Genomic DNA, 47,618 nt, shown 5'->3' on the forward strand with positions numbered 1-47,618 from the left:
GAGTTGGCCGCGGCGCTGATGAAGCACTGGAAGAACGGCAAGCCGATGCCGACGTTCGCCCCCGAGATCTAGCGATTTCGGTGCGCTAGCAGTCGCTGAGCGATTGTCAGCGCACCCAAATCACGTCGCGCCGAGCGCCACCAGCTCGTTCCCCCGCTGCTCCAACAGCGTCGAGCCGGCCACCGCCGGCACCACCGGCGCCGCGCTCTGCGGCCGGGCCACCGGGATGTGGCGTTCGCCGCGCCCGGTCGCGGGATCGAACACGTCGTAGCCGTCGGTGACGGGGACGAGCAGGCGCCCCGCCATGATCGTCGCCGGGCCCACGGGCTTGTTCGGCCCGGCGGGTGTGACGGTGTAGCGGTATTCAAAGTTGTTGTCGGAGAACACCATGACGCTGTCACCGGTCCACCACGTGATCAGGTCGCCCGCCCGCGACATGGTGGCCTGCGGTGACGGCGGGCGCTCCACCGGCGTGCTGGCGAAAGTCTCGCCCGTCTCGTCGACGATGTTGACCACGGGTTTGGGTGTGGGCACGTAGACCGCGGTCATCGTGTCGGCCACGGCCACCACGCGCGCCCCCGAATCGGGCGCGACACCTTCCTGTGGCACGTACTTCAGGTCCGGGGTGTCTTCCTCGTCGGAGGGGCGCAACAGCGTCAGTCGCAGATCTGACTGCCGCGGGCAGTCCTCGAGGACCGACACCGCGCTCGAACTGGCCTGCGCCGACACCAGCCGGCACAGCGGCAACGTGGGAACGTCCGGCTTGATGCGGGCGTCCAGCGCGCCGTAACTGATCATCCGGACCATGTCGGAGCGCCACAGCTCCAGCCGGTTCTCACCCGCCGACAGCACCGTGGTGCCGTCGGACGACAGCGTCACCGAGGCGTCGGCGTAGGACGTGCGAGCCGAACCCCGCTCACCGGTCTTGGCGTCGATGGTGCTGACCTGACCGCATCCGCGCGTATCGGGGTAGACGGCGACCGCGTACTGGTAGACGTAGCTGACCCCGCACAGGTCGAGGTCGCGGGCGTAGGTCCACAGCGTGTCGCCGGTCGCGGGGTCGCGTCCCTCGACGGTCCGGCCGTCGCCGGTCACCACGGCGCCGCCGACCACCAGCGGCATCGTGGTGTGTCCGCTGGGTGCGGTCCACAGCTGCCGCAGCGACTCCGGGACCGCCTTGGCGGGCGCCAATGCCGGCACAGGGGCGGCGGCGGGCCTGCTGAGGGTCGCTCGCGCGTCGCTGGTCCACCACACCAACGCCGCCGTCACCACGACCACGACGCCGATCGCCAGCGCCACCATCACATCGGTGCGCGTGCGGCGTTCGGGTTTGACCATCGCGGGGGAGGCGCCGGGCTAGCCGGCGCTGGCCGCGGCCTTGCGGGGCCGACGACGGCGCCTGCGCTTCGCCGGAGCCGTATCGCCGGAACCCTCGCCACTGCCGCCGGAGTCCTGGTCGGACGCCGTTGCGGACGCCTCGGGATGTCCGGTGACCGGCTTGCCGCCGCGGGTGCGACGACGGTTGCGGTTGCGCTTGCGGGCCGGGGCCTCGGCTGACTTCTCCGCCGGTGCGCGCCTGCTGCTCTGCACCTTCACCGGCTCGCCGACCGTGCCGGTGGCGCCGGCCGGGATGTTCAGCTCGCTGTAGAGGTGCGGTGAGCTGGAGTACGTCTCGGCGGGATCGGGGCAGCCCAGGTTCAGCGCCTTGTCGATCATCGCCCAGCGCGCCATCTCGTCCCAGTCGACGAGGGTCACCGCGACGCCGGTCTTACCGGCGCGCCCGGTGCGCCCGATGCGGTGCACGTAGGCCTGCTCGTCCTCGGGGATCTGGTAGTTGATGACGTGGGTGACGTCGTCGATGTCGATGCCGCGGGCGGCGACGTCGGTGGCGACCAACACGTCGATCTCGCCGGTGCGGAACGCCTTGAGTGCCTTCTCACGCGCGCCCTGTCCGAGGTCACCGTGCACGGCGCCGACCTTGAACCCGCGCTCGGCGAGCTCGTCGGAGACCTTCTGGGCGGTGCGCTTGGTGCGGGTGAAGATCATCGTCGCGCCGCGACCCTCGGCCTGCAGGATGCGGCTGACCATCTCGACCTTGTCCAGCGCGTGGGCGCGGTAGGCGAACTGCTCGGTGGTGTCGTGGGTGGCCGCCGAATGCGGGGCCTCGGCCCGGATGTGCGTCGGCTGGTTCATGAAGGTCCTGGCCAACGTGATGATCGGGTCCGGCATCGTCGCCGAGAACAGCATCGACTGCCTGCTGTCGGGGATCTGGCGCAGAATCCGCTCGATATCCGGCAGGAAGCCGAGGTCGAGCATCTCGTCGGCCTCGTCGAGAACCAGCATCGACAGGCCGCCGAGCTTCAGATGACCCTGCTGGGCTAGGTCGAGCAGTCTCCCGGGCGTGCCGACGACCACGTCCACGCCCTTCTCGAGCGCCTCGATCTGGCCCTCGTAGGGCCGGCCGCCGTAGATCGACGTGACTGAGAGCTTGCGTTCGCCGGCGGTAAGGTACTTCGCGGCGGCCGCCAGGTCGCCGTACACCTGCAGACAGAGTTCGCGGGTTGGAACGACCACCAGCGCCCGCGGAACGCCCGTCAGGGGCCGGTCCGGGTCGGTCGTGATCCGCTGGAGCAGCGGCACACCGAACGCGAGGGTCTTGCCCATACCGGTGCGGGCCTGACCGATCAGGTCATCTCCGGCCAGTGCCATCGGCATGGTCAGCTCTTGAATTGCGAAGGGATGTTCTTTGCCATCCTCGGCGAGAGCGCGGACGATTTCGTCGCGAACTCCCAGTTCAGCAAATGTGGGATTGAGATGCGTCATACGCGAAAACGAGGCCTTTCAATTGTCATCCTCATGGCTTCCACGCGCGCACGAGTTCGACAAGAGATGGCCTGTTGGAGACCAAGGGCCCTGCACTGAGGTAGGCGGACCGACTGCGTGCACGCACATTTCTTGGGTCGAGGCGGCCTACAAAACGTCTTGCCAACTACCACGCCCGCACCCATCATACCTGGCGGCCTCGGCCCGACGAGCGACCCGCCGACGGCGTTTATTGTTGGGCCCATGAACACGACGCCTTCGGCTCCCGGGCAAACCGACTCGGCGACGTCGGGTGTGTCGGCCGACCATCCGGGCGTCAACGAGCTGTTCGCACTGCTTGCCTACGGCGAGGTGGCGGCGTTCTACCGGCTCACCGACGAAGCCCGTATGGCGCCCAACCTCCGCGGACGCATCAACATGGCGACCATGGCGGCCGCCGAGATGAACCACTACGAGGTGCTGCGCGACGCGCTCGAGCGCCGCGGGGTCGACGTCGTGCCGGCAATGACGAAATACGCGTCCGCGCTTGAGAATTACCATCGGCTGACCACGCCGAGCACGTGGCTAGAAGCGCTCGTCAAGACCTACGTCGGCGACGCTCTCGCGGCCGATTTCTACCTCGAGATAGCGCACGCCCTGCCCGACGTGGTCGCGGAGGTGGTGCGCGCGGTGCTCTCCGAGACCGGCCACTCCCAGTTCGTCGTCGCGGAGGTGCGGTCGGCGGTGACGGCCAGCGACAGACAGCGCCACCGGCTCGCGCTATGGTCGCGCCGGCTGCTCGGCGAGGCCATCACCCAGGCGCAGTTCGTGCTGGCCGACCACGACGAGCTCGTCGACCTGGTGATGGCCGGCGGCGAAGGGCTCACGCAGATGACCGAGTTCTTCGACCGGTTGCAGCGGACACATGCCTCCCGGATGGAGGAACTGGGCCTGGCCTGAAATACCTCGCCTGAACTACTGGGTGCAGGTCGCGATCATCGAGTTGTTGTTCTGCGAGGCGACCAGCGTGCCCGAGGCATCGAGGATGCTGCAGTTCAGCTGGCCGGCGACGCTGGTCGCGGTGACCGACTTGAGCTCGACGCCCGGGTCGAGGACCACCTGTTTGACCCACGGCAGTGCGACGTTGACGTCGGTCCGTAGCGCGCCCTGTCCGTCGGTGTAGATCACCGTGACCAGGTCGAGCAGCTGGCGGTTGCCCGTCACCCGGTAAGTGAAGGTCCGAGGTGATGCCGGTGCCGGCGGGGGAACGGCCGCCTGCGCGGTGGGAGTGGGTGCGGGGGCGACCGGCGGCGGCGTCGTCTCGGCGGTCGGGGTGATCGTCGTGACAGTCTCCGGCGGCAGCGAGGGGACGACGGGGGCAGCCCCCGAGGCGCGCGGTGCGGTGGTGGCGGGTGCGCTCGACGGCGCGGGCGCCTCGGATGTCGCTGTGGCGGAGACCGATCCGCTGTCCCCGCCGCCGAGGATGATTCCGGTCGTGCCGATCGCGATGAACAGGATCACCCCTGCGATGCCGGCGACCCACATCCAGCGCCGGTCGATGCTCTCCTCGTCGTAGTGCTGCTCGTACTCGTCGTAGTCCTCGGGGTCGGACTGGCCGGGGTACTCGTAGTCGAAATCGTCGAGGGGCGGCTCGGGATAATCCGAGTAATAGCTGGGAATCCGCTCGGTCGGGGCCAGAGAATACGGTGAGTGCGCGGTATAAGACCTTTTCATTGGGCTTTTCCAGTCGTCTTTAGCATTACCGCGCCTGATGCTATCGAGATGGAAGTGACAGCTGAGGTTCACTGAGCCGTGTGTTGGTTACGGTCCGGACTCGGTTCGGTCGCCGTTGGTCTCGACGCTTCGCTGACCGCGAACTCACCGGCGCGGTGTGCGCTCCGGCCGTCCACTAGCCTTAGCTCAAGTTATTCGAAAGACGGAAAGGGGCCCCGGCGTGGAGGTCAAGATCGGTGTCACGGACAGCCCGCGCGAGCTGAGCTTCAACAGCGCGCAGACACCAAGCGAGGTGGAGCAGTTGTTCACCGAGGCGCTGGCCAAGGATTCGGGTGTGCTGGCACTGACCGACGAGAAGGGGCGGCGCTTTCTGGTGCAGACGTCGAAGATCGCGTACGTGGAGATCGGCGCGGCCGACGTCCGTCGTGTCGGCTTCGGGGTCGGACTGGGGGCTAAGACCGGGTAAGCGGCACGTGTGACAGTCCGCCCCAAGCGAACTGGACGGTGCCCTCGACCGCGGCCTCCTTGGAGATCGGCCGGTCGTTGTTGAGCCAGTAGCGGGCGGAGTCCACGCTGGTCGCGACCAGCCCGACCGCGATCATCCTGGCGCGGTGCGCCTCCAGTCCGGAATCCCGGCTGATCAGATCGAAGACGGCGTCGGTGCAGGCCTCGGTGGCCACCTTCACCTGCGCGGCGACCTGCGGTTCGTTGACGTAGTCGTTCTCGAAGATCAGCCGGTAACCCTGGCCGTCGTGCTCGATGAAGTCGAAGAACGCCTGGACGGCCGCGCGCAACCGCTGTCGGTTGTCGGTGGTCGTGCGCAGCGCCTGGCGCACACCGGAGACCAGGTTCTCCACGTGCCTGGCCAACACCGCCAGGTACAACTCCAGCTTCGACGAGAAGTGTTGGTAGAGAACGGGTTTGCTCACTCCGGCGCGCTCGGCGATCTCGTCCATGCCCGCCGCGTGGTAGCCGCGTTCAACGAAAACCTCGCTGGCAGCAATCAGTAGCTGTCCCCGGCGCTCATCGCGCGGCAGCCTGCCGCCGCGCCGGTTCAACACTTCGCCGCCCGGCTGCGCGCCTCTTTTCGCGGCGGTGTTGGCGAGATCGCTCATCGCATCCTTCATCCGGCGTCAGGTCTGGTTCCGCAATGACCTTACTACCGTTGCTAAAGCGTGCAGGTGAGGCGCGGCTTACAACGCAGTGGAGGGTCGATGGCGCGCCAAAACTCTGAGGCCGCTGGCCTGTGTCATCCTGTTGCGGTGACCTACGACTCCCGTACTCGAGGAGGACAGATGGGTCCCGAACACGGCGGGGGTGTTCGCGTGCCCGCGCTGCGCAGTGAATGGCGCGAGCCGCTGCGCGCCCAGCGCGATCCGCTCGCGGAGAGCTCGGGCCGGATGAGGTCCAATCGCGACGAGCACCGCGGCTTCCGCAAACAGACGTGGCTCGGTCGCTTCGTCTCCACCTACGGCTGGCGGGCCTACGCGCTGCCCGTGCTGATCGTGTTGACCGCCGTCGTCATCTACCAGACGATCACCGGCACCAGCGCCCCCGCACCCAAGCAGGCCGAGGGGCCGGTGCAGGGACCGCCGACTATCGGGGTGGCGAGCACGGCGATCATCGGCGCCCCGCCCAAGGGGCTGACGCAGTTCGACGCCAACCTGCCGACCGGCATCCTGCCGCAGGGTGGTCCGTTCACCGAGGCCGGCGCCAAGACGTGGCATATCGTGCCGGGCACCACACCGCAGATCGGCCAGGGCACCGCGAAGACGTTCACCTACACCGTCGAGGTCGAAGACGGCATCGACACCGCGCCGTTCGGCGGCGACGAGGCCTTCGCCCGCATGGTCACCGAGACGCTGGCCAATCCCAAGAGCTGGACGCACAACCCGCAGTTCGCGTTCAGCCGCATCGACGCCTCGTCCGGAATCGAACCCGACTTCCGGGTCTCGCTGAGCACGCCGATGACCGTGCGCGAGGGCTGCGGCTACGACATCCAACTCGAGGCGTCCTGCTACAACCCCGCCTACCGCGACGGGCAGCCGCGCGTGTTCATCAACGAGGCGCGCTGGGTGCGCGGCGCGGTGCCGTTCCAGGGTGACATCGGCTCCTATCGGCAGTACGTGATCAACCATGAGGTCGGCCACGCGATCGGCTATCAGCGGCATGAACCGTGCGGGGGTGACGACCAACTGGCGCCGGTCATGATGCAGCAGACGTTCTCGACCAATAACAACGACGCCGCTCGCTTCGACCCGCAGTCGGTCCAGCCCGACAACCACAGCTGCAAGCCCAACCCCTGGCCGTACCCAATCGCCTGACGTCCCGTTGGCGCGAGCGTGCGTGTTTGAACACGACACGCCGCGGATTCTCGACATCTTGCGCACGTTCACCGGCCACGAGCGTGCGGGTATGCCTGAGGGAAGCGATCACCGCTCGTTGCTGTTGAATGTCGTAACTGCTGTGATGGTCATAGACGTTGAATCAGGTGGATCAAGGAGAAACACGGTGTCGACACCGTTGCCGCCGCTGGTAGAACCGGCGGCCGAACTCACCCGCGAGGAAGTGGCGCGCTACAGCCGTCACCTCATCATCCCCGACCTCGGCCTGGACGGGCAGAAGCGGCTGAAGAACGCCAGGGTGTTGGTCATCGGCGCCGGCGGGCTGGGCTCGCCGACCTTGCTCTACCTCGCCGCGGCCGGCGTCGGCACCATCGGGATCGTCGAGTTCGACGTGGTCGACGAGTCGAACCTGCAGCGCCAGATCATTCACGGCCAGTCCGACATCGGCCGCTCGAAGGCCGAGAGCGCCCGCGACTCGATCCTGGACATCAACCCGCTGGTGACGGTCAACCTGCACGAGTTCCGGCTGGAACCCGACAATGCCGTCGACCTCTTCGAGCAGTACGACCTGATCCTCGACGGCACCGACAACTTCGCGACGCGCTACCTCGTCAACGACGCCGCCGTGCTGGCGCACAAGCCCTACGTCTGGGGGTCCATCTTCCGGTTCGAAGGCCAGATCTCGGTCTTCTGGGAGGACGCCCCGAACGGGCTCGGCTTGAACTACCGCGACCTGTACCCGGAGCCGCCGCCGCCGGGGATGGTGCCGTCCTGTGCCGAGGGCGGGGTGCTGGGCATCCTGTGCGCTTCGGTCGCGTCGGTGATGGGCACCGAGGCGATCAAGTTGATCACCGGCATCGGCGAGACACTGCTGGGCCGCCTGATGGTCTACGACGCGCTCGACATGACGTACCGCACGATCAAGATCCGCAAGGACCCGTCGACGCCGAAGATCACCGAGCTGATCGACTACGAGGAGTTCTGCGGCGTGGTGTCCGACGCCGCCGCGGAGGCCGCGGCCGGCTCGACGATCACCCCGCGCGAGCTCAAGGAGTTGCTCGACTCCGGCAAGCCGCTGGCGCTGATCGACGTGCGCGAACAGGTCGAGTGGGACATCAACCGCATCGAGGGTGCCGAGCTGATCCCCAAGGGCGCCTTCGAATCGGGCGAGGCGCTGGCCAAGTTGCCCACCGACCGGACGCCGGTGTTCTACTGCAAGACCGGTGTGCGTTCGGCCGAGGTATTGGCCATCGCCAAGAACGCCGGGTTCTCCGACGCGATGCACGTACAGGGCGGCATCGTCGCATGGGGTCATCAACTCGAACCCGACATGGTCATGTACTAACGGCTGGTTTGCCGAAACTCCGCTTACGCTGAGGTGGTGACTGTCGAACGGCCACCGGATCATGTGCTGGCCGCGTTCGGCCTGACCGGTGTCGCGCCCGTTGCGCTCGGGCCGGGTTGGGAGGGCGGGTGGCGCTGCGGCGAGGTGGTGGTGTCGATGGTCGCCGACCACGCCCGCGCCGCATGGTCGGCCAAGGTCCGCGAGACGTTGTTCGTCGACGGGGTGCGCCTGGCGCGTCCCGTGCGGTCCACCGACGGACGGTATGTCGTTGCGGGGTGGCGCGCGGACACCTTCGTCGCCGGAACTCCCGAACCCCGCCACGACGAGGTGGTCTCGGCCGCGGTGCGCTTGCACGAGGCGACGGCCAAGCTCGAACGCCCGAGGTTCTTGACGCAGCCACCGGTGGCGCCGTGGGGCGACGTCGATGTGTTCATCGCCGCCGACCGCGCCGCGTGGGAGGAACGGCCGCTGCACTCGTTGCCGCCGGGCGCCAAGGTATCGCCGGGTTCCGCCGACGGGCAGCGGTCGGTCGAACTGCTCAATCAGCTTGCCACCCTGCGTAAGCCGACGAAGAGTCCGAGCCAGCTGGTCCACGGAGACCTCTACGGCACGGTGCTTTTCGCCGGCACCGCCGCACCCGGGATCACCGACATCATCCCGTACTGGCGTCCGGCGTCCTGGGCGGCGGGCGTCGTGGTGGTCGATGCGCTGTCTTGGGGCGAGGCCGACGACGGGCTGATCGAACGCTGGAGTCCGCTTCCCGAATGGCCGCAGATGTTGTTGCGCGCGTTGATGTTCCGCATCGCCGTGCACGCGCTTCATCCGCGGTCGACGGCGGCCGCCTTCCCCGGTCTGGCGCGCACCGCGGCGCTGGTCCGCCTCGTGCTCTGAGAAGCGGCGTTCGGCTCAGAATTCGTGCCGCACCTCGGCAAGCCGGATCCGTCCGTCATGGGCGAGCACGCCTTCGGCGCGAAGACGCTCGAGTTGCCGCGTCGCCAGGTGCGGAGCCGGTTTACCCGATGCGGTGATCACCCGGTGCCACGGCAGGTCCGACGAGTCGGTGCGCATGATCCAGCCGACGATGCGAGGGCTGGAAAGCCCTGCGGCATCGGCGATGTCGCCGTAGGTCGACACGCGGCCCGGCGGGATCGCGGCAACCAGCGCACGCACGGCCTCCACCTGCTCGTCGGTGACCCGCGCCATCGTTACGACTCGAGCTGCTCGCGGATCAACGCCGCCGTCTCGGCGGGTTTGGCCTGCGCCACCATGTGATCGCAGTCCCACTCCTGCAGCGTGAAGTCCGCACCGAGATGCTGCGTGAGCGTGGCGATGAGTTCGTCGTTCGCGTACGGCGGTTTGGTGCGGCCGGCGCGCACGAGTGTCGTGGGAGCACCGCTGCGCGGCAACGTGACCGGGCGGGCGAGCTCGCTCCAGTACGACATCATCGCCGGAATGCTGGTCCGCCAGCCGACCCGTCCGGACGGCAGCGTGACCAGATGCTCGTCGAGTTCGCGGTCGAGTTCGGCGGGCTCGACCTCACCCCACGACCCGTTGGCTTTCTCGGCGCGCGCCTCGGCGCGGTCGGTGTAGTCGGGGGAGGCGAACATGTCGTCGGCGATCTGGCGCATCCAGTCGCCGTCGAGGCCCACGGCGGGGTCCAGCAGGACGATCCGCGAGACCAGGTCCGGCCGCACGGCAGCCAGATTCAGCGCCACCGCGCCGCCGAAGGAGTGCCCGACCACCACGGCGGGGTTCTCGAGCAGCGCGGCCAGCGCCGCGACGTTCGCGTCGATCGACCAGGGCGCCGCCCATGACGAGTGCCCGTGTCCGATCAGGTCCGGTGCGACGACCGCGTACTCGGGCAGGTGGCGGGTGGCCAGCGTCTGCCACCGCTGACCGTGGCCCGTGACGCCGTGGATCGCCAATACCTGTGCGGGCCCGGCCGGCCCGTAGCGGTGCACGTGCAGAAGTTCGGTCACGGCTGTTGATGCTGCCAGTCCCGCTCAGGGCAACTTGTCGGACCCCCGTGGTCTCATGCCCTCATGTCCGCACCGCACACCGACCTCACGCCGAGCGCGCTCACCGATCCCGGCACACGCGGCGTCTTCCGGGTGATCGGAGGAGCCGGCACCGGTAAGAGCTCGCTGCTGGTGTCGGTGGCGGTCGCGCACATCGCCGCGGGCATGGATCCGGAATCGGTTCTGCTGCTGACCGGTTCGTCCCGGCTCGGCGCACAGGCGCGTGCCCGCATCACCTCCACGCTGTTACAGGCGGGCACCCGCGCGGCGGTGCGCGAACCGTTGGTGCGCACCGTGCACTCGTATGCGTTCGCCGTGCTGCGCCTGGCCGCCCAGCGCAACGGCGATCCGCCACCGCGGTTGATCACCAGCGCCGAACAGGACGGCATCATCCGCGAATTGCTCGCTGGCGACCTCGAGGACGGTGACCGCGCAGCCACCGCGTGGCCGCACCACCTGCGGCCGGCGTTGAACACGGTCGGCTTCGCCAACGAGCTGCGAGACTTGTTGGCCCGCTGCGCTGAACGGGGCATCGATCCCGTAGACCTGCAGCGCATCGGGCGGCGCTCGGGCAGGCCGGAGTGGCTGGCGGCCGGTCAGTTCGCCCAAGCCTACGAACAGATCATGCTGTTGCGTTCGGCCGTGGGCATGGCGGCACCGCAGGCCACCATCCCCGCACTGGGCGCGGCCGAACTGGTGGGTGCGGCACTCGAGGCGCTCGCCACCGACAGTGAACTGCTGGCCGCCGAACGGGCCCGGGTCAAAGTCCTCCTCGTCGACGACGCGCAGCAGCTCGATCCGCAGGCCGCGCGACTGGTCCGGGTGCTGTCTGCGGGCGCCGAAATCACCGTGCTCGCGGGCGATCCCAACCAGGCGGTGTTCGGCTACCGCGGCGCCGACCCGGCGCTGTTGCGCGGCGAGGAGCCGGCGATCGTGCTCACCGAGTCGCGCCGCTGCGCACCGGCGGTCGCCGAGGCCATCACCGAGGTCGCGCGACGGCTGCCCGGCGTCGAACACGGCCGCGTGCTGACGGGAGCGCCGGGCCCGTCCGGCACAGTGGCCGTCCGCATCGCCGCCTCGCCGCACGCGGAGTCGGCGATGATCACCGACGCGCTACGACGGGCACACCTGGTCGACGGCGTCCCGTGGTCCCAGATGGCGGTCATCGTGCGATCGGTGCCTCGGCTCGGCGCGGCGCTGGCCCGCACCCTGGCCGCCGCGGGCGTTCCGGTGGACACGCCGGCGCCGGCGGCACCGCTCGGGGACCAACCCGCCGTGCGGGCTCTGCTCACGGTGCTGGCCGCGACGGCACACGGGCTCGACGCCGAACAGGCGTCCGCACTGCTCACCGGCCCGATCGGACGCGTGGACCCGGTGTCGTTGCGCCAGCTACGACGCGCGCTGCGACGCATTGACGGCTCCCAACCTCCCCGCGAGTTCGGCGAACTGCTGGTCGAGGCGTTCGAGCACGGCGTCGACGGGTTGCCGGAGAATCTCGGCCGGCCGTTGGACCGCGTGCGTAAGGTGCTGGCCGCTGCCCGCCGCAGCTCCGAGGCCGGAGCCGATCCGCGCTACACGTTATGGCAGGCGTGGCACCGCACCGGATTACAACGCCGCTGGCTTGCGGCGAGCGAACGCGGCGGAGTATCCGGTGCGCAGGCCGACCGCGACCTCGACGCCGTCACCGCGTTGTTCGACGTCGTCGAGCAGTACGTGAACCGGACCGCGGGCGCCACCCTGCGCGGGCTGATCGACCACGTCGCGAGTCTCGGGCTGCCCGCCCGAGACGAGGGTGGGCAGGCCGAGGCGGTAGCCGTGCTCAGCGCCCACGCCGCGATGGGACGCGAGTGGGAGTTCGTCGTCATCGCCGGAGTTCAGGAAGGCTTGTGGCCCAACACCGTTCCGCGGGGCGGCGTGTTGGCCACCCAGCACCTGGTCGACCTGCTGGACGGTGTCACCGAAGGCGCCGACGGTGTGTCGACCCGGGCGCCGTTGCTGGCGGAGGAACGCCGCCTACTGATCGCGGCGATGGGCCGTGCCCGCAGTCGGCTGCTGGTGACGGCCGTCGACAGCGACAGCGGTGACGAGTCGTTGCTTCCGTCGGCGTTCTGCTATGAGTTGAGCGCTCTGGTCGTAAGTGACGACTCCGACATCACCACGCCTGTCATCGCGCCGCGCGTGTTGGCGCCCGCGGCGTTGGTGGGACGGTTGCGCGCAGTGGTGTGCGCCGCTGACGGCGCCGTCGACGACACGTCGCGTTCCTGCGCTGCAACGCTTTTGGCGCGGCTGGCGGCGGCCGGGGTGCCGGGTGCCGACCCCGGGCAGTGGCAGTCGATGACGCCGCTGTCCAGCGAGGATCCGCTGTGGAGCGGCGACGACCACACCGTGACGCTGTCGCCGTCGACGCTGCAGATGCTCACCGACTGCCCGTTGCGCTGGCTGCTGGAGCGTCACGGCGGCGCCGACGGCCGCGACGTGCGATCGGCCGTCGGCTCCCTGGTGCACGCCCTCGTTTCCGACCCGGGGCGCACCGAGAGCCAGATGGTCAACGAGCTCGAAAACGTCTGGCCCAAGCTGCCGTTCGACTCCGACTGGTATGCCGACAACGAACTCACCCGGCACCGCGCGATGTTGGCGACCTTCGCGCAGTGGCGCGCGCAGACCAGGGGCCGGCTCACCGAGGTCGGAACCGAGATCGGCGTCGACGGTGTCGTGGTCGATGGCGCGGACGGTGAGCCCGCTGTGCGGGTGCGTGGGCGGGTCGACCGCCTCGAGCGCGACGGTGAGGGGCGCCTCGTCGTCATCGACCTCAAGACCGGCAAGAGCCCGGTGACCAAGGACGACGCGCAGAACCACGCCCAGCTGGCGATGTACCAACTCGCCATCGCCGAAGGCCTTTTCGAACAGGGAGATTCGCCGGGCGGCGGCCGTCTGGTGTACCTGGGCAAGAACGGCGCGTCGGGTCCGACCGATCGGGAACAGGACGCGCTGACACCGGAGAAGCACGCCGCGTGGCGCGACTCTGTGCGCCGGGCGGCGGCGGCCACCCAGGGCCCGGAGTTCGTCGCGCGGATCAACGACGGCTGCGCCCACTGCCCCGTGCGGGCGATGTGTCCCGCCCAGGCCGCCGCAGGAGGACAGCCATGACGCCGCGCTACAGTCCACACGAACTCGCCGCCGCGCTTGGCCTTTTCGCGCCGACCGACGAGCAGGCCGCCGTGATCGCCGCCCCTCCGGGTCCTGTCGTGGTGATCGCCGGCGCCGGTGCGGGCAAGACCGAGACGATGGCCGCGCGGGTGGTGTGGCTGGTCGCGAACGGGTTCGCCCGTCCCGGCGAGGTTCTCGGCCTCACCTTCACGCGCAAGGCCGCCGGACAACTTCTGCGCCGTGTCCGCACCCGGCTTGCCCGGCTCGCCGGTGCCGGGCTGCTGCAGAGCGGCGACCTCACCGACGAACCGCCCACAGTCAGCACGTATCACGCGTTCGCCGGCAACCTGCTGCGCGAGCACGGCCTGCTGCTTCCGGTGGAGCCCGAGACCCGGCTGCTGAGCGAAACCGAACGGTGGCAGTTGGCCTTTCGAGTCGTGTGCGAGCACCCAGAACTCGACACGGAGAAGACGCCCGCGGCGGTGACGTCGATGGTGTTGCGCCTGGCCGGTCAGCTCGCCGAGCATCTCGTCGACACCGATCAACTGCGCGATACGCACGTTGAGCTCGAGCGGCTGGTGCACACGCTGCCCGCCGGTCCGTACCAGCGCGACCGGGGGCCCAGCCAATGGCTGCTGCGGCTGCTGGCCACCCAGACCGAACGCACAGAGTTGGTGCCGCTGATCGACGCGCTGCATCAGCGGATGCGCGCCGAGAAGGTGATGGACTTCGGCATGCAGATGGCCTCGGCCGCACGGCTGGCCGAGAACTTTCCACAGGTCGGCGAGGAACTGCGTCGGCGGTACCGGGTGGTGTTGCTCGACGAGTATCAGGACACCGGGCATGCGCAGCGGGTCGCGTTGTCGTCGTTGTTCGGCGGCGGGGCGGACGACGACCTCGCGCTGACCGCGGTCGGCGACCCCATCCAGTCGATCTACGGGTGGCGCGGCGCATCGGCGACCAACCTGCCGCGCTTCACCACTGATTTCCCGCGGTCGGACGGGACGCCGGCGCCCACCCTGGAGCTGCGGACGAGCTGGCGCAACCCGCCCCGTGCGCTGCACCTGGCCAACGCCGTTTCGGAGCAGGCGCGGCGTCGTTCGGTCGCGGTGCGCTCACTCCTGCCCCGACCCGATGCCCAGCCGGGAACGATCCGGTGCGCGCTGCTGAACGATGTTGCAGGCGAACGGGACTGGGTCGCCGACCACATCGCCGGCCTCTACGACCGCGCCCGCGACGAGGGAGTGCCGGCGCCGACGGCAGCCGTGCTGGTGCGGCGCAACGCCGACGCCGCACCGATGGCCGACGCGCTCACCGCCCGCGGTGTGCCGGTCGAGGTCGTCGGACTGGCGGGCCTCTTGGGCGTGCCGGAGGTCGCCGACGTGGTGGCGATGCTGCGGATGATCGCCGACCCGACGGCGGGCAGCGCGGCCATGCGGGTGCTCACCGGGCCGCGCTGGCGGCTGGGTGCCCGTGATATCACCGCACTGTGGCGGCGCGCAGTGCAACTCGACGACACCGGGCAGGCCGAACCCGCCGGGGTCGCCGACCGCATCGCAGCGCAGGCCGCCCCCGACGCCGACACCGCATGCCTCGCCGAAGCCGTCACCGATCCCGGTGCGCCCGAACAGTATTCGCTGGCGGGTCACGCGCGGATCGTCGCGCTCGGTCGCGAGCTCACCGCATTGCGGGCGCACCTATCGCATCCGCTGCCCGAACTCGTGGCCGAGGTGCGCCGCGTTCTCGGCATCGACACCGAAGTGCGTGCGCGTCGCCCGGTCTCGGCGGGGTGGTCGGGCACCGAACATCTCGACGCGTTCGCCGACGTGGTCGCCGACTTCGCGAATCGTCCGGGCGCCGATGTCACGGGCCTGCTGGCGTACCTCGACGCCGCCGAGGAGGTGGAGAACGGGTTGGCCCCCGCCGAAACCTCCGTCGCCGCCGACCGGGTGCAGATCCTGACCATTCACGCGGCCAAGGGACTCGAATGGCAGGTCGTCGCCGTTCCGCACCTGAGCGGACGGGTGTTTCCCTCCGCCGGCACCGCCCGCACGTGGCTCACCGACGCGGGGGACCTGCCGCCGCTGCTGCGCGGCGACCGGGCGACGCTGTCCGAGCACGGGGTCCCGGTGCTCGACACCACCGATGTCAACGACCGCAAGCGGTTGTCCGACGTGATCGCCGAACACAAGAAGAACCTCGAACAACGCCGCATCGACGAGGAACGCCGCCTGCTCTACGTGGCGCTCACCCGCTCCGAGGACACCCTGCTGCTGTCGGGCCATCACTGGGGAGCCTCCGAGAGCAAGGCCCGCGGCCCGTCGGAATTCCTGTGCGAGCTCAAGGACATCATCGACCAGGCCGCCGACGAGGGACGACCCTGCGGCGTCGTCGAACATTGGGCGCCCGCCCCCGCCGACGGCGAGCCGAACCCCCTGTGCGACACGGCGATCGAAGCCGTCTGGCCCGCCGATCCGGCGGGTTCGCATCGTAACGACGTGACCCGCGGGGCGGCTCTTGTCGCCCAGGCAATGGCGGGCACGCACACCGAGGAACTCGTCGACTCCGAAGAAGGGTGGGCCGACGACGTCGACGCGCTCATCGAGGAGCGCAACCGGGTCGTCGAACCGTCGACCGCTGCACTACCGCTGCAGCTCTCGGTCAGCACGATGGTCGAACTCAACAAGGATCCCGATGCGGTGTCGCAGCGGCTTCGCCGCAGGCTGCCGACGCGGCCCGACCCGCATGCGTTGCTGGGCACCGCATTTCACGACTGGGTGCAGCGCTTTCACCACGCCGAGCGGCTGTTCGACCTCGACGATCTGCCGGGCGCGGTCGACCACGAGACCGCCGTCACCGAGGAACTGGCCGAGTTGCAGGCGGCGTTCGCGGTGTCGCCGTGGGCCGCCCGTAGCCCGATCGACGTCGAGGTGCCGTTCGACATGGTCATCGGCGACCGGGTGGTGCGCGGACGCATCGACGCCGTGTTCGCCGACGACGACGGAGGCGCCGTCGTGGTCGACTGGAAGACCGGAGAACCGCCGAGCGCACCGGAAGCGATACAGCACAACGCGATTCAGCTCGCCGTGTACCGGCAGGCGTGGGCGGCGCTGCATGGAGTTCCGGTCGAGTCGGTGCGGGCGGCGTTCCACTATGTGCGCAGCGGCGTCACCCTCACCCCCGAAAAACTGCCCGACCTCGACGAGTTGGCCGGGCTGTTGGAGACGGCGGATGCGGCCTAAGAGGTGCGATAGACCTTCACGGCCTCGACGATCATCGGAATCTGCAGCGGCAGGCGGGCGATCGCGATCAACCGCATCGGCAGCGGTTTGTTCTTCCACAGCCGCACCATGTTGATGTTGGCCGGATACACCGCGAGGAACAGCGCGACGGCGGCCAACGCGCCGAAACGTCGCGTCTTCGGCCACAGCAGTAGACCGGCCACACCGATTTCGGCGACGCCCGAAGCGTAGGTGTAGAAGCGCGGGCTGCCGGGCAGCTCGGCCGGAATGATGCCGTCGAACGGCTTCGGGGCGACGAAGTGCAGCGTCCCGATACCCAGCAGGCCGGCCGCCATCCGATAGGCGCGCGACGGGTTGGCGACTTGCTGCAGTTCGGCCGGGGGAGAGGTCATGATTACATTGTGGCGTGCACAACCCTGCGAGACCGGTAACGGGTCTTCGTGGCGAAAGGTAGGCTGCGGCGCCGGCTCGCCGCGATCGAGCAGGACCTGACCTCGCAGCCCGACTCGCGGCTCGTCGACATCCTGCGGATCCCCGAACCGTGGGTCAGCCCCACCCAGCGGATCATCCGTCGCGTCATCTACGCGACGCTGGCGCTTCTCGCCGCCGTGTTCATCGTTTACCTGGACCGCGACGGCTACCGCGATGTGCAGGACAACCAGCTGTCGTTCCTGGACTGCCTGTACTACGCGACGGTGTCGCTGTCGACGACCGGCTACGGCGACATAACCCCGTTCACCCCCGAGGCCCGGTTGATCAACGTCCTGGTGATCACCCCGCTGCGCGTCGCGTTCCTGATCGTGCTGATCGGTACGACGGTGGAAACGCTGACCAGCCAGTCGCGGGCGGCATTGAAGATCCAGCGATGGAGGAGCAGAGTGCGCAACCACACCGTCGTCATCGGCTACGGCACCAAGGGCAGGACGGCGGTCGCCGCGATGGTCGGCGACGAGGTCGCACCCGCCGACATCGTCGTCGTTGACGAGAACGCGGGCGTGCTCGAACGCGCCCGCAGCGCCGGATTGGTCACCGTCCACGGCGACGCGACCAAGGCCGACATCCTGCGCTTGGCCAGCGCCCAGCATGCGAAGTCGATCATCGTCGCCACCGACGACGACGCCAGCGCGGTGCTGGTCACCCTGACGGCACGCGAACTCGCGCCGAACGCCAAGATCATCGCCGCCGCCCGCGAATCTGACAATCAGCACCTGCTGCGGCAGTCGGGCGCCGACTCGACCGTCGTGTCGTCGGAGACCGCGGGCCGGCTGCTCGGCATAGCCACACAGACGCCCAGCGTTGTGCAGATCATGGAAGACCTGTTGACGCCCGACGCCGGCTTCGCGATCGCCGAACGAGAAGTGACGCCCAAAGAGGTGGGCGGATCCCCGCGCCATCTTCACGACATCGTGCTCGGCGTGGTCCGCGGAGGGGAACTGCTGCGGGTCGATTCGCCGGAAGTGGACACGGTCGAATCCGGTGACCGGCTGCTCTACATCCGCAACGCGGACACCGAGTGATGGCACCGTTCCGACTGCGCAACGTCCCGCTGCTGTCGCGTGTCGGTGCCGACCGCGCCGACGCACTGCGCACCGACGTCGACGCCGCGCTGGCGGGATGGCCCGACGCGCTGCTCCTGCGCGTCGACCGCCGCAACCAGGTGTTGATCTCCGACGGTCGCGTCGTGCTCGGCAGCACCGCCAAGCTAGGGGACCGCCCTCCGGAGAACGCCGTTTTCCTCGGCCGGCTGGGCGACGGCAGGCATGTGTGGGCGGTACGCGGCGCGCTTGAGGGTCCGGAGGATCCCCACACCGAAACCGAAGTGCTCGATCTGCGCAGGGCCGGCCAGGTGTTCGACGACGTCAGCGCGCAACTCGTCGCGACCGCGACCGCGCTGCTCAACTGGCACGACAACGCGCGGTTCAGCGCCGTGGACGGCGCGCCGACCAAGTCGGTCAAGGGTGGCTGGGCGCGGATCAATCCGCTCAACGGCCACGAGGAGTTTCCCCGCATCGACCCGGCGGTGATCTGCCTCGTGCACGACGGCCATGACCGCGCGGTGCTGGCCCGTCAAACGGTCTGGCCGGAACGGCTGTTCTCGATCCTCGCCGGTTTCGTCGAGGCCGGTGAATCGTTCGAGAGCTGCGTGGTGCGCGAGATCGCCGAGGAGATCGGGCTGACCGTCACCGACGTCACCTACCTGGGCAGCCAGCCGTGGCCGTTCCCGCGGTCGCTGATGGTCGGCTTCCACGCCATCGGCGATCCCGAACAGGAGTTCTCGTTCAACGACGGCGAGATCGCCGAGGCGGCCTGGTTCACCCGCGCCGAGATCCGCGAGGCCCTCGACCACGGCGACTGGAGCAGCGACTCACCGTCGCGGCTCCTGCTCCCCGGCTCGATCTCGATCGCCCGGGAGATCATCGAATCCTGGGCCGCGCTCGACTAGCTCGCCAGCTTGGCCTTGACCTCGCGCGCGGTCGGGTTCGTCAACGTCGAACCGTCGGGCAGCTTCAACGTCGGAACGGTCTGGTTGCCGCCGTTGGCGTTGGCGACGAACTCCGCTGCGGCCGGATCCTTCTCGATGTCGACCTCGGTGAACGCAATGCCCTCGACCCGCAACGCCTTCTTCAGACGCACGCAGTAACCGCACCAGGTGGTGGTGTACATGATCACGGGAGTCTGTGCTGCGCTCATAACGCGTTCAACGTAGCCGATGGACCGAACATGCCCGACGCCGTATCGGTCAATTGTCACCGGCCCCTGCCAAGATGGACCGCATGTCGGTAGAGGTCGCTTCGGTGGGCAGCACCCCGAACGCGGTCGACGACCTCGACGAGGAGCAGCGCGAAGCGGTGCTCGCTCCGCGCGGGCCCGTGTGCGTGCTGGCCGGCGCGGGCACCGGGAAGACCCGCACCATCACCCGGCGCATCGCCCACTTGGTCGCGGCGGGCCACGTCGCTCCCGGCCAGGTCCTCGCGGTCACGTTCACCCAGCGAGCGGCCGGAGAGATGCGGGCCCGGTTGCGTGCGCTCGACGCGGCGTTCGGCGGTGTCGGCACCGGTTCGGTGCAGGCGATGACGTTTCACGCCGCGGCCCGCCGCCAGCTGGCGTACTTCTGGCCCCGCGTCGTCGGCAACACAAGCTGGGAACTGCTCGACACCAAGTTCGCGGTGGTGGCGCAGGCCGCCAACCGCGCCCGGCTGTCGACCAGCACCGACGATGTCCGCGACCTCGCGGGCGAGATCGAGTGGGCGAAGGCGTCGTTGATCAGCCCCGAGAACTATCCGGCCGCGGTCGCACAGGTGCACCGCGACATCCCGTTCGACGCCGCGAAGGTGGCCGCCGTCTACGCCGGATACGAGGCGCTCAAGGCCCGCCGCGACGGCACCATGCTGCTCGACTTCGACGATCTGCTGCTGCACACCGCCGCGGCCATCGAGGACGACGCCGCGGTGGGGCAGGAGTTCCGCGACCGCTACCGCTGTTTCGTCGTCGACGAGTACCAGGACGTCACACCGCTGCAGCAGCGCGTGCTCGACGCATGGCTCGGTGAGCGCGACGACCTCACCGTCGTCGGCGACGCCAACCAGACCATCTACTCGTTCACCGGCGCCACGCCCCGCTACCTGCTCGACTTCTCCCGGCGCTTCCCCGACGCGGCGGTCGTTCGGCTCGAACGCGACTACCGGTCCACCCCGCAGGTGGTGTCGCTGGCCAACCGGGTCATCGCCGGCGCGCGTGGTCGGATGGCGGGCAGCAAGCTGCACCTCGTCGGGCAGCGCGATCCCGGGCCGGCGCCGCGCTTCGCCGAATACCCCGACGAGGTCGCCGAGGCCAAGGCGGTGGCCAAGAACATCAAGCGCCTGCTCGAATCCGGCACCGAGCCGGCCGAGATCGCGGTGCTCTACCGCATCAACGCCCAGTCGGAGGTCTACGAGGAGGCGCTCACGGAAGCCGGCGTGCCGTTTCAGGTGCGCGGCGGTGAGGGCTTCTTCAGCCGTCAGGAAATCCGCCAAGCGTTGGTGGCGTTGCAGCGCGCCGCCGAACGCGACCTCGACGACCTGGGGGCACCTCCCGCTCGCGGGGGATTGCCCGAGGTGGTGCGCGCGGTGCTGGAACCGCTGGGGCTCACCGCCGAACCGCCGCCGGGCAGCAAGGCCAGGGAGCGGTGGGAAGCGCTGGCGTCGCTGGCCGAACTCGTCGACGAAGAGGTCGCGGTCCGGCCCACGCTGGATCTGCGCGCCTTGATCGTCGAACTGCGACAGCGCGCCGACGCACGCCATCCTCCGGTCGTGCAGGGTGTCACGCTCGCGTCGCTGCACGCGGCGAAGGGTTTGGAGTGGGACGCGGTGTTCCTTGTCGGGCTCGCCGACGGCACGCTGCCCATCTCACATGCCCTCGCGCACGGTCCGGACAGCGAGGCGGTCGAAGAGGAACGGCGTTTGCTCTACGTCGGAATCACCAGGGCGCGTGTGCATTTGGCGCTCAGCTGGGCGCTGGCCCGCGCACCCGGAGGGCGTCAGAGCCGCAAACCGTCGCGGTTCCTCAACGGCATCGCACCGCAGTCGTCGAATGCCGGCGACACACCGAACAAGTCGCGCCGTCCCCGCGGCGCGACGCCGCGCTGCCGGGTGTGCAACAGCGTCCTGACCGCGCCGGCCGCAATCATGTTGCGCCGCTGCGAAACCTGCCCGTCAGACATCGACGAGCAGCTGCTCGGTGAGCTCAAGGACTGGCGGTTGCGCACCTCCAAGGAGATGAGCGTGCCGGCGTACGTGGTGTTCACCGACAACACGTTGATCGCGATCGCCGAGACGTTGCCCACCGACGACGCCGCGCTAGTCGCGATCCCGGGTATCGGCGCGCGCAAGCTCGAGCAGTACGGCGCCGATGTGCTCGCGTTGGTCAAAGGTCGGGGGCGACGGGCCGACGGCACGTAGCACGGCCAATCGTCGTAAAGATCGCGCCAAAGCCGCTGGTCAAAAAATCAATTGTCAGTAGCGGCTGTTACGCTTAGCCTCAAGATCGCACCGCTCGGGTGTCTTTTTGTGCGAAAGGAGGACCGACATCATGGATAGCAATCACGTCTTCACCGGCGTAGCCGTTGCTGGCATGACGCGGACCCTCCATGTCGCCGCCGCCGCGGCGGCGCATCCTGCGTCCGCCGCGCATGCCGCCGGTGCCACCGTTGCCATTACGCCGCAGCGTAAGCGCCGCGCCGCCGCCGCGACTGTGTCGTCCGTCGATCGGAGCTCTATCAGGTAGAGCCACGATTTCGCCGAAAAGGCCACGGACCCGCAGTCGGATCCGTGGCCTTGGTCTTTTCGGAGCCAATTCCCAAGCCGCCAAGACCTGGTCCCGGATCCCACGAAGAAGAGATACGAAACCCACGACCAGGAAGCAGAGGACTGGACATGTCACTCGGGACATGCCGACAGAAGACGAAGCTGGCGGTGCCGTGTCACAGGAACGATCCCGATCTGTGGTTCGCGGAGAATCCCGTCGAACTCGAACGCGCCAAGGCGTTGTGCGCCGAGTGCCCGATCCGGCGCGAGTGCCTGGCCGCCGCGCTGGAGAGGCAAGAGCCGTGGGGTGTTTGGGGTGGCGAGATCCTCGAACGGGGCACCATCATCGCCCGCAAGCGTCCGCGTGGCCGGCCGCGCAAGAACACCGTCGCCGCGCACGCCGCGTGAACGGCTGGAAATGGACGTCGCCGAGCGTACGGTTGTCTACGCAAACCTCGAGTGGACCCGCTGACAAGCGTGCGCTCGGCGCGGACAATTCTGGCTAAGCGGCCTCGTCCGCGAAGCCCGGAATCAGTTCCGTGGCAAGCTCTCTGGCCGGCACATGCGCGTCGAGCTGGCATGCGATGGCCACATTCGAGGCGATCACCCGCATCGGGATCGCGAGCTTGGCGGGGATGTCCATCTGCCGCGCGGCCTTGATCTGGCCCGCGGCGCGCTCGGGACGCATGTTCGCGGTGGTGATGCGCTGCAGCCACTTTCGGTTGTAGTGGAACACCTCGACCTCGAGCGGTTCCACGTATTGGCGCATCATGTCGTCCATCTCGCGCTTGGACACCTGCTCACCCTTCTGGATGAACCCGACCTTCTGCATCGTGGTGAGCAGGTTCTCGTAATCGTCGTTGAGCGCGTACCGCGTCGCCAGACCGATCTCGACGGGAATCCCGCCGGGCATCGGGGCGACGGCGCCGAAGTCGATGACGCCCATCTTGTCGTCGGGCAGCAGCATGAAATTGCCGGGATGCGTGTCGCCATGCATCATCTCGAGCCGGCGGGGCGCGTCGTAGGTCAGCTCGAAAAGCCTGGTGCCCATCAGGTCTCGTTGTTCCTGAGTGCCCTCGCGGATGATCACCGACATCGGCACCCCCTCGATCCACTCCTGGATCACGACCTTGGGAGCGCTGGCCACGATCCGCGGCACCACGAAATGCGGATGGCCCTCGTAGGCCTTGGCGAAGGCGCGCTGATTGTCGGCCTCGAGGCGGTAGTCGAGCTCCATTTCCGTGCGCTCGATGAGCTCGGCCACCACGCTGTCGACGTCGGCGCCGGGGGAGAGCTGCTTGAGCACACCGACCATGCGCTGCATCGTCTTCAGGTCGGCGCGCAGCGCTTCGTCGGCGCCGGGGTACTGAATCTTGACCGCGACGTCGCGACCGTCCGACCACACCGCCTTGTGCACCTGGCCGATGCTGGCCGAAGCCACGGGCTTGTCGTCAAACGACGCGAACCGCTGACGCCACTTCGTACCCAGCTGCGCGTCCAGCACGCGGTGCACCTTGGCCGCAGGCAACGGCGGGGCCTCGCGCTGCAACTTCGTCAACGCCTCGCGGTACGGCTTGCCGTACTGCTCGGGAATCGCGGCCTCCATCACCGACAGCGCCTGGCCGACCTTCATCGCCCCGCCCTTGAGCTCGCCGAGCACGGTGAACAGCTGCTGGGCGGCCTTGTCCATCAGCTCGGCGTTGACCTCGTCTTTCGACTTACCGGTCAGCCGTTTGCCGAAGCCCAACGCGGCCCGGCCGGCCATCCCGACGGGCAGGCTCGCCAGTTTGGCGTTGCGCGCGGCCCGGCCCCGCTTGATCTCACTCACCAGACCATCATCCACGACGCGGCTGTACACACCGCAACGACTTGCCAACAGGCGATGTCAGCATGCGCAGCGCGGGTGCCGCGACCATCGTCGCGCAACCACCGAGCCCACGTTGACGTCGAACTCCAGCGTGGTGTCCAGCGTCGGCGGAGGTTCAGTGCAACGGGCCGCTTCGCCGCCGCGGACCGCGCGCAGCACCCGGTCGACCTGGTTGAGCGCCAGTGCGGCGGTAGCCAGCACCGTCGCACGGTCGGCGGTGCCGACGGTGTGCCGTAACTGGGCCGCGACCGCGGGCCACGCCGCGTCCCGGTCGGAGCGATGAAGATCCCCACACGACAGACAGCTGGTCACGCCCGGCAGCACCAACGGTCCCACCAGGCCTACGCCGTCACGCACACGCACCGGCAGGTGGGCGACCCCGGCCGCGTGCAGTTCGCGCACCATCCGCGGGTCGGTCACCAGGTAATCGGCGAGAACGACGAGATCCGTCGGCTCCGACGGCGCGCCCGTGTCGGTCCGGGTGCTGCGAGTCAGCCGCGCTCCCGAACAGTGCAGGGACGCGGCGAGCAGATCCGACAACGGCCCGCGACCGTGGATTCGCACCGCGGCGGTGCGGCCGCGCGGAGGCGTGCCGGCGTCGACCACGCCCGCGTCGACCAAAGACGACACCAGGCCGTCGATGTCCGCCGCCGGGGCATGCGCCTTCAGGTCCGCCACCGCGGCGCCCGATTGCAGGCGACGCAGCAGGTCCGCGAGCGTCGCGGAGGTCAGTCCCGACGGCGGCCGGATCACGACGGCGCGCCGCGGATCCCACCCCACCTGCACTGCCCCGTCGGGCCGCAACAGCACAGGCGTCGCGGTGCTCAACGCATAACGCGTCATCGAACGAGCGTGCCACGCCGGGCGGCGGCCACCGGTGGTTATCCACAGGCGACGACGGGGCCTACTTGTCGTCCTTGTCGTCGTCGTCCGGGTTCTGGATGTCCTTCTCGAGGTCGGCGAGGGCCTCCTCGATGGCGCTGTCCATACCGCTGGTGTCGCCGCCGATGATCCGGTCGATGAACCCAGCGGGCTCGTCGAGATCCTCGGCGCTGGGCAGCAGGTCGGGATGCTGCCAGACCGCGTCGCGACGGTCGGAGCCGACGGCCTCGGTCAACCGCTCCCACAAGGCCGCTGCCTCGCGCATCTTGCGCGGACGCAGCTCCAGGCCGACCAGGGTGGCAAACGTCTGCTCGGCGGGCCCGCCGGTGGCGCGGCGCCTGCGCAGCATCTCCGCGAGCGCCGACGTGCCGGGGATGCGGTCGCCGAGCGCCTCGGACACGACGGTCTGCACCCAACCCTCGATCAGCGCCAGCAGCGTCTCGAGCCGTTCCAGTGCCGCGGTCTGTTCCGGGGTGGCCTTCGGCTCGAAGATGCCCTGATTGAGCAGCTGCTCCATTTGGGCCGGGTCGGTCAGCGCGGCCGGGTTGAGGCCGGAAGCCAGCTCCTCGATGCCGCTCATGTCGATCTTCATGCCGCGGGCGAACGCCTCGACGGCGTTGAGAAGCTGGCTGGCCAGCCACGGCACATGGCTGAACAGGCGGTGGTGCGCCGCCTCACGGGCGGCCAGGAAGGTGAGGATCTCGCTGCGCGGCTGCTCGAGGCCCTCTGACAGCGACTCGACCGCCTCGGGCATCAGCGCGGCCACACCTCTGGGGCCCAACGGAAGCCCGATGTCGGTGGAGGTCAACACTTCTCGCGACAGCTTGCCCAGCGCCTGGCCGAGCTGCGAACCGAACGCCATCCCGCCCATCTGCGTCATCATCGACAGCAGCGGACCGGCCATGGTCCGGGCCTCGTCCGGAAGCGCCGAAACCCAGACCGTCGAGATCTGCTCGGCGACCGGGTCGCACAGCCGCTTCCACGTCTCGAGCGTGTTGTCGATCCAGTCCGTTGGCGTCCACGCGACGGCCGTGTTGGTGCCGGCGGGAAGCGCGGTCACGCCGTCGAGCCACGTCTCGGCGAGGCGCACGGCGTCGGCGATCGCCGAGGACGTCCCCTCCGGAATCGGGGCGACGAAACCGATCTGGCTCGACGCCAGCCGGCGGGCGAGGTCGTAGTTGACGGGTCCGGACTGCTTACCGCCGGCCATCGCGCTGCCGGCGCCGCTGAACATCTCGCCGAGCTTGGAGAAGATCTGCCCCAGCTGCGACATGTCGAACTCGGATCCCCCCTGAAAGCCCATGCCGAACGGGTCGCCGGTTCCCTCGGACCCGGAGTCGGGATCTTTCTTGCGCTTGTCGCGCTCGGGGTCATCCCCGGCGGAGAAGCCGAAAGGCAGGTCAGCCATGCCCTCAACCGTACCCACCAGGACGAGCCCCAGTCGGTGGGCGCCTTCGCTGACAGCGAATCACCCCGTCCGGGCGCCGACGAGGCGGCCCGAGGTGCCGGTCCGGACGTCGTGAGCGCGGTCACCGGCGGCGCAACCTTTAGATTGGGCGGCGTGAACAGGCGGACTTTGACGTTACTCGTCGCGCTCGTGCCGATCCTGGTGTTCGGGGTGCTGGTGTCGGTCGTGACGGTGCCGTACGTCTCCCTGGGGCCGGGGCCGACGTTCGACACGCTCGGCGAGGTCGACGGCAAGCCCGTCGTCCAGATCGAAGGGACCGATGTCTACCCGACGTCGGGACACCTGAACATGACGACGGTGTCGCAGCGCGACCAGCTCCGGCTGGGCGAGGCGATGGCGCTGTGGCTGTCGGGACGCGAACAACTGGTGCCGCGCGATCTGGTCTACCCGCCGGACAAGACCCGCGACGAGGTCAACGAGGCCAACACCGCCGACTTCCGCAACTCCGAACGCAGCGCCGAGTACGCCGCACTGCACTACCTCGACTTCCCGATGGCGGTGACAGTGGAGAACGTCAACGACCCGGGCCCGTCGGCGGGCAAGCTGCGCGACGGCGACGCGATCGACGCCGTCAACGGCACGCCGGTGACCAAGCTCGAGGAGTTCCAGGACCTGTTGAAGGACACCAAACCGGGCGACACCGTGACCCTGGACTACCGCCGCAAGGACGCGCCGTCCGGCTCGGCCACCATCACGCTGGGCAAGCATCCCGAACGCGATCAGGGGTTCCTCGGCATCGGCGTGCTCGACGCGCCGTGGGCGCCCTTCGCGGTCGACTTCAACCTCGCCAACATCGGCGGACCGTCGGCGGGGCTGATGTTCTCCCTGGCCGTGGTGGACAAGCTCACCACCGGCGACCTCAACGACGGGCAGTTCGTCGCCGGCAGCGGAACCATCACCGGTGACGGCGAGGTCGGTTCCATCGGCGGAATCACCCACAAGATGATCAGCGCGCACGAGGCGGGCGCGACGATCTTCCTGGTGCCGGCCGACAACTGCGAGGAGGCCAAGACGGCACCGCAGGACGGTATGGAGCTGGTCAAGGTCGGCACCTTGTCGGAGGCCGTCGACGCGTTGAAGACCTTGTCCGCCGGTGGCGAACGGCCGCATTGTTAGGTCATCGGCGAAAGGCCGTTGCGTAGAGTTGTGGCCACGTCAAGCAGGACGTACGGGAACCAGACTGGAGTCATCGAGTGGGTATGCGGCCCGCGGCACGAATGCCGAAGCTGACACGACGTAGCCGAATTCTCATCGCGGTGGGGGCCGTCATCGTGCTCCTGTTGCTGATCGGGCCGCGCCTGATCGACACCTACGTCGACTGGCTGTGGTTCGGCGAACTCGGATACCGCTCGGTGTTCACCACGGTGCTGTTCACCCAGATCCTGCTGTTCCTTGTCGTTGCGCTGCTGATCGGTTCGATCCTGTTCGCCGGGTTGGCGCTGGCCTACCGCACCCGGCCGGTGTTCGTGCCGACCAACGGCCCCAACGATCCGGTGGCAAGCTACCGCACCGCGGTGATGGCGCGACTGCGGCTCGTCGGCTTCGGGGTCCCCGCGCTCATCGGTTTGTTCGTCGGGCTGTTCGCGCTCGGGCAGTGGGAGACCGTGCAGCTCTTCCTGCACGGCAACAGCTTCGGGATCACCGACCCGCAGTTCGGCAAGGATCTGGGCTTTTACGCCTTCGACCTGCCGTTCTACCGTCTGGTCCTGAACTATCTGTTCGTCGCCACCTTCCTGGCCTTCATCGGAAACCTGTTGTGCCACTACCTGTTCGGCGGCATCCGGCTGTCCGGCAGAGCCGGCGCGCTGAGCCGTGCGGCGCGCATCCAGCTGATCACGCTCGTCGGCATCCTGATGCTGCTCAAGGCGTTCGCGTACTGGCTGGACCGCTACGAGCTGCTGAGCCACACCCGCGGTGGTAAGCCGTTCACCGGTGCGGGCTACACCGACATCAACGCGGTGCTGCCCGCCAAGCTGATCCTGTTGGCGATCGCCGTGATCTGCGCGGCGGCGGTGTTCTCCGCGATAGTGCTGCGTGATCTGCGCATCCCGGCGATCGGCGTGGTGCTACTGCTGCTCTCGTCGCTGGTGGTCGGCGCGGGCTGGCCGCTCGTCGTCGAGCAGTTCAGCGTCAAACCCAATGCGGCGCAGAAGGAAAGCGAATACATCAGCCGAAGTATCTCGGCGACCAGAAATGCGTACGGGCTGACCGACGACGTCGTCACCTACCGCGACTACAGCGGCGACGCGGCGGCCACCGCCCAGCAGGTCGCTGCCGACCGGGCGACAACGTCGAACATCCGCCTTCTCGACCCGACCATCGTCAGCCCCGCGTTCACCCAGTTCCAGCAGGGCAAGAACTTTTACTACTTCCCGGATCAGCTGTCGATGGACCGCTATGTCGGGCGCGACGGCAATCTGCGCGACTATGTGGTCGCCGCTCGCGAGCTCAACCCCGACCGGCTGATCGACAACCAGCGCGACTGGATCAACCGCCACAGCGTCTACACGCATGGCAACGGTTTCATCGCCTCCCCGGCGAACACCGTGCGCGGCGTCGCGAACGACCCGAACCAGAACGGCGGCTACCCGGAGTTCCTCGCCAGCGTCGTCGGCGCCAACGGCAGCGTGGTCTCGCCAGGGCCCGCGCCGCTGGATCAGCCACGCATCTACTACGGGCCGGTCATCGCCAACACCCCGGCCGACTACGCGATCGTCGGCAAGAACGGCGACGTCGACCGCGAGTACGACTACGAGACCAACACCGAGACCAAGAACTACACCTACGGCGGTTCGGGCGGTGTGCCGGTCGGCAACTGGCTGGCCCGGTCGGTGTTCGCCGCCAAGTTCGCGGAACGAAACTTCTTGTTCTCCAACGTGATCGGCGAGAACAGCAAGATCCTGTTCAACCGTGACCCGGCCAAGCGCGTCGAGGCCGTCGCACCCTGGCTGACCACCGACACCAGCGTGTATCCGGCCATCGTGAACAAGCGGATGGTGTGGATCGTCGACGGATACACCACCCTCGACAACTACCCGTATTCGGAGTTGACGACGCTGTCGAGCGCCACGGCGGACTCCAACGAGGTGGCCATCAACCGCCTCGCGCCCGACAAGCAGGTGTCCTACATCCGTAACTCCGTGAAGGCCACGGTCGATGCGTACGACGGCACGGTGTCGCTGTACGCGCAGGACGAGAACGATCCGGTCCTGCAGGCGTGGATGAAGGTGTTCCCGGGCACGGTGAAGCCGAAGAGCGAGATCACGCCCGAACTGCAGCAGCACCTGCGCTATCCCGAGGACCTGTTCAAGGTGCAGCGCGCGCTGTTGGCCAAGTACCACGTCGACGACCCCGTGACGTTCTTCTCGACGTCGGATTTCTGGGATGTCCCGCTGGACCCGAACCCGACGGCGAGCAGCTATCAGCCGCCGTACTACATCGTCGCCAAAGACCTTGCCTCCGATGACCGTTCGGCGTCGTTCCAGCTGACCAGCGCGATGAACCGGTTCCGCCGCGACTTCCTGGCCGCCTACATCAGTGCCAGTTCGGATCCGGACACCTACGGCAAACTCACGGTGTTGACCATTCCCGGTCAGGTCAACGGCCCGAAGCTGGCATTCAACGCGATCAGCACCGACACCGCAGTCAGCCAAGACCTGGGTGTCATCGGCCGCGACAATCAGAACCGGATCCGGTGGGGCAACCTGCTGACGCTGCCGGTGGCGCAGGGCGGGTTGCTCTACGTCGCACCGGTGTACGCCTCGCCGGGGGCCAGCGACGCGGCGTCGTCCTACCCGCGCCTGATCCGCGTGGCGATGATGTACAACGACAAGGTCGGCTACGGCCCGACGGTGCGCGATGCGCTCACCGAGTTGTTCGGGCCCGGCGCGGACGCCACTGCGACTGGGCCCGCGCCGCTCGCGGGTTCTGGCGGACAACAGCCCGCGGCGCAGACACCCCCTGACGGCCAGCCGCCGGCGGGTCGCACACCGGCCAACCAGGAAGGCCGGGCGCCGGAGGTGCCCACGCCGGTGGCGGTGCCGCCCAGTGGCCCGGTGCAGCTGTCGGGTCCGAAAGCCGCTGCGTTGCAAGAGGTCAACACGGCGCTGGACTCACTGCGGCAGGCCCAGCAGAGCGGTGACTTCGCCGAGTTCGGCGAGGCGCTCCAACGCCTCGACGACGCGATGGAGAGGTACCAGTCCGCGAGCTGATCCGGGCGGCGTGACGTGACTCACCGCCCTTCGTGACCGCGCGATTTGGAACTCGACGAGCGCCTTCGGTAACGTGGCGTTCACCCGACGCGGGGTGGAGCAGCTCGGTAGCTCGCTGGGCTCATAACCCAGAGGTCGCAGGTTCGAATCCTGTCCCCGCTACTAGGTGGAACGGCCCTCGGAGGAAACTCCGGGGGCCGTTCTCTTTGAATTTTCGCCTAGGCGCTCAGCCGGCCGCTTCGGCCTTCGCCCTGAGGCGCTGCAGGGTGAGCTTGATGTGTTCGCCGTTGGCGGAGTCGCGGTCGCGCACACCGGTCGCCATTCCCGCGACCGTCTTGAACCATCCCGGCCGTTTGTCCCATGTGCGTTCGATGACGGTGCAGCCACCGTCGGCGGGAGTGATGTCGTAGCGCCATCGCGCCACGGGAATGACAAAGCTCTTCACGTCGAAGGCGAATGTTCGGCCCGGCTCTGCGTCGGTCACGGTGCAGGTGGTGGTCCACTGCTTGCCGCCGTTGCTGTTGTGCCCTCTGAAGACGGCCCCCGGAGTGACGCGATCGCCCTTGTGCCACTCCATCCGGTCGGCTTCCTCGGCCAGCGACGCGAGCGTCGGGAGGTCGGTGATCAGCGCGTAGACCGCGGCGGGATCAGCCGCGATGTACGTCGACGCTTCAGCGGAGGCAGGCGTGGTTTCGCTCATCCCGCGATCGTAGCCAGCGGCGCGGCGATCCCGGGTTGCCGTGATCGATCCCAGCACCCCAAACTGCTTGAGGTGTTGCGTGACGAAGGGGGCCGCGATGGGGTTGATCGTTGATCCGCTCGAAGACATCGGAGTCATCCGCCTGTCCCGCTGGATCTTCAACTGCTACCTGATCCGTGGCGATCGCTCCTATGTGGTGGTCGACGCGGGCATGCCCCGCAGCGCCGACGACGTCGCAGGAGCGCTGCTGGTCCACAAGGGGACCGTCGACGCGGTCGTCGCCACCCACGGCCACAGCGACCACGTCGCCGGGGCGCCGCGACTGGCCGCCGAGCACGGGGTGGGACTGCACCTTCCGGAAGTCACCCTCGGCTACCTGGACGGCACGCGGAAGCCCCGCACGCCGACGTTGAGCAAGGTCGCCCAGATCTGGCCCACGCTGATCAGCCAGCCGCTCGACGTGACCGGACTGCGCGGCTTTGTCGACGGCGCCCGCGTCGCGGGGTACGGCGGAGCCAAGGGGATGGTCGGCGACGCGCTCGGCGGGGCCCAGTCGCTGGCCGACGGTCAGCCGCTGCCCGGCGCGACGGGCTGGCAGGTGTTGCACGTGCCCGGCCACACCGACGACTCGACCGCGTTCTGGCATGCCGACAGCCGGACCCTGATCTCCGGCGACGCGGTGCTCAGCGCGGACGGGCAGGCGTGGTTCACCCCGGAGACCGTCGACGACGCCGCGGCGGCGCGCAGTGAGAAGCGCATGCGCGCGCTGCCGGTCGAGCATCTGCTGCCTGGCCACGGTATGCCGGTGCACCGCGCCGATGTGTGGGCCGACACGCGCTGAGCATACGTAATCCGTTGATGTGCAGACCTATTCGTGACTAAGCATCGGGCATCATCGTTTGTGGGTGCGGCGACGCGGCGCAGCGTCACCGCGGCGTTTCTCTAGGTGGTCGATCAGCAGCTGACCCATCGCTTGCCGCTGCGGTTCCGTCGGTAGCGGCACGTCGGTGACCATTTGGCCCACCATGAGGCCGACGGGTGCGGCCCAGAGAAGGTCGGCGATCGCGGGGGCGTGGGGGGATGGCGCACCGATGAGCTCAGCGATACGTGCCAGTCCCGGTTGGAGATTGGCGAGTTGCTCGACGCCGAGGCTGGATCGAAGCGATCTCGTGGCGATCAGTATCTCCATCGCCGTCATGCTGGCCGGGTTGAGGAAGACTTTCCATGCGGCGTCGGCGAGCGCCTTCATCCGCTGCTCGACGTCGTCGATTCCCTCGACCTCGTCGGCGAGATCGTCGATTGAAGCCGCCAAGCTCTCGATGGCGTGGTCGATGACGGCGGTCAGGAGTCCGTCGCGGTCACCGAAGTGGTACTGCACGACGCCGGTGCTGACGCCGGCGCGTTCGATGATGTGGCGGGTGCTCGCGGCGGCGAACCCCTCTTCGCGAATGCAGCGGATCGTTTCGTCGATGACGAGTTCGCGCGTGCGGTCGGCGCGCTCTTGAGTCTTGTGCCGCGATCGTCGCGGCGACGTACCGCGTGAGCGCTTGGCCGTCATCGGCTTACGGCGCAAAGCCGCATCAATGCGAGCGGTGTTGTCGGGAGCCGCACGCGTCGATCCAAAGCGGGCTCGGTAGGCGAATGCGCGACCGGCGAAAGGCGACGGACCATGCACAGAAAATCTACCGACCGATATAACATCACACGTGATATAAAACTCCTGTCCGCGGTGCAGGGACGAACGTATTCCTCGAAACGTCGATTCGGCTCGCCCGGCCGACGATCACCCTCGATGCGGAGGCCTCGCCCATGACAGAGACGATCAGGCAGAACGGGACAGGGCAGGCGCCCCCGCGGCGGGGATTCTCCTCACTGCAGAAGAGCCTCTTCGGAGTGCTCGCTTTTTTCTTCGCGATCCACCCGGTGTTCTGGTACCTGGAGTTTCACGTCGGCGTCCCGCAATCGACCGCATCGGTGGCGATGGTGATCGTCGTGGTCTGCTGCTTTGCGACGGCGCTGGCGCTGCCGTGGCTACGGGTCGCAGACCGCCGCGACTGGACGCGCCGCGACCGCCTCGGGGCCATGGTGATCGTGTGGGTCTTCATCGCACTCATCCCTCGTTTCATCTGGGAGCTGCCGTGGCTGCTGTTCTTCGATCAGATCGTCGAGGGGGTCGAGAGGGGATCGCTGTGGACCTACATGTGGGCGCCCATCCTGCTCGGCGGTGACGCCCGCTACCTCACCGGTGATCCGCTGATCGTGTGCATGGAGTGGATCGCGCTGTTCGTCGGCATCTTCGAGGCCTACGCCCTGTTCCAGTTCTTCCGAAATCGCAGGCGATTCACCAGCATTCAGCTGTCACTGATCATGGCCGGCATGATCGTCGAGGTGACCCTGCCGGCCGTGTACTTCGGCACCGAAATCGCCAACAACCTGGAAAGCATGTCGTCTCCGCTGGAGATGTGGGTGAAATTCGTCCTCATCAACGTGCTGTGGTGCACGATGCCGCTGCTCACCTACTTCTGGGGCGTGGGCAGGCTCGTCACGCAAGACCTCGAGGTGCGGTTCTAGACCCTGACCCGCGAACGATCACGTGAGGATCAGCGGGACCCGGGCATCAGTCGTGCGCAGGTCTGCCTCTTCCGCGGCCGTGGCCGGTCGGCGTCCGGTGCCGATGAGAAGTGCGTCCGCATCCGCCCACGACGCGGGAAGCGCCGCTCCCGCCGCCGTCTCGAGCAGAGTCCGAGAGAACGCAAGCCCTTCGGCGGGCGGCGCGGGTGCACCCGGAAGGTGCGCGATCAGGTCGAGGTGGTGCAGCGTCCACTCGAACATGTAGGCGTCGAGATAGTAGCGGACGGTCAGCACCTGGCCGCGGGTGCTGACCCGCGCGTCGGGGTTCGCGAGCTCGCCGGCCCGACCCGCGGCCGATCCGACGTCGTCGAGATGGAACTTCAGCAACGACGGATCGCCGTAGGCCGCGGCGAGCCGGGTGGTCAGCGCGTCGAGCGGGTCGTCGGCCGGCAAGGACTCGACGACCTCCCAATAGGTCACCGAGTTTCGGGTGGGTGCGGAATCGGCGGGCGTCACGAGGGTGATCAGGACGTCCTGGGCGTCGACGACGAGGTGGCACACCAGGTCGCGTATCAGCCAGCCGGTGCAGCCGGACGGCTTTTGAAAATCCTCATCGGCGAGGCCCGCGACGACCTCCCGCAGCGCCGCCCAGGAAAGGCCGAAGAGATCCACAGCGGGAACGTAGCAGCTGGGGCGCCGAGGGCCGCCTAGACATCAGCGCTGCGTCCCAGGCGAATACGGCCGCCACCGCCCTCTTACGGTCGTAAGCTCACGGCGATGCCGGGGAAGTCCACGATCAGGTTCCTTCCCCTCGGCGCCCGTCGAATGGCGTACGAGGTCGCTGGCGACGGCCCACCGCTCGTCGCCCCGGCATGGTGGGTGAGCCACCTCGAACTCGACGCGCAGAGCACGAGCTTCCGTCGCTTCTGGGACGAGCTCGCGGACGGCTACACGCTCGTCCGCTACGACCGTCTCGGCGTCGGCATGTCGGACCGCGCGCTCACCGACACCGACCTGACCATCGACCGTGAGGTCGACACACTGCGTGCGCTCCTCGACGAGCTGCGGTTCGATCGCGTTTCGCTGCTGGGCGGCTCGTCGGGAAGCTGCACCGCCATCGCGTTCGCCGCCACATTTCCTGAGCGCGTCGACCGCCTCGTGTTGTACGGGTCCTACTGTGACGGCTCGACTCTCACGGCGCCCAACGTGTCCGACGCGATCCTTGCGGCGGTGCGCGCGCACTGGGGTCTGGGCTCCCGCATGCTCGGCGACATTTTCCTCGGCGGTGCCGAGCCCGCGGAGCAGGACCATTTCGCGCGGATTCAACGCGAGGCAGCGACTGCTGAAACCGCCGCCGCCCTACTGGATTTCGTCTACCGCATCGACGTCCGCGACCAGCTGCCCCTCGTTCGCTGCCCGGTGCACGTCGTCCACCGTCGCGACGACCGGGCCGTGCCGTACCGCTGCGGGCGTGAGGTTGCGGCCGCGATTGCGGGCGCGACTCTCCTGCCGTTGCAGGGCAGTGCGCACTTCCCCTGGCATGGTGACGCCGCATCCGTCGTTCGCGCCTGCCGGCAGGGACTGGTTTCTGCCGAAACGCCGACCGACCATCCGGGCTCGGGGGAGCCCGCCCTGTTATCGGACCGCGAGCGAGAAATCCTCGCCTGCATCGCACGCGGTCTCGGCGACCGCGAGATCGCCGAACACCTTGTCCTGAGCCCTCATACGGTGCACCGGCACGTCGCCAACATCCGGCGCAAGCTCGGCAGTTCGTCACGCACAGCCGCGGTGGCCGAGGCGGTCCGCCTCAACATCCTGTGATGCCGGAATCGGCCATCTGAGCACAATGGCCGCTTCGGGCGATGCGTGCCCCCCTTGCGCCTTCATATCGTCACGCCATGACCGACATCGATACCGCCGCCGCACCGTCGACCAACCCTCCGTCCGCGGTCTGGCTACAAGTCTTCGCCCGACTGTATGACCCGTTCCTGTGGCTGGGTGAAGCATCCGGCATGCGTCGCCGCCGCCGCGAACTCCTTGCCGACGCCTATGGCCGGGTGGTCGAGATCGGAGCGGGCACCGGACTGAACTTCGCGCACTATCCCGACGACGTCACCGAACTGATCCTCACCGAGCCCGAGCCCGGAATGCGCAGCAAGCTCGCCCGGCGCCTTGCCCGCCATGGCCGTGTCGGACGGATCCTCGACGCCCCCGCGCAGCATCTGCCCTTGGCCGACGCTTCGGTCGACACCGTCGTCTCGACGCTGGTCCTCTGCACCGTCGATGACCCGCTCAGCGCACTGCGCGAGATCGCACGCATACTCCGCCCGAATGGACAGTTGCTGTTCATCGAGCACGTGCGGGCAGAGTCGCGCTTCCTCGCCAGATGCCAGGATGCGCTCCGCGAACCCTGGCGACACTTTGCAGGCGGATGCATCTGCAACCGGTCGACCGTCGAGACCCTGCGCGCCTGCGGCTTCACGGTCACCGCCCGACCCGCGGTGTGGCGGGGCATGCCGCCGGTCGTCCATCCACTGGCGATGGGCCGCGCAACCCTCTGACCCGCTGCCATCCCGCAAATGGGTGTCGGTTAGCCTTACCTAAATTGACTAGTCCGACAACCGTCCGTCGCGGCGGGATGAAGCACGGCGAGGGTGCCCATGGAATCGTTGGCAGCGGTATTTGCCGAACGCTTGACCAACTCGGCAAACAGCCTCGTCGTCTTCGACAACGGCGCGTGGACGCGCCACCCCTGGCCGGAGGTGCACGCTCGCTCGTTGAACGTCGCCGACTGGTTGCTCAACGAGGAGGTCGCGGCCCTCGGCCTGGCCAATGAGCCCACCGTTGAGCTCATCGCAGCGATCCTCGGAGCCTTCCAGGCCGGCGTCCCGGTGACCATCGCGCCCGGCCCGGTCCGAGGCGCCGACGCCAAGAAGTGGGCGCAGTCCACGGTGACCCGGTTCGCAGGAATGGGCGTCAGCCACGTCCTCAGCACGGGTCCGCAGCTCGAACAGCTCCGACTCATGGACGGCGGCCCGGTGGCCAAGGAGCTGTCTTCCGTTGCCCCACTTGAGAGGTCGCCGAGCTTTCTGCGGCCGGACCGGCCGGCCGCCGTGGCGATTCTCCAGGGCACCGCGGGTTCGACGGGCGTGCCGCGGGCGGTGCAACTATCGCCGGATGCGGTACTGGCCAACCTCGTTGGGCTCAATTCGCGCATCGGAGTGGGGCCCGACGATGTCGGCTGTTCATGGCTGCCGCTGTACCACGACATGGGTTTGAGCTTCGTGCTCGCCGGAGCGCTGCGCGGAATCGACGTGTGGCAGGCGCCGACCGGGGCGTTTCAGGCCTCGCCGTTCCGGTGGTTGAACTGGCTCACCGAGAGCCATGCCACCATCACCGCCGCGCCGAACATGGCCTACGGCCTGATCGGCAAGTACTCGCGACGGGTCACCGACGTCAACCTCTCCAGCCTGCGTTTCGCGCTCAACGGCGGTGAACCCGTCGACTGTGAGCTCACCGCGCGGTTCGCCGAGGAAATGGCCCGGTTCGGATTCTCCGCGGGCGCGCTCGCGCCCTCCTACGGACTGGCCGAATCTACCTGTGCGGTAACGGTTCCCGAACCCGGGCGGGGACTGATCGTCGACGACGACGGTCACGCGCTGCTCGGCGAACCGATACCCGGCATGTCGGTGCGCATCGAACTGCGCGGCGACGACAAGGTCGGCGAGATCCACATCCGCGGAACCTCGATGATGTCGGGCTACCGCGGCGACACCCCGCGCGACCCCGACGATTGGTTCGCCACAGGCGATCTCGGCTACCTCGTCGACGGCAGCCTCGTGGTGTGCGGTCGCGCCAAGGAATTGATCACAGTGGCCGGGCGCAACATCTTTCCCGCCGAGGTGGAACGGGTCGCCGCAGGTGCGCCGGGTGTGCGCGAGGGCGCCGTGGTGGCCGTCGGAGTGGGGGAGCGGTCGATCCGGCCCGGTGTCGCGATCGTCGCGGAGTTCCGCGGACCCGACGAGGCGACGTCGCGCGCCGACCTGATCGAGCGCGTCGCCTCCGAATGCGGCGTGGTGCCCACCGACGTCGTCTTCGTCCGGCCCGGCACGCTGCCACGCACCTCGTCGGGCAAGCTGCGCAGGCTCGAGGTGAAACGTGACCTGCTGCAACAGCAGCAGTGACCTACCGGTGCGCATGACAGGATGACGCGCGTGGGTGAACGCGTCAGATTCCCGAGCACCAGTGGACCCGATCTCGCGGGCGTGATCGACGTCCCCGACGGCGACGTCCGCGGATGGGGAGTGTTCGCCCACGGGTTCACGCTCGGCAAGGACTCGCCCGCCGCCAGCCGGATCTGCAAGCAACTCGCCAGCGAGGGCATCGGCATGCTGCGGTTTGACAACCTCGGCCTCGGTGATTCAGAGGGCGACTGGAGCGACGGCTCGTTCTCGCACAAGGTCGCCGACACCGCGCGCGCCGTCGAGTTCATGAACTCTTCCGACCGCGAGGTACGCCTCCTCGTCGGGCATTCCTTCGGCGGCTCGGCCGTCATCGCCGCCGCCCACGAGTGCCCGACGGTGAAGGCGGTCGCCACCGTGGCCGCGCCCTACGAACCCGCCCACGTCGAGCGGATCTACGACGCGCTCGTCGAGCGCATCGAGGAAGAGGGCGAGGCGCAGTTTCACATCGGCGGGAAGGCGCTGACCCTCAAGCGGCACTTCCTCGAGGATGTCCGCGACGCCGATCTGCGCGAGCGCATCCACTCTTTGCGCCGCGCGCTGCTCGTGATGCACTCGCCGACCGACAACACCGTCGGCATCGCCAACGCCAGCGAGATCTTCCAGGCTGCGCGGCACCCGCGCAGCTTCGTATCCCTCGAGGGCGCCGACCACCTGCTGACCGGCAAGGATCAGGCGGCGCGAGCGGCGCGCATCGTCAGCGCCTGGGCCGACCCGTATCTGTAGGCACCGAGACTGCGCCCTGCCGCCGCACACATCACCGGACGGCGACGACGACCTTGCCCTTCGCCGAGCGGTCTTCGAGCGCGGCGATCGCATCCGCCGCGCGCTCGAACGGAAACACCTGCGGTTGCGGCGCCGACACCTTGCCCGACGCGAGCAGCGGCTCGAGCTCGGCCCACTGCTCGGCGAGGTAGTTGGGATGGGTGAAAGTCCAAGCACCCCAACCGACTCCGACGGCGTCGACGTTGTTGAGCAGCAACCGGTTGACCTTCACGGTCGGGATCTCGCCGCCCGTGAAACCGACCACCAGCAGCCGTCCGCCTGGGGCCAGCGAGCGCAACGAGTCGGTGAACCGGTCGCCGCCGACCGGGTCGACGACGATGTCCACGCCGCGACCGTCGGTCAACTCCTTCACCTTGTCCTTGAACCCGTCGACGAGCACGACGTCGGTCGCGCCCGCCGCCCTGGCCACCTCGGCCTTCTCGTCGCTGCTCACCACCGCGATCACCCGCGACGCCCCCCACGCAGGCGCCAACCGCAGCGTCGACGTCCCGATGCCGCCGGCCGCGCCATGCACCAGCACGGTCTCGCCCTCGGCCAACCGTCCGCGCGTGCGCAGCGCGTGGTGCATCGTGAGGTCGTTGAAGAGCAGACCCGCGCCCGCCTCGAACGAGACGTTGTCGGGCAGCTTGAAGACCCGTTCGGCGGGCAGCGCGACCACCTCGGCCATCGCGCCGCACAGCATCGTCAGGGCGGCGACCCGATCGCCGGCCTGCACATGCGCGTCGGCCGGCGCACTGCGCACCACGCCCGCGACCTCGCCGCCGGGGGTGTACGGCATCTCCGGCTTGTACTGGTAGAGCCCGCGCGACTGCAGCACGTCCGGGAAAGCGACCCCCGCCGCGTGCACCTCGATCACGACCAAGCCGTCGCCGTCCGGTTCGTCCAGTTCGACGAGCTTGGCGGCTTGGGGTCCATCGAGGCTGGCTATCTGAATCGCGCGCATGCCGCCATTTAACTCCCCCCGAATCTCCGACCTGCGCCGCGGCACCAGTCGCCGCAAAACGGGGCGGGGGTCACACGGTTGCCGCACACTGTTAGATAAGCTCACTTACGCGGCAACGTTGCCGAGATCGAACGGAGCGCACATGGCCACTGGTCCCCGCAGCCGGTCGAGGGTTCACACCTTCGCCCCCGCGCAGTCCCTGTCACCCGGTCGCGCCGTTGAGGTCCGCTCCAGGGACGGCATCCGCCTGCACGCCGAGGTCTTCGGACCCGACGACGGCTATCCGATCGTGCTGGCCCACGGCATCACCTGTGCGCTACGGGTGTGGGCCCATCAGATCGCCGACCTGTCGCAGGACCACCGCGTCATCGCATTCGACCACCGCGGCCACGGCCGCAGTGAGGTCCCGACCCGCCGCGGCGCCTACAGCCTCGACAACCTGGCCGCCGACCTCGACTCCGTGCTGGAGGCCACGCTCGCACCCGGTGAACGGGCGGTCATCGCGGGTCACTCGATGGGCGGTATCGCGATCACGTCATGGGCCGAGCGGCACGCCGCACGCGTGACCGAGCGTGCCGACGCCGTCGCGCTGATCAACACCACCACCGGCGATCTGTTGCGCAATGTCCAGCTGCTGCCCGTGCCCGCGGCGCTGGCCAACGTCCGCGTCCGCACCGCAGGGACCCTGTTGAAGACGTTCGGGGCGGTGCCGGTGCCGCGCGCCATCCACGGCCCGAACCAACGTTTCCTGTCGATGCTCGCGGTGGGCCGCGACGCCGACCCCGCGATCACGGCGTTCGTACACGAACTGTTCGCCGCGACCCCGCCGATCGGCCGCGGCGGGTGGGCCCGCACCCTCGTCGATCACCTTGGCCCACAACACATCGCGCTCAACAACCTCGTCGTCCCGACGCTGGTGATCGGCAGTGAGAAGGACCGGCTGCTTCCGGTGACGTCGTCGCGGCGGATCGCCGAAGAGGTGCCCAACCTGACTGAGTTCGTCGAACTCGCCGGCGGGCACTGCGCGATTCTGGAACGCCCTGACGAGGTCAACAAGCACCTGCGCGGGCTGATCGCCTCGGTCACCGCCGAGCGCCGCATCAGCTCCTAGTCAGCCCGCCAGCGCGTGGTGCACCTCGTCGGCGGCGCGCCTGCCCGAGCGGACGGCGCCGTCGAGGAAGCCGGTCCACGTGTCGGCGGTTTCCGTTCCGGCCCAATGGATCCCGTTGACCGGTTTGCGCAGCCACGGTCCGTACGTCGTCCACGATCCGGGAGGTACGGCAGCCGTCGGCCCGCCGGGCGCGAACGGTTCGGCGCTCCAGCAGTGGTCGAGATAGTCGATCGGCTCGAGGGCGGCATCGCCGAACAGCGCCGCGAAGCCGGACAGCGCGCGCTCCCGGCGCTGCGCGGGAGGCAGGGAATCGAACGAGCGGGCGTCGACGAAGCCGAGCAGAATGCCGGGACCCTCCTCGGAGGGGCTGACGTCGAACGTGATGAACACCGGTCCCTCGTCGGAAAGCGCCTCTCCCGAGAGGCCTTTCGGGCGCCAGAACGGCGTCTCGTACGCGGCGTAGGCCTTGCTCAGGTTGCCCTGGGGCCAGTGCTGCGCGAGCTTGCCATACTCCGCGGGTAGGTCGGGCAGGAATTCGATCGCCTTGCGGTGTTCGGGCGGGATGGCGACGACGACGGCTTTGGCGCGTACGGCGCCCTGCTTCGATGTCACGGTAAGCATTCCGTCGCTGTGGGTTTCGATGCTGCGGACCGGGGCGTCGAGCACGACGCGCGAACCCAACGCCTCGGCCATCCGCAACGCGATCTGCTGGGTGCCGCCGGGAAAACGGCTCTGCTGCGCACCGCCCTCGACGTCGAGCATGCGGTCGAGCCCGCCCGCGGCCCTGACGTAGCGCACGGCGTGCAGCATCGACACCGCGTCGGGTTCGCAGCCCCAGGTCACCCGCGACATGATCGCCATCAGGTCCCGCGTGCCGGCGCTTGCGTGCACCGACTTCAGCCAGCCGTCGAGCGACAGGGAGTCCAGGGCGTCGGCGTGCGGGGCGGTCCACGGCGCCTCGACGGCCACCCGCCGACACGCGCGTTCGAAGCGCCACTGAATGCGCGACACGTCGAGCAGTTCGATGATCGACAGCCGGGGAATGGTGCTGCGGTACGAGCGGACTCGGCCGCGCCAGCGGATCAGGTTCTTGCCCTCGCTGAAGGTGGGCACCGTCTCGCAACCCAGCTCGGTGGCCAACTCGCCGACCGCGTCCTGGCTGGGTCCGACGAAGGTGCCGCCGAGGTCGACGGGAACACCGGCGATCGTCGCCGTCGACGACCGTCCGCCGACCCGCTCGCGACCCTCGAGGACCACGACGTCGTAACCGAGCCGGACCAGCTCCCGCGCCGCCGTCAGCCCAGCGAATCCGGCGCCCACCACGACCGCGTCGGCACTGCCTTGCAACCCCACGCGATTAGGCTCTCACGGCGTGAAGGTCATGACAGCGTTGTTCGGCCCAACCGATGCGATCGAACGGGCGCGACTGCTGCGTGACGCGGGCGCCAGCGGCGTGTTCACGTTCGAAGGACCGCACGACGTGTTCGCGCCCCTGACGCTGGCGTCGACCGTGGACGGCCTCGATCTGATGACCAATGTCGCCATTGCGTTTCCGCGCAATCCGATTCAGCTCGCCCACCAGGCGTACGACCATCAGCTGCTGGCCAAGGGCCGCTTCATTCTGGGCCTCGGCACGCAGGTCCGCGCGCAGGTCGAGAAGCGCTACGGCGCGGCGTTCGACCGCCCCGTCGCACGGATGAAGGAGATGGTCGCCGCGCTGCGGGCGGTGTTCGCCGCATGGGAGACCGGCGAGCGTCTCGATTTTCGCGGCGAGTACTTCCGGCACACGCTGATGACCCCGACGTTCAACCCGGGTCCCCATCCGTACGGCCCTCCGCCGATCTACCTCGGCGCGCTCGGCCCGCGGTTGACCCGCGCCACCGCGGCCGTCGCCGACGGTCTGCTGGTCATGCCGTTCGGCTCGAAACGGTTCCTGCACGAGGTGACGATGCCGCAGGTGCGTGCGGGCCTGTCGGAATCGGGCCGGTCCCTCGACGACTTCGCGCTGGTGCCCGAGATCATCGTGTCGGTGGGTGACGACGATGCGGCTCATGACGCAGCGCGCCGGTTGTTGGCGTTCTACGGCTCCACGCCGGCCTACCGCCCGGTGCTGGACGTGCACGGGTGGGGAGATCTGCAGCCGGAGCTGAACGCGATGTCCAAGCAGGGCCGGTGGCAGGAAATGGCGACGCTGATCGACGACGAGGTGCTGCACACCATCGCCGCGTGCGGCACGCCGGACGAGATCGCCGACCACATCCGCGACCGCGTGGCCGGGGTGTCCGATCGCATCTGCCTGTACCAGCCCGGACCCATCGCGATGGACGCGTTGTCCGAGATCGTCGACGCGCTGGCGGCTTGACTCCTATGGTGGTACTGAGCGGGACCAAAGGAGGTTGCGGATGAGTCGGGACGAGTATTCCGACGTGCTGATCATCGGGGCGGGTATATCGGGAATCGGCGCGGCCTACCGCCTTCAGGAGAAAAACCCGGGCGCGACCTACAAGGTGCTCGAGCGGCGGGCGCGGATCGGCGGCACGTGGGATCTGCACCGGTATCCGGGCATCCGCTCCGACAGCGACATCTTCACGTTGAGCTATCCGTTCGAGCCGTGGACGAGACCGGAGAACGTGGCCGACGGCCCCGACATCCGCGAATACCTCGTGCGGACCGCGCGCAAGCACGGCATCGACGAACACATCCGGTACAACACCCATGTGCTGTCGGCGGACTGGGATTCGTCCACCGACACGTGGACGGTGCATGCCGAACAGGGCGGCGCGCCCGTCACGTACACCAGTCGCTTCCTGTTCTTCGGCACGGGTTACTACAACTACGACGAGCCCTACCGACCGGACTTTCCGGGCCTCGAGGAATTCAGCGGCGAGGTGGTGCACCCGCAGCACTGGCCCGAGTCGCTGGACTACGCGGGCAAGCGGCTTTTAGTCATCGGCAGCGGCGCAACGGCGGTGAGCATGATCCCCTCGCTGACCGAGAAGGCCGGCCACGTGACGATGCTGCAGCGCTCGCCCACCTACATGCTGTCGGGTCCGCGGGTCAATCCGATCGTGCAGGCGCTGCGCAAGGTGCTGCCCGGCCGCGCGGGCTACTGGGGTGCGCGCATCTACAACACCATCTTCACGGTGTTCATCTACGCGTTCGCCAAGGCGGCGCCGAAGCTCAGCAGGCGCTACATCCGCAGCTACGCAAAGCGCAACCTGCCCAAGGGTTATCCGGTCGACGTGCACTTCAAGCCGCGCTATGACCCGTGGGATCAACGGCTGTGCGCGATGCTCGACAACGACTTCTACGACGCCATCAACACCGGCCGCCTCGATGTGGTGACCGATCAGATCGACCACATCGATTCGACGGGCGTCGTGCTGCGGTCGGGTCAGCGGATCGACGCCGACATCATCATCACCGCGACGGGGATACAGCTCCAGGCGCTCGGCGGGGTGCTCATCAGCATCGACGGCGAAGAGGTCAAACCGCAGGACCGCTTCGTCTACAAGGAGCACATGCTCGAGGACGTGCCGAACCTGGCCTGGTGCGTGGGCTACATCAACGCCTCGTGGACGTTGCGCGCCGATCTGACCGCCCGCGCGTTCGCAAAGCTGGTCTCCTTCATGGACTCTCACGGATACACCCACGCCTACCCGCATCTGGGTGACAAGCCGATGGCCGAGAAGCCGGCGTGGAACATCAACGCCGGCTACGTGCAGCGTGCCGCGCACGTGCTACCGAAGTCGGGCACGCACCGGCCGTGGAACGTCCGGCACAACTATGTGCTCGACGCGATCGATCACCGGCTCGACCGGATCGAGGAGTCGATGGTGTTCGGTCGGGCTCCAGTGCGGGTGACCCCGGTCGCCTGAAAACGCTTGGCGATTTCGGTGCACTTCCAGTCGCTGAGCGATAGGTAGTGCACCGAAGTCACTCAGTCGGCGACGGTCAGCCAGTCCTTGAAGCCCGACGGGTCGTGCCGGCCGAGCGCGCCGTGTTCGAACAGGCCCCAGCCCTCGCGGGTCTTGCCGCCCTCGGTGCATTCGGCGCGGCCGACGTGGTCGATCACGCCGAACATGCTGCGGCCGTTGACCGCAGGATCGGTCATGTCGTAGGTGAGGCGTTCGCTGAACTTGTCGCCCTTCCAGACGCCGTGTAGCCAGTCCGAGTCGCCGCCGTAGCCGCCGCCGATGTGAATCGGCACGGCCAACTTCGACTCGACCTCGAACACCAATGGCGAGCCGTCCGGAGTGGTCGCTTCGATGGTGGCGCCGTAGGGGATTCGCGTTCCGGAGGTGTAGTGGATCTTCACCCGCGGCCAGCCGAGTTGTTCGACTCGGCCGTCGCGCCAGATCCGGGTGCAGTCGTTGAGGCTGCGGAATCCGCTGGGGTCCTCCTGGATGATCATCACGATCGCGAACTCGTCGAACGCCATCGGCACGTACAGCCACCACATGCCCTCGAACGGCGGATGGGCGGGCCTGCCCGCGGGTTCGGGTTCCCCGATGGGGCGGATACCCCAGGACCGGTCGCGGCTCCCGATCCACACCGACGGGTCGACGGCGATCTCCTCGCCGTCGATCGCGATGACGCCGCTCCATGTGCCGACCTGCGCGAAACGCTGTGCGTCCAACGTGATTCGCGTTCCGGTGCGCAGCACGTGGCGCTGTTCCTGCACGACGTCGAACAGGCCGTTCCACGTGAGGTCGACGGCGATGCCCTCGGTCTCCTCGAGCACGATGCGCAGTTTGTGCAGCGGTTCGGTGACCTCAACGCGGTAATCCAGCACGTGCTGGTTGAGCCGGTCGCTGTCGATGCCGTCGGACAGATGCACCGCAGTCTGGGTTTCGCCGCGGGCAACCAGTACGAACGCGTCCTTCACCCCCAGGTTCGGGTAGTACCCGATGCCGGTGATCAAGAAGATGTCACCCGTGCGATCGTGGGCGTTGAAGTACGACCGGTCGTAGAAGTTGCGGTCGGAGTTCCCCGGCCAGGCAATCGGTTGGGGGATCTGGTGGATCGGGAATTCGTCGGCGGGGCCCAGCATCAGGAGTCATCTCCAATGAGTCGTTTCAGCAGTGCGCCGTGGTAAAACAGCGATTCGACGTCGTCGGGCTGCTCGATTTCCCCGAAGCGCACCCGTCGCGCGCTGGTGCGCATGAACACGCACGCCCAGATCACGCCGGAGTAGACGTAGAACCAGTGCGGGTCACCGAGTTCGACGCCGGTGAGCGCCGCGTAGGTCTGCTTGACGTCCTCCTCGCGCATGAAGTCGGGCAGCCCCGGCAGTCCGGCCAGGCCCGCCAGTTCCTGGAACACGTTGTGCGCGAATATCATCCATGCCGCATCCATCTCGCGGGGCCCGAGGGTCGCCATCTCCCAGTCGAGGACGGCGACCGGCTGGTAACCGGAGTACAGCACGTTGCCCACGCGGGAGTCGCCCCAGACCAGGACCGGATCGTTGGCCGCGGCGTCGGCGGGCCAGTTGGCCTCGAGCCAGTCCAGCGCGCGTTCCACCAGTGACGAGCGACCAATGTCCGGGACGGCGAACCGATACCAGTCCTGGAGCCAATTGAGGTTGCGCCGCAGCGCATTGCGATCGGATCCGTCGTCGAGGAAACCGAACACCTTCTCTGGCTCCGGGATCGAATGCAGCTTGGCGATCACGCCAACGGTGGCGTCCTGCAGCTCGCGCCGCTGTTCGGCGGGGGAGTCGGAGAACCAATTGCCGCCGAAGGTGTAGGGCATCACGTCGGGTGGCACCCGGCCGTCGACGTAGTCCATCAGGAAGAAGGGCGTCCCGAGCACGTCGCCGCTGTTCTCCAGCCACCGCACCTGCGGCACCGGAACGTCAGTCTTCTCCTGCACCAACCGGATCACGTCGAACTGGTGATCCATCCGGTACGAAGAGAACACCGGGACGTCCTCGGTGGTCGGCGCGACCCGCGCCACCCACTTCTGTTCCTGCGGCTGGCCGTCGGCGGCCCACCGGCCGGTGAGGATGATCGTCTCCGACGACATCCCGTTGGCGTCGACGCCGCTCTCCACGGTGATCTCGGGGGCCGCCCCGCCGGGCAGGACGGTCGACAACCACCGCGACATCACGCCGGGCAGGGAGCTGAGGTCGCGACTCGAGTGTTCTAGGCGGCTGACATCTTCGACAGCCGGTTCATTGGCCACAAGCTCTTCTTTCGACGGTAATTACGATACGGTGGGTAGCGTTATGAAACCAGACGCGTCATCGGTTGACAAGGCCCCGGGCGCCGGGCGCCCCCGCGACCCACGCATTGACGCTGCCATATTGCGCGCCACCGCGGATCTGCTTGCGGAGATCGGGTATTCGAATCTGACGATCGCCGCGGTGGCCGAGCGGGCGGGCACGACCAAGACGGCGCTGTACCGCCGGTGGTCGAGCAAGGCCGAGCTCGTGCACGAGGCGGCGTTCCCCGCCGCGCCGACCGCGATCGCCACGCCGCCCGGGAATATCGCCGCCGACATCCGCGCCATGCTGGCGGCCACTCGCGACGTGTTCTCGAGCCCGGTGGTGCGCGCGGCGCTGCCCGGCCTGATCGCCGACATGGTCGCCGACGCCGAGCTCAATGTGCGCGTGATGGACCGGTTCACCGGGGTGTTCGCGGCGGTCCGCAATCGGCTGGCCGACGCGGTTCAGCGCGGCGAGGTCTATCCCGACGTCGATCCGGACCGGCTGGTCGAGGTGATCGGCGGCGCGACCCTGCTGCGGATGCTGCTGCGACCGGGCGAGCCGCTCGGCAACGACTGGGTCGAGCAGACCACCGCGATCGTGGTCCACGGCGTCGTGGCATAGCTACTCCTCTGTTCCGCGAGCGTGCATTGCTCCTATGTCAAGCGGCGATGCGATGGTCGGTATTTCCGGCGTTGCGGTGGGTGTGTTCGTC

At 68.3% G+C, this 47,618-nt stretch carries 42 protein-coding genes and 1 tRNA gene (1 of these 43 only partly in view); 25 read left to right on the forward strand and 18 right to left on the reverse strand.

Annotation, left to right across the window (positions count from 1 at the left end; translation table 11 throughout):
* On the forward strand, window positions 1-72 hold the 3' portion of the coding sequence (locus A5650_RS19700) for a ParA family protein (protein WP_067295499.1). The gene continues 732 nt to the left of window position 1, outside the view; 72 of the gene's 804 nt are visible here — the last part of the coding sequence; the start codon falls outside the window, past its left edge; its stop codon occupies window positions 70-72.
* 48 nt (window positions 73-120) lie between these two features.
* Here A5650_RS19700 and A5650_RS19705 read toward each other — a convergent pair whose 3' ends face one another.
* Together A5650_RS19705 and A5650_RS19710 are read right to left on the reverse strand one after the other, a co-directional pair.
* Entirely contained in the window at window positions 121-1,338 is a 1,218-nt protein-coding gene (locus A5650_RS19705) for an Rv3212 family protein (protein ID WP_067295308.1), read from the reverse strand.
* An 18-nt stretch (window positions 1,339-1,356) separates the two neighbouring features.
* On the reverse strand, window positions 1,357-2,823 hold the full coding sequence (locus A5650_RS19710) for a DEAD/DEAH box helicase (RefSeq protein WP_067295311.1): 1,467 nt from the start codon (window positions 2,821-2,823) through the stop codon (window positions 1,357-1,359).
* 243 nt (window positions 2,824-3,066) lie between these two features.
* On the opposite strand from A5650_RS19710, the gene A5650_RS19715 reads away from it, so the two are divergent.
* On the forward strand, window positions 3,067-3,762 hold the full coding sequence (locus A5650_RS19715; RefSeq protein WP_067295314.1) for a ferritin-like fold-containing protein: 696 nt from the start codon (window positions 3,067-3,069) through the stop codon (window positions 3,760-3,762).
* A 15-nt stretch (window positions 3,763-3,777) separates the two neighbouring features.
* On the opposite strand, the gene A5650_RS19720 is transcribed toward A5650_RS19715, so the two are convergent.
* The gene (locus A5650_RS19720; RefSeq protein ID WP_067295318.1) at window positions 3,778-4,536 is read right to left on the reverse strand and encodes a hypothetical protein; all 759 of its coding nucleotides are present in this window, start codon (window positions 4,534-4,536) and stop codon (window positions 3,778-3,780) included.
* Window positions 4,537-4,756: 220 nt separating this feature from the next.
* Here A5650_RS19720 and A5650_RS19725 point away from each other — a divergent pair, with 220 nt between their 5' ends.
* Window positions 4,757-5,002 carry a DUF3107 domain-containing protein gene (locus A5650_RS19725; RefSeq protein WP_067087693.1) on the forward strand — a complete coding sequence of 82 codons (246 nt, stop codon included), beginning with the start codon at window positions 4,757-4,759 and terminating at the stop codon, window positions 5,000-5,002.
* Here A5650_RS19725 and fasR read toward each other — a convergent pair.
* A complete protein-coding gene (gene fasR / locus A5650_RS19730) occupies window positions 4,989-5,651 on the reverse strand; it encodes an HTH-type transcriptional activator FasR (RefSeq protein WP_067295502.1) in 663 nt (220 codons plus the stop codon). The two genes, A5650_RS19725 and fasR, sit on opposite strands and share 14 nt — an antisense overlap.
* A gap of 180 nt (window positions 5,652-5,831) precedes the next feature.
* Here fasR and A5650_RS19735 point away from each other — a divergent pair, with 180 nt between their 5' ends.
* From A5650_RS19735 to A5650_RS19745, 3 genes are all read left to right on the forward strand, one after another.
* Entirely contained in the window at window positions 5,832-6,860 is a 1,029-nt protein-coding gene (locus tag A5650_RS19735) for a DUF3152 domain-containing protein (RefSeq protein WP_067295323.1), read from the forward strand.
* Window positions 6,861-7,047: 187 nt separating this feature from the next.
* Window positions 7,048-8,226, forward strand: coding sequence for an adenylyltransferase/sulfurtransferase MoeZ (moeZ, locus tag A5650_RS19740; protein ID WP_067295326.1), 1,179 nt, complete (start codon window positions 7,048-7,050; stop codon window positions 8,224-8,226).
* A 36-nt stretch (window positions 8,227-8,262) separates the two neighbouring features.
* Window positions 8,263-9,117 carry a TIGR02569 family protein gene (locus A5650_RS19745; protein WP_067087720.1) on the forward strand — a complete coding sequence of 285 codons (855 nt, stop codon included), beginning with the start codon at window positions 8,263-8,265 and terminating at the stop codon, window positions 9,115-9,117.
* A gap of 15 nt (window positions 9,118-9,132) precedes the next feature.
* Here the strand turns inward: A5650_RS19745 and A5650_RS19750 are convergent, their stop codons facing one another.
* Both A5650_RS19750 and A5650_RS19755 read right to left on the reverse strand, forming a co-directional pair.
* Complete coding sequence (locus tag A5650_RS19750) at window positions 9,133-9,429, reverse strand: MGMT family protein (RefSeq protein WP_067295328.1); 297 nt, start codon at window positions 9,427-9,429, stop codon at window positions 9,133-9,135.
* A gap of 2 nt (window positions 9,430-9,431) precedes the next feature.
* Entirely contained in the window at window positions 9,432-10,205 is a 774-nt protein-coding gene (locus tag A5650_RS19755; RefSeq protein WP_067295331.1) for an alpha/beta hydrolase, read from the reverse strand.
* A gap of 63 nt (window positions 10,206-10,268) precedes the next feature.
* Between A5650_RS19755 and A5650_RS19760 the strand changes: the two genes are divergently transcribed.
* Together A5650_RS19760 and A5650_RS19765 are read left to right on the forward strand one after the other, a co-directional pair.
* Window positions 10,269-13,391, forward strand: a complete 3,123-nt coding sequence (locus tag A5650_RS19760) for an ATP-dependent helicase (RefSeq protein ID WP_067295335.1) — start codon at window positions 10,269-10,271, stop codon at window positions 13,389-13,391.
* A complete protein-coding gene (locus A5650_RS19765; protein ID WP_067295338.1) occupies window positions 13,388-16,633 on the forward strand; it encodes an ATP-dependent helicase in 3,246 nt (1,081 codons plus the stop codon). The genes A5650_RS19760 and A5650_RS19765 overlap by 4 nt, the downstream gene beginning before the upstream one ends.
* Here the strand turns inward: A5650_RS19765 and A5650_RS19770 are convergent.
* Window positions 16,630-17,025, reverse strand: a complete 396-nt coding sequence (locus A5650_RS19770; RefSeq protein WP_067295342.1) for a DoxX family protein — start codon at window positions 17,023-17,025, stop codon at window positions 16,630-16,632. The two genes, A5650_RS19765 and A5650_RS19770, sit on opposite strands and share 4 nt — an antisense overlap.
* Before the next feature lie 48 nt (window positions 17,026-17,073).
* Here A5650_RS19770 and A5650_RS19775 point away from each other — a divergent pair, with 48 nt between their 5' ends.
* Together A5650_RS19775 and nudC are read left to right on the forward strand one after the other, a co-directional pair.
* A complete protein-coding gene (locus tag A5650_RS19775) occupies window positions 17,074-18,150 on the forward strand; it encodes a potassium channel family protein (protein WP_067295345.1) in 1,077 nt (358 codons plus the stop codon).
* Window positions 18,150-19,076 carry an NAD(+) diphosphatase gene (nudC, locus tag A5650_RS19780; RefSeq protein WP_067295348.1) on the forward strand — a complete coding sequence of 309 codons (927 nt, stop codon included), beginning with the start codon at window positions 18,150-18,152 and terminating at the stop codon, window positions 19,074-19,076. The genes A5650_RS19775 and nudC overlap by 1 nt, the downstream gene beginning before the upstream one ends.
* Here nudC and A5650_RS19785 read toward each other — a convergent pair.
* Complete coding sequence (locus tag A5650_RS19785) at window positions 19,073-19,324, reverse strand: mycoredoxin (RefSeq protein ID WP_067295351.1); 252 nt, start codon at window positions 19,322-19,324, stop codon at window positions 19,073-19,075. The genes nudC and A5650_RS19785 overlap by 4 nt on opposite strands.
* Window positions 19,325-19,407: 83 nt before the next feature.
* Here A5650_RS19785 and A5650_RS19790 point away from each other — a divergent pair, with 83 nt between their 5' ends.
* Together A5650_RS19790 and A5650_RS19800 are read left to right on the forward strand one after the other, a co-directional pair.
* Entirely contained in the window at window positions 19,408-21,570 is a 2,163-nt protein-coding gene (locus A5650_RS19790) for an ATP-dependent DNA helicase UvrD2 (RefSeq protein ID WP_067295506.1), read from the forward strand.
* A gap of 474 nt (window positions 21,571-22,044) precedes the next feature.
* Entirely contained in the window at window positions 22,045-22,323 is a 279-nt protein-coding gene (locus A5650_RS19800) for a WhiB family transcriptional regulator (protein WP_067295359.1), read from the forward strand.
* A gap of 94 nt (window positions 22,324-22,417) precedes the next feature.
* On the opposite strand, the gene A5650_RS19805 is transcribed toward A5650_RS19800, so the two are convergent.
* The 3 genes from A5650_RS19805 to A5650_RS19815 form a co-directional block, all read right to left on the reverse strand.
* The gene (locus tag A5650_RS19805) at window positions 22,418-23,758 is read right to left on the reverse strand and encodes a macrolide-binding ATPase MABP-1 (RefSeq protein WP_067295509.1); all 1,341 of its coding nucleotides are present in this window, start codon (window positions 23,756-23,758) and stop codon (window positions 22,418-22,420) included.
* A gap of 42 nt (window positions 23,759-23,800) precedes the next feature.
* Window positions 23,801-24,625 carry a cyclodehydratase gene (locus A5650_RS19810; protein ID WP_067295362.1) on the reverse strand — a complete coding sequence of 275 codons (825 nt, stop codon included), beginning with the start codon at window positions 24,623-24,625 and terminating at the stop codon, window positions 23,801-23,803.
* A 61-nt stretch (window positions 24,626-24,686) separates the two neighbouring features.
* Window positions 24,687-26,090 (reverse strand): zinc-dependent metalloprotease, encoded by a 1,404-nt coding sequence (locus A5650_RS19815; protein WP_502687084.1) that lies wholly within the window; start codon window positions 26,088-26,090, stop codon window positions 24,687-24,689.
* A gap of 135 nt (window positions 26,091-26,225) precedes the next feature.
* Between A5650_RS19815 and A5650_RS19820 the strand changes: the two genes are divergently transcribed.
* The 3 genes from A5650_RS19820 to A5650_RS19830 all read left to right on the forward strand — a co-directional run bounded on the left by A5650_RS19820 (window position 26,226) and on the right by A5650_RS19830 (window position 30,505).
* Window positions 26,226-27,248: a YlbL family protein gene (locus A5650_RS19820; protein WP_067295513.1), complete on the forward strand. Its 1,023-nt coding sequence runs from the start codon at window positions 26,226-26,228 to the stop codon at window positions 27,246-27,248.
* Between the two features lie 77 nt (window positions 27,249-27,325).
* Window positions 27,326-30,343, forward strand: a complete 3,018-nt coding sequence (locus A5650_RS19825) for a UPF0182 family protein (RefSeq protein WP_067295368.1) — start codon at window positions 27,326-27,328, stop codon at window positions 30,341-30,343.
* A gap of 88 nt (window positions 30,344-30,431) precedes the next feature.
* A tRNA-Met gene (locus A5650_RS19830) sits at window positions 30,432-30,505 on the forward strand.
* A gap of 64 nt (window positions 30,506-30,569) precedes the next feature.
* Here A5650_RS19830 and A5650_RS19835 read toward each other — a convergent pair.
* Window positions 30,570-31,043, reverse strand: a complete 474-nt coding sequence (locus tag A5650_RS19835; RefSeq protein WP_067295516.1) for an SRPBCC family protein — start codon at window positions 31,041-31,043, stop codon at window positions 30,570-30,572.
* A gap of 79 nt (window positions 31,044-31,122) precedes the next feature.
* Here A5650_RS19835 and A5650_RS19840 point away from each other — a divergent pair, with 79 nt between their 5' ends.
* Entirely contained in the window at window positions 31,123-31,884 is a 762-nt protein-coding gene (locus tag A5650_RS19840) for an MBL fold metallo-hydrolase (RefSeq protein WP_231992669.1), read from the forward strand.
* 51 nt (window positions 31,885-31,935) lie between these two features.
* Here the strand turns inward: A5650_RS19840 and A5650_RS19845 are convergent, their stop codons facing one another.
* Complete coding sequence (locus tag A5650_RS19845; RefSeq protein WP_067295370.1) at window positions 31,936-32,601, reverse strand: TetR/AcrR family transcriptional regulator; 666 nt, start codon at window positions 32,599-32,601, stop codon at window positions 31,936-31,938.
* Window positions 32,602-32,852: 251 nt separating this feature from the next.
* Between A5650_RS19845 and A5650_RS19850 the strand changes: the two genes are divergently transcribed.
* A complete protein-coding gene (locus A5650_RS19850) occupies window positions 32,853-33,614 on the forward strand; it encodes a hypothetical protein (RefSeq protein ID WP_067295373.1) in 762 nt (253 codons plus the stop codon).
* An 18-nt stretch (window positions 33,615-33,632) separates the two neighbouring features.
* Here the strand turns inward: A5650_RS19850 and A5650_RS19855 are convergent, their stop codons facing one another.
* Window positions 33,633-34,286 (reverse strand): maleylpyruvate isomerase N-terminal domain-containing protein, encoded by a 654-nt coding sequence (locus A5650_RS19855; RefSeq protein ID WP_067295376.1) that lies wholly within the window; start codon window positions 34,284-34,286, stop codon window positions 33,633-33,635.
* Between the two features lie 105 nt (window positions 34,287-34,391).
* On the opposite strand from A5650_RS19855, the gene A5650_RS19860 reads away from it, so the two are divergent.
* From A5650_RS19860 to A5650_RS19875, 4 genes are all read left to right on the forward strand, one after another.
* The gene (locus A5650_RS19860; RefSeq protein ID WP_067295379.1) at window positions 34,392-35,435 is read left to right on the forward strand and encodes an alpha/beta fold hydrolase; all 1,044 of its coding nucleotides are present in this window, start codon (window positions 34,392-34,394) and stop codon (window positions 35,433-35,435) included.
* A gap of 77 nt (window positions 35,436-35,512) precedes the next feature.
* A complete protein-coding gene (locus A5650_RS19865; protein ID WP_067295383.1) occupies window positions 35,513-36,175 on the forward strand; it encodes a class I SAM-dependent methyltransferase in 663 nt (220 codons plus the stop codon).
* 99 nt (window positions 36,176-36,274) lie between these two features.
* Entirely contained in the window at window positions 36,275-37,798 is a 1,524-nt protein-coding gene (gene mbtM / locus A5650_RS19870) for a long-chain-fatty acid--ACP ligase MbtM (protein WP_067295387.1), read from the forward strand.
* Between the two features lie 30 nt (window positions 37,799-37,828).
* Complete coding sequence (locus A5650_RS19875) at window positions 37,829-38,581, forward strand: alpha/beta hydrolase family protein (protein ID WP_067295522.1); 753 nt, start codon at window positions 37,829-37,831, stop codon at window positions 38,579-38,581.
* Between the two features lie 31 nt (window positions 38,582-38,612).
* Here the strand turns inward: A5650_RS19875 and A5650_RS19880 are convergent, their stop codons facing one another.
* Window positions 38,613-39,584 carry an NADPH:quinone oxidoreductase family protein gene (locus tag A5650_RS19880; RefSeq protein WP_067295390.1) on the reverse strand — a complete coding sequence of 324 codons (972 nt, stop codon included), beginning with the start codon at window positions 39,582-39,584 and terminating at the stop codon, window positions 38,613-38,615.
* Window positions 39,585-39,726: 142 nt separating this feature from the next.
* On the opposite strand from A5650_RS19880, the gene A5650_RS19885 reads away from it, so the two are divergent.
* Complete coding sequence (locus A5650_RS19885; protein ID WP_067295394.1) at window positions 39,727-40,695, forward strand: alpha/beta fold hydrolase; 969 nt, start codon at window positions 39,727-39,729, stop codon at window positions 40,693-40,695.
* On the opposite strand, the gene A5650_RS19890 is transcribed toward A5650_RS19885, so the two are convergent.
* Window positions 40,696-42,048 (reverse strand): flavin monoamine oxidase family protein, encoded by a 1,353-nt coding sequence (locus A5650_RS19890; RefSeq protein WP_067295397.1) that lies wholly within the window; start codon window positions 42,046-42,048, stop codon window positions 40,696-40,698.
* A gap of 19 nt (window positions 42,049-42,067) precedes the next feature.
* Here A5650_RS19890 and A5650_RS19895 point away from each other — a divergent pair, with 19 nt between their 5' ends.
* Window positions 42,068-43,057 carry a TIGR03617 family F420-dependent LLM class oxidoreductase gene (locus A5650_RS19895; protein WP_067295401.1) on the forward strand — a complete coding sequence of 330 codons (990 nt, stop codon included), beginning with the start codon at window positions 42,068-42,070 and terminating at the stop codon, window positions 43,055-43,057.
* A gap of 40 nt (window positions 43,058-43,097) precedes the next feature.
* Window positions 43,098-44,573 carry a flavin-containing monooxygenase gene (locus A5650_RS19900; protein ID WP_067295403.1) on the forward strand — a complete coding sequence of 492 codons (1,476 nt, stop codon included), beginning with the start codon at window positions 43,098-43,100 and terminating at the stop codon, window positions 44,571-44,573.
* Window positions 44,574-44,635: 62 nt separating this feature from the next.
* Here the strand turns inward: A5650_RS19900 and A5650_RS19905 are convergent, their stop codons facing one another.
* Both A5650_RS19905 and A5650_RS19910 read right to left on the reverse strand, forming a co-directional pair.
* Complete coding sequence (locus tag A5650_RS19905; RefSeq protein ID WP_067295404.1) at window positions 44,636-45,748, reverse strand: Rv3169 family protein; 1,113 nt, start codon at window positions 45,746-45,748, stop codon at window positions 44,636-44,638.
* Window positions 45,748-46,881 (reverse strand): phosphotransferase family protein, encoded by a 1,134-nt coding sequence (locus A5650_RS19910; RefSeq protein WP_067295409.1) that lies wholly within the window; start codon window positions 46,879-46,881, stop codon window positions 45,748-45,750. Before A5650_RS19910 ends, A5650_RS19905 begins: the two co-directional genes overlap by 1 nt.
* A gap of 43 nt (window positions 46,882-46,924) precedes the next feature.
* Here A5650_RS19910 and A5650_RS19915 point away from each other — a divergent pair, with 43 nt between their 5' ends.
* Window positions 46,925-47,527, forward strand: coding sequence for a TetR/AcrR family transcriptional regulator (locus A5650_RS19915; protein ID WP_067295412.1), 603 nt, complete (start codon window positions 46,925-46,927; stop codon window positions 47,525-47,527).
* The last annotated feature ends 91 nt before the right edge of the window (window positions 47,528-47,618 follow it).

Origin of the sequence: Mycobacterium sp. 1164985.4 (assembly GCF_001668575.1) — a bacterium.
GTDB lineage: Bacteria > Actinomycetota > Actinomycetes > Mycobacteriales > Mycobacteriaceae > Mycobacterium.

Bases quoted from the DNA above. Each gene is read 5' to 3' on its own strand.
- A5650_RS19810 (WP_067295362.1), bottom strand. From the start codon at position 24,625: ATGACGCGTTATGCGTTGAGCACCGCGACGCCTGTGCTGTTGCGGCCC.
- A5650_RS19705 (WP_067295308.1), bottom strand. From the start codon at position 1,338: ATGGTCAAACCCGAACGCCGCACGCGCACCGATGTGATGGTGGCGCTG.
- A5650_RS19915 (WP_067295412.1), top strand. From the start codon at position 46,925: ATGAAACCAGACGCGTCATCGGTTGACAAGGCCCCGGGCGCCGGGCGC.
- A5650_RS19800 (WP_067295359.1), top strand. From the start codon at position 22,045: ATGTCACTCGGGACATGCCGACAGAAGACGAAGCTGGCGGTGCCGTGT.
- A5650_RS19850 (WP_067295373.1), top strand. From the start codon at position 32,853: ATGACAGAGACGATCAGGCAGAACGGGACAGGGCAGGCGCCCCCGCGG.
- A5650_RS19835 (WP_067295516.1), bottom strand. From the start codon at position 31,043: ATGAGCGAAACCACGCCTGCCTCCGCTGAAGCGTCGACGTACATCGCG.
- A5650_RS19735 (WP_067295323.1), top strand. From the start codon at position 5,832: ATGGGTCCCGAACACGGCGGGGGTGTTCGCGTGCCCGCGCTGCGCAGT.
- A5650_RS19770 (WP_067295342.1), bottom strand. From the start codon at position 17,025: ATGACCTCTCCCCCGGCCGAACTGCAGCAAGTCGCCAACCCGTCGCGC.
- A5650_RS19715 (WP_067295314.1), top strand. From the start codon at position 3,067: ATGAACACGACGCCTTCGGCTCCCGGGCAAACCGACTCGGCGACGTCG.
- A5650_RS19905 (WP_067295404.1), bottom strand. From the start codon at position 45,748: ATGCTGGGCCCCGCCGACGAATTCCCGATCCACCAGATCCCCCAACCG.
- A5650_RS19785 (WP_067295351.1), bottom strand. From the start codon at position 19,324: ATGAGCGCAGCACAGACTCCCGTGATCATGTACACCACCACCTGGTGC.
- A5650_RS19880 (WP_067295390.1), bottom strand. From the start codon at position 39,584: ATGCGCGCGATTCAGATAGCCAGCCTCGATGGACCCCAAGCCGCCAAG.
- A5650_RS19885 (WP_067295394.1), top strand. From the start codon at position 39,727: ATGGCCACTGGTCCCCGCAGCCGGTCGAGGGTTCACACCTTCGCCCCC.
- mbtM (WP_067295387.1), top strand. From the start codon at position 36,275: ATGGAATCGTTGGCAGCGGTATTTGCCGAACGCTTGACCAACTCGGCA.
- A5650_RS19750 (WP_067295328.1), bottom strand. From the start codon at position 9,429: ATGGCGCGGGTCACCGACGAGCAGGTGGAGGCCGTGCGTGCGCTGGTT.
- nudC (WP_067295348.1), top strand. From the start codon at position 18,150: ATGGCACCGTTCCGACTGCGCAACGTCCCGCTGCTGTCGCGTGTCGGT.
- fasR (WP_067295502.1), bottom strand. From the start codon at position 5,651: ATGAGCGATCTCGCCAACACCGCCGCGAAAAGAGGCGCGCAGCCGGGC.
- A5650_RS19790 (WP_067295506.1), top strand. From the start codon at position 19,408: ATGTCGGTAGAGGTCGCTTCGGTGGGCAGCACCCCGAACGCGGTCGAC.
- A5650_RS19860 (WP_067295379.1), top strand. From the start codon at position 34,392: ATGCCGGGGAAGTCCACGATCAGGTTCCTTCCCCTCGGCGCCCGTCGA.
- A5650_RS19720 (WP_067295318.1), bottom strand. From the start codon at position 4,536: ATGAAAAGGTCTTATACCGCGCACTCACCGTATTCTCTGGCCCCGACC.
- A5650_RS19845 (WP_067295370.1), bottom strand. From the start codon at position 32,601: ATGACGGCCAAGCGCTCACGCGGTACGTCGCCGCGACGATCGCGGCAC.
- A5650_RS19710 (WP_067295311.1), bottom strand. From the start codon at position 2,823: ATGACGCATCTCAATCCCACATTTGCTGAACTGGGAGTTCGCGACGAA.
- A5650_RS19865 (WP_067295383.1), top strand. From the start codon at position 35,513: ATGACCGACATCGATACCGCCGCCGCACCGTCGACCAACCCTCCGTCC.
- A5650_RS19765 (WP_067295338.1), top strand. From the start codon at position 13,388: ATGACGCCGCGCTACAGTCCACACGAACTCGCCGCCGCGCTTGGCCTT.
- A5650_RS19760 (WP_067295335.1), top strand. From the start codon at position 10,269: ATGTCCGCACCGCACACCGACCTCACGCCGAGCGCGCTCACCGATCCC.
- A5650_RS19900 (WP_067295403.1), top strand. From the start codon at position 43,098: ATGAGTCGGGACGAGTATTCCGACGTGCTGATCATCGGGGCGGGTATA.